General features: G+C 72.7%; 55 protein-coding genes and 1 tRNA gene (2 of these 56 only partly in view). 25 read left to right on the top strand and 31 right to left on the bottom strand.

Going from position 1 to position 56,120, the window contains the following annotated elements; all coding sequences use genetic code 11:
• On the top strand, positions 1 to 33 hold the final stretch of the coding sequence (greA, locus tag JOD49_RS16260) for a transcription elongation factor GreA (protein WP_205308093.1). 450 nt of this gene lie to the left of the window's left edge; the window shows 33 of its 483 coding nt (coding positions 451-483); its start codon lies beyond the left edge, outside the window; the stop codon is at positions 31 to 33.
• A gap of 434 nt (positions 34 to 467) precedes the next feature.
• Positions 468 to 1,451, top strand: a complete 984-nt coding sequence (locus JOD49_RS20840; protein ID WP_205308092.1) for a DUF559 domain-containing protein — start codon at positions 468 to 470, stop codon at positions 1,449 to 1,451.
• Between the two features lie 209 nt (positions 1,452 to 1,660).
• Here JOD49_RS20840 and ilvA read toward each other — a convergent pair whose 3' ends face one another.
• The 3 genes from ilvA to JOD49_RS16240 form a co-directional block, all read right to left on the bottom strand.
• Positions 1,661 to 2,827 (bottom strand): threonine ammonia-lyase, encoded by a 1,167-nt coding sequence (gene ilvA / locus JOD49_RS16250; protein ID WP_205309044.1) that lies wholly within the window; start codon positions 2,825 to 2,827, stop codon positions 1,661 to 1,663.
• Positions 2,828 to 2,877: 50 nt separating this feature from the next.
• A complete protein-coding gene (locus JOD49_RS16245) occupies positions 2,878 to 4,146 on the bottom strand; it encodes an AI-2E family transporter (protein ID WP_205309043.1) in 1,269 nt (422 codons plus the stop codon).
• Between the two features lie 119 nt (positions 4,147 to 4,265).
• Entirely contained in the window at positions 4,266 to 5,498 is a 1,233-nt protein-coding gene (locus JOD49_RS16240; protein WP_205308091.1) for a cystathionine gamma-synthase, read from the bottom strand.
• A gap of 220 nt (positions 5,499 to 5,718) precedes the next feature.
• On the opposite strand from JOD49_RS16240, the gene msrA reads away from it, so the two are divergent.
• The gene (gene msrA, locus JOD49_RS16235) at positions 5,719 to 6,381 is read left to right on the top strand and encodes a peptide-methionine (S)-S-oxide reductase MsrA (RefSeq protein WP_205308090.1); all 663 of its coding nucleotides are present in this window, start codon (positions 5,719 to 5,721) and stop codon (positions 6,379 to 6,381) included.
• Between the two features lie 109 nt (positions 6,382 to 6,490).
• On the opposite strand, the gene JOD49_RS16230 is transcribed toward msrA, so the two are convergent.
• Both JOD49_RS16230 and JOD49_RS16225 read right to left on the bottom strand, forming a co-directional pair.
• Positions 6,491 to 7,402, bottom strand: coding sequence for a glycoside hydrolase family 19 protein (locus JOD49_RS16230; RefSeq protein WP_239525239.1), 912 nt, complete (start codon positions 7,400 to 7,402; stop codon positions 6,491 to 6,493).
• Positions 7,403 to 7,646: 244 nt separating this feature from the next.
• Positions 7,647 to 8,420, bottom strand: coding sequence for a phosphatase PAP2 family protein (locus JOD49_RS16225; RefSeq protein ID WP_205308089.1), 774 nt, complete (start codon positions 8,418 to 8,420; stop codon positions 7,647 to 7,649).
• A 126-nt stretch (positions 8,421 to 8,546) separates the two neighbouring features.
• Between JOD49_RS16225 and JOD49_RS16220 the strand changes: the two genes are divergently transcribed.
• Positions 8,547 to 9,389 (top strand): CPBP family glutamic-type intramembrane protease, encoded by an 843-nt coding sequence (locus tag JOD49_RS16220; protein WP_307822587.1) that lies wholly within the window; start codon positions 8,547 to 8,549, stop codon positions 9,387 to 9,389.
• Between the two features lie 115 nt (positions 9,390 to 9,504).
• Here the strand turns inward: JOD49_RS16220 and JOD49_RS16215 are convergent, their stop codons facing one another.
• From JOD49_RS16215 to JOD49_RS16205, 3 genes are read right to left on the bottom strand one after another with little or no spacing between them, the layout of a single operon-like run.
• On the bottom strand, positions 9,505 to 10,146 hold the full coding sequence (locus tag JOD49_RS16215) for an SRPBCC family protein (RefSeq protein WP_205308087.1): 642 nt from the start codon (positions 10,144 to 10,146) through the stop codon (positions 9,505 to 9,507).
• On the bottom strand, positions 10,143 to 10,550 hold the full coding sequence (locus JOD49_RS16210; protein ID WP_205308086.1) for an ArsR/SmtB family transcription factor: 408 nt from the start codon (positions 10,548 to 10,550) through the stop codon (positions 10,143 to 10,145). Before JOD49_RS16210 ends, JOD49_RS16215 begins: the two co-directional genes overlap by 4 nt.
• Positions 10,551 to 10,595: 45 nt before the next feature.
• Positions 10,596 to 11,537: a LysR family substrate-binding domain-containing protein gene (locus tag JOD49_RS16205; RefSeq protein WP_205308085.1), complete on the bottom strand. Its 942-nt coding sequence runs from the start codon at positions 11,535 to 11,537 to the stop codon at positions 10,596 to 10,598.
• Positions 11,538 to 11,596: 59 nt separating this feature from the next.
• Between JOD49_RS16205 and JOD49_RS16200 the strand changes: the two genes are divergently transcribed.
• The gene (locus tag JOD49_RS16200; RefSeq protein ID WP_205308084.1) at positions 11,597 to 12,031 is read left to right on the top strand and encodes a DUF5997 family protein; all 435 of its coding nucleotides are present in this window, start codon (positions 11,597 to 11,599) and stop codon (positions 12,029 to 12,031) included.
• A gap of 130 nt (positions 12,032 to 12,161) precedes the next feature.
• On the opposite strand, the gene JOD49_RS16195 is transcribed toward JOD49_RS16200, so the two are convergent.
• Positions 12,162 to 12,470 carry an Rdx family protein gene (locus JOD49_RS16195; protein ID WP_307822586.1) on the bottom strand — a complete coding sequence of 103 codons (309 nt, stop codon included), beginning with the start codon at positions 12,468 to 12,470 and terminating at the stop codon, positions 12,162 to 12,164.
• A gap of 35 nt (positions 12,471 to 12,505) precedes the next feature.
• Positions 12,506 to 13,117 carry a LysE/ArgO family amino acid transporter gene (locus JOD49_RS16190; protein WP_205308083.1) on the bottom strand — a complete coding sequence of 204 codons (612 nt, stop codon included), beginning with the start codon at positions 13,115 to 13,117 and terminating at the stop codon, positions 12,506 to 12,508.
• A gap of 69 nt (positions 13,118 to 13,186) precedes the next feature.
• Here JOD49_RS16190 and JOD49_RS16185 point away from each other — a divergent pair, with 69 nt between their 5' ends.
• Positions 13,187 to 14,056 (top strand): LysR family transcriptional regulator ArgP, encoded by an 870-nt coding sequence (locus tag JOD49_RS16185; protein WP_205308082.1) that lies wholly within the window; start codon positions 13,187 to 13,189, stop codon positions 14,054 to 14,056.
• Between the two features lie 44 nt (positions 14,057 to 14,100).
• Positions 14,101 to 15,366, top strand: coding sequence for a class I SAM-dependent methyltransferase (locus JOD49_RS16180; RefSeq protein WP_372441328.1), 1,266 nt, complete (start codon positions 14,101 to 14,103; stop codon positions 15,364 to 15,366).
• Between the two features lie 40 nt (positions 15,367 to 15,406).
• Here the strand turns inward: JOD49_RS16180 and JOD49_RS16175 are convergent, their stop codons facing one another.
• Positions 15,407 to 15,811, bottom strand: a complete 405-nt coding sequence (locus JOD49_RS16175) for an FKBP-type peptidyl-prolyl cis-trans isomerase (RefSeq protein ID WP_191790950.1) — start codon at positions 15,809 to 15,811, stop codon at positions 15,407 to 15,409.
• 201 nt (positions 15,812 to 16,012) lie between these two features.
• Here JOD49_RS16175 and JOD49_RS16170 point away from each other — a divergent pair, with 201 nt between their 5' ends.
• The 4 genes from JOD49_RS16170 (at position 16,013) to JOD49_RS16155 (ending at position 20,303) form a co-directional block, all read left to right on the top strand.
• Entirely contained in the window at positions 16,013 to 17,998 is a 1,986-nt protein-coding gene (locus JOD49_RS16170; RefSeq protein ID WP_205308081.1) for a glycoside hydrolase family 15 protein, read from the top strand.
• A 101-nt stretch (positions 17,999 to 18,099) separates the two neighbouring features.
• Positions 18,100 to 18,954, top strand: coding sequence for an alpha/beta fold hydrolase (locus JOD49_RS16165; RefSeq protein ID WP_205308080.1), 855 nt, complete (start codon positions 18,100 to 18,102; stop codon positions 18,952 to 18,954).
• Positions 18,947 to 19,546, top strand: coding sequence for a TetR/AcrR family transcriptional regulator (locus JOD49_RS16160; RefSeq protein ID WP_205308079.1), 600 nt, complete (start codon positions 18,947 to 18,949; stop codon positions 19,544 to 19,546). Before JOD49_RS16165 ends, JOD49_RS16160 begins: the two co-directional genes overlap by 8 nt.
• A 58-nt stretch (positions 19,547 to 19,604) precedes the next feature.
• Positions 19,605 to 20,303 (top strand): hypothetical protein, encoded by a 699-nt coding sequence (locus JOD49_RS16155; protein ID WP_205308078.1) that lies wholly within the window; start codon positions 19,605 to 19,607, stop codon positions 20,301 to 20,303.
• 94 nt (positions 20,304 to 20,397) lie between these two features.
• Here the strand turns inward: JOD49_RS16155 and JOD49_RS16150 are convergent, their stop codons facing one another.
• From JOD49_RS16150 to JOD49_RS16140, 3 genes are read right to left on the bottom strand one after another with little or no spacing between them, the layout of a single operon-like run.
• A complete protein-coding gene (locus JOD49_RS16150; protein WP_205308077.1) occupies positions 20,398 to 21,804 on the bottom strand; it encodes a cystathionine beta-synthase in 1,407 nt (468 codons plus the stop codon).
• Between the two features lie 7 nt (positions 21,805 to 21,811).
• The gene (locus JOD49_RS16145) at positions 21,812 to 22,303 is read right to left on the bottom strand and encodes a hypothetical protein (protein WP_205308076.1); all 492 of its coding nucleotides are present in this window, start codon (positions 22,301 to 22,303) and stop codon (positions 21,812 to 21,814) included.
• Positions 22,304 to 22,362: 59 nt separating this feature from the next.
• Positions 22,363 to 23,232 carry a Bax inhibitor-1/YccA family protein gene (locus JOD49_RS16140; protein ID WP_205308075.1) on the bottom strand — a complete coding sequence of 290 codons (870 nt, stop codon included), beginning with the start codon at positions 23,230 to 23,232 and terminating at the stop codon, positions 22,363 to 22,365.
• 286 nt (positions 23,233 to 23,518) lie between these two features.
• Here JOD49_RS16140 and JOD49_RS16135 point away from each other — a divergent pair, with 286 nt between their 5' ends.
• The 5 genes from JOD49_RS16135 to JOD49_RS16115 all read left to right on the top strand — a co-directional run bounded on the left by JOD49_RS16135 (position 23,519) and on the right by JOD49_RS16115 (position 28,995).
• Entirely contained in the window at positions 23,519 to 24,493 is a 975-nt protein-coding gene (locus tag JOD49_RS16135) for an ABC transporter ATP-binding protein (RefSeq protein ID WP_205308074.1), read from the top strand.
• Positions 24,490 to 25,338: an ABC transporter permease gene (locus JOD49_RS16130; protein WP_205308073.1), complete on the top strand. Its 849-nt coding sequence runs from the start codon at positions 24,490 to 24,492 to the stop codon at positions 25,336 to 25,338. The genes JOD49_RS16135 and JOD49_RS16130 overlap by 4 nt, the downstream gene beginning before the upstream one ends.
• Positions 25,339 to 25,403: 65 nt before the next feature.
• Positions 25,404 to 26,855: a sensor histidine kinase gene (locus JOD49_RS20835; protein WP_205308072.1), complete on the top strand. Its 1,452-nt coding sequence runs from the start codon at positions 25,404 to 25,406 to the stop codon at positions 26,853 to 26,855.
• 77 nt (positions 26,856 to 26,932) lie between these two features.
• On the top strand, positions 26,933 to 27,616 hold the full coding sequence (locus JOD49_RS16120; RefSeq protein ID WP_307822695.1) for a response regulator: 684 nt from the start codon (positions 26,933 to 26,935) through the stop codon (positions 27,614 to 27,616).
• 101 nt (positions 27,617 to 27,717) lie between these two features.
• A complete protein-coding gene (locus tag JOD49_RS16115) occupies positions 27,718 to 28,995 on the top strand; it encodes an alpha/beta hydrolase family protein (RefSeq protein ID WP_205308071.1) in 1,278 nt (425 codons plus the stop codon).
• A gap of 125 nt (positions 28,996 to 29,120) precedes the next feature.
• Here JOD49_RS16115 and JOD49_RS16110 read toward each other — a convergent pair whose 3' ends face one another.
• Entirely contained in the window at positions 29,121 to 32,336 is a 3,216-nt protein-coding gene (locus tag JOD49_RS16110; protein WP_205308070.1) for an efflux RND transporter permease subunit, read from the bottom strand.
• A 346-nt stretch (positions 32,337 to 32,682) separates the two neighbouring features.
• On the opposite strand from JOD49_RS16110, the gene JOD49_RS16105 reads away from it, so the two are divergent.
• Complete coding sequence (locus JOD49_RS16105) at positions 32,683 to 33,180, top strand: MarR family winged helix-turn-helix transcriptional regulator (protein WP_205308069.1); 498 nt, start codon at positions 32,683 to 32,685, stop codon at positions 33,178 to 33,180.
• Positions 33,181 to 33,282: 102 nt separating this feature from the next.
• On the opposite strand, the gene JOD49_RS16100 is transcribed toward JOD49_RS16105, so the two are convergent.
• Positions 33,283 to 34,518, bottom strand: a complete 1,236-nt coding sequence (locus tag JOD49_RS16100; protein WP_307822585.1) for an MFS transporter — start codon at positions 34,516 to 34,518, stop codon at positions 33,283 to 33,285.
• Positions 34,519 to 34,645: 127 nt separating this feature from the next.
• Here JOD49_RS16100 and JOD49_RS16095 point away from each other — a divergent pair, with 127 nt between their 5' ends.
• The 5 genes from JOD49_RS16095 to JOD49_RS16075 all read left to right on the top strand — a co-directional run bounded on the left by JOD49_RS16095 (position 34,646) and on the right by JOD49_RS16075 (position 37,613).
• Positions 34,646 to 35,200 carry a MarR family winged helix-turn-helix transcriptional regulator gene (locus JOD49_RS16095; RefSeq protein ID WP_205308067.1) on the top strand — a complete coding sequence of 185 codons (555 nt, stop codon included), beginning with the start codon at positions 34,646 to 34,648 and terminating at the stop codon, positions 35,198 to 35,200.
• Between the two features lie 200 nt (positions 35,201 to 35,400).
• Positions 35,401 to 36,030 (top strand): ArsR/SmtB family transcription factor, encoded by a 630-nt coding sequence (locus tag JOD49_RS16090; RefSeq protein ID WP_205308066.1) that lies wholly within the window; start codon positions 35,401 to 35,403, stop codon positions 36,028 to 36,030.
• Positions 36,027 to 36,254, top strand: a complete 228-nt coding sequence (locus JOD49_RS16085) for a hypothetical protein (protein WP_205308065.1) — start codon at positions 36,027 to 36,029, stop codon at positions 36,252 to 36,254. The genes JOD49_RS16090 and JOD49_RS16085 overlap by 4 nt, the downstream gene beginning before the upstream one ends.
• Before the next feature lie 118 nt (positions 36,255 to 36,372).
• Positions 36,373 to 37,008, top strand: coding sequence for a ClpP family protease (locus JOD49_RS16080; protein WP_205308064.1), 636 nt, complete (start codon positions 36,373 to 36,375; stop codon positions 37,006 to 37,008).
• Entirely contained in the window at positions 37,008 to 37,613 is a 606-nt protein-coding gene (locus JOD49_RS16075; RefSeq protein WP_205308063.1) for an ATP-dependent Clp protease proteolytic subunit, read from the top strand. The genes JOD49_RS16080 and JOD49_RS16075 overlap by 1 nt, the downstream gene beginning before the upstream one ends.
• 105 nt (positions 37,614 to 37,718) lie before the next feature.
• Here JOD49_RS16075 and JOD49_RS16070 read toward each other — a convergent pair whose 3' ends face one another.
• Entirely contained in the window at positions 37,719 to 38,483 is a 765-nt protein-coding gene (locus JOD49_RS16070; RefSeq protein WP_205308062.1) for a DUF6882 domain-containing protein, read from the bottom strand.
• 206 nt (positions 38,484 to 38,689) lie between these two features.
• Positions 38,690 to 39,109: a helix-turn-helix domain-containing protein gene (locus JOD49_RS20590; protein ID WP_205308061.1), complete on the bottom strand. Its 420-nt coding sequence runs from the start codon at positions 39,107 to 39,109 to the stop codon at positions 38,690 to 38,692.
• A gap of 155 nt (positions 39,110 to 39,264) precedes the next feature.
• On the opposite strand from JOD49_RS20590, the gene JOD49_RS16060 reads away from it, so the two are divergent.
• Complete coding sequence (locus tag JOD49_RS16060; RefSeq protein WP_205308060.1) at positions 39,265 to 39,660, top strand: VOC family protein; 396 nt, start codon at positions 39,265 to 39,267, stop codon at positions 39,658 to 39,660.
• Between the two features lie 310 nt (positions 39,661 to 39,970).
• Positions 39,971 to 41,200 carry an NlpC/P60 family protein gene (locus JOD49_RS16055; protein WP_205308059.1) on the top strand — a complete coding sequence of 410 codons (1,230 nt, stop codon included), beginning with the start codon at positions 39,971 to 39,973 and terminating at the stop codon, positions 41,198 to 41,200.
• Between the two features lie 314 nt (positions 41,201 to 41,514).
• Here JOD49_RS16055 and JOD49_RS16050 read toward each other — a convergent pair.
• From JOD49_RS16050 to JOD49_RS16030, 5 genes are all read right to left on the bottom strand, one after another.
• Positions 41,515 to 41,588 (bottom strand) — tRNA-Leu (locus tag JOD49_RS16050).
• Between the two features lie 92 nt (positions 41,589 to 41,680).
• Positions 41,681 to 42,538, bottom strand: a complete 858-nt coding sequence (locus JOD49_RS16045) for an oxygenase MpaB family protein (protein ID WP_205308058.1) — start codon at positions 42,536 to 42,538, stop codon at positions 41,681 to 41,683.
• Positions 42,539 to 42,664: 126 nt separating this feature from the next.
• The gene (locus JOD49_RS16040) at positions 42,665 to 44,236 is read right to left on the bottom strand and encodes an NAD(P)/FAD-dependent oxidoreductase (RefSeq protein ID WP_205308057.1); all 1,572 of its coding nucleotides are present in this window, start codon (positions 44,234 to 44,236) and stop codon (positions 42,665 to 42,667) included.
• A 175-nt stretch (positions 44,237 to 44,411) separates the two neighbouring features.
• On the bottom strand, positions 44,412 to 45,809 hold the full coding sequence (locus tag JOD49_RS16035) for a hypothetical protein (protein WP_205308056.1): 1,398 nt from the start codon (positions 45,807 to 45,809) through the stop codon (positions 44,412 to 44,414).
• Complete coding sequence (locus tag JOD49_RS16030) at positions 45,806 to 46,138, bottom strand: PadR family transcriptional regulator (RefSeq protein WP_205308055.1); 333 nt, start codon at positions 46,136 to 46,138, stop codon at positions 45,806 to 45,808. Before JOD49_RS16030 ends, JOD49_RS16035 begins: the two co-directional genes overlap by 4 nt.
• Positions 46,139 to 46,416: 278 nt before the next feature.
• Here JOD49_RS16030 and JOD49_RS16025 point away from each other — a divergent pair, with 278 nt between their 5' ends.
• Positions 46,417 to 47,319 carry an endonuclease domain-containing protein gene (locus JOD49_RS16025; RefSeq protein ID WP_205308054.1) on the top strand — a complete coding sequence of 301 codons (903 nt, stop codon included), beginning with the start codon at positions 46,417 to 46,419 and terminating at the stop codon, positions 47,317 to 47,319.
• Between the two features lie 58 nt (positions 47,320 to 47,377).
• Here JOD49_RS16025 and JOD49_RS16020 read toward each other — a convergent pair whose 3' ends face one another.
• From JOD49_RS16020 to JOD49_RS15985, 8 genes are all read right to left on the bottom strand, one after another.
• On the bottom strand, positions 47,378 to 48,331 hold the full coding sequence (locus tag JOD49_RS16020) for a Ppx/GppA phosphatase family protein (RefSeq protein ID WP_205308053.1): 954 nt from the start codon (positions 48,329 to 48,331) through the stop codon (positions 47,378 to 47,380).
• Between the two features lie 113 nt (positions 48,332 to 48,444).
• Entirely contained in the window at positions 48,445 to 48,924 is a 480-nt protein-coding gene (locus tag JOD49_RS16015) for a DUF501 domain-containing protein (RefSeq protein WP_205309039.1), read from the bottom strand.
• Positions 48,925 to 49,238: 314 nt separating this feature from the next.
• Positions 49,239 to 50,159, bottom strand: coding sequence for an FtsB family cell division protein (locus JOD49_RS16010; RefSeq protein ID WP_205308052.1), 921 nt, complete (start codon positions 50,157 to 50,159; stop codon positions 49,239 to 49,241).
• Between the two features lie 221 nt (positions 50,160 to 50,380).
• A complete protein-coding gene (eno, locus tag JOD49_RS16005) occupies positions 50,381 to 51,661 on the bottom strand; it encodes a phosphopyruvate hydratase (RefSeq protein ID WP_205308051.1) in 1,281 nt (426 codons plus the stop codon).
• 203 nt (positions 51,662 to 51,864) lie between these two features.
• On the bottom strand, positions 51,865 to 52,656 hold the full coding sequence (locus JOD49_RS16000) for a nucleoside triphosphate pyrophosphohydrolase (RefSeq protein ID WP_205308050.1): 792 nt from the start codon (positions 52,654 to 52,656) through the stop codon (positions 51,865 to 51,867).
• 103 nt (positions 52,657 to 52,759) lie between these two features.
• A complete protein-coding gene (locus tag JOD49_RS15995) occupies positions 52,760 to 54,862 on the bottom strand; it encodes a carbohydrate-binding module family 20 domain-containing protein (RefSeq protein ID WP_239525238.1) in 2,103 nt (700 codons plus the stop codon).
• 374 nt (positions 54,863 to 55,236) lie between these two features.
• Positions 55,237 to 56,094: an ABC transporter ATP-binding protein gene (locus JOD49_RS15990; RefSeq protein ID WP_205308049.1), complete on the bottom strand. Its 858-nt coding sequence runs from the start codon at positions 56,092 to 56,094 to the stop codon at positions 55,237 to 55,239.
• Positions 56,091 to 56,120, bottom strand: partial view of an ATP-binding cassette domain-containing protein gene (locus JOD49_RS15985; RefSeq protein ID WP_205308048.1) — the 3' end only. It continues 849 nt past the right edge of the window; the window shows 30 of its 879 coding nt (coding positions 850-879); its start codon lies off the right edge, out of view; its stop codon occupies positions 56,091 to 56,093. The genes JOD49_RS15990 and JOD49_RS15985 overlap by 4 nt, the downstream gene beginning before the upstream one ends.

Here is a 56,120-nt window from a genome sequence, read left to right as displayed (position 1 = left end):
GAGATCCTGGCGGCCAAGCCGTTCCAGGCGTGACGCGCCCGCTGTCCCGACCCTGAGCACCAGGGGCCACCACCGACGGTGGCTCCCCACGGCGCAGGGACGCACGCAGGCCCGGGAACCTCAGGGTTCCCGGGCCTGCGTGCGTCCGGGGGTGCGCCTGCCGGGTCCGCCGGCCCGGGCTGCCTGGGCCGCCTGCCGGGTCCGCCGGCTGGCGGCGGCCGGGTCCGCCGGCTGGCAGCGGCCGGGTCCGCCGGCTGGCAGCGGCCGGGTCCGCCGGCTGGCAGCGGCCGGGTCCGCCGGCCCGACGTCGAGATGCGGCCAACTGGGGTCGAGACAGTGCCTGGACCCCAGTTGGCCGCATCTCGACGTCGCCACTCACCTCCATCCCCGGCAGCCCTGGTCGACCGGTTGTCCACAGACCGCGCCACTCGCCCCACAGCGCCGCCGGCATCTGCGAACCTCTCCGCGTGCCCAGCGCCCTCGTCCGGCTCCCGCCCACCCCGTTCCTCGTGGCCGACGCCCTAGCGGCAGGCTGCACGCCCGACCAGCTCCGCAACCCGGTGCTGCACACGCCCCTGCGCGGGGTCCGCATGGCGGCGGCCTCGGCGCACGACCTCGACGCGCTCTGCCGGGCGGTGGCCCTGACCTTCCGACCGGGGGACGCGTTCTCGCACGTGACGGCGGCCGCGCTCCTGGACCTTCCCCTGCCGAGCAACCATCGACCGGCCGCGAGGCTGCACGTCTCGAGCACCTCCAGGATGCGCCCGCGGGAGGCAGCGCTGCTCGTCGGGCACTCAGGACTACCCACGAAGCACACGTTCCTGCACCGCCGGCTCCCCGTCACGCTGCCTGCCAGGACCTGGCTCGATCTCGGCAGCCAGACCGGCTCCGGCGGCGGCGCGATCCTGACCGCCGACGACCTCGTGGTCCTGACCGACGCGGTCCTCGCCCTGCGTTCCCCGCCGACTCCTCGGAGCGAGCTCGAGCGCGCCGTGGACTGGTTCGTCGGTGGACGAGGGCGGCGGGTCCTGCAGGACGCGCTAGCCGCCGCCCGGACGTTCGTCGACTCGCCCATGGAGTCGCGGGTCAGACTCCTGCTGACCGCTTCGGGCTTCCCCTGTCCCGTGGTCGGGGCCGATCTCTTCGCCGAGGACCAGTGGGTCGCGCGACCGGACCTGTGCTGGCCCCAGGCTCGCATCGCGATCGAGTACGACGGCGCCCACCACTACGCGTCCCAGCATCAGATGCGCAGCGACGTCGCTCGGCGGGAGAACATGGAACGCCTGGGGTGGCGGGTGGTCGTCCTCTACTCCCAGGACGTCCTCACGGCGTGGGACGCGACCTGCGGTCGACTGCTCACCGCCTTCGGGGACCAGGGCGTGGACCCGCGCCGGCTCGCGGACGCTCCCGACGCCTCGGTACGCCCCCGCATCGTCGTGGCCCGGGGGTGATGCCCGACGGCGGTGCTCGCCTCGGGAGTGTGGGCGCCGGCGTGTCCTCGGGCACCGTGACCGCCGCGTGGTGCGGGTACCCCTGGTCCGGGGACACGCGCGCGACGTCGAGATGCGGCCACCTGGGTCGAGGCGGCACCCGGACCCCAGGTGGCCGCTTCTCGCCGTCGCCGCGCATCGCCCGCCGACTCCTGCGACGAGCAGTCTCCTCAGCCCGTCAGGACCCGGTACCCCGCGCCGCGGAGCTGCGCGACGAGCGCCTCGCAGTGCTCCTGCCCCTTGGTCTCGACCTGCATGCGTACCCACGCCTCACCGATCGCGAGGTGCACGTCGGTGCGGTCGTGGTCGATGTGCATGATCGAGCCGCCGACGCCCGCGATGACGTCGAGCATCTGTGCCAGAGCACCGGGCCGGTCGTCGAGCAGCACCTGCATCTGCATGTACCGGCCCGCGGCCGCGAGCCCGTGCCGCAGCACCCGCAGCAGCACCAGGGGGTCGATGTTGCCCCCGGACAGGATCACCACGACCGGGCCCTCCCACCCGGTCGGGTCGGCGAGCAGCGCCGCGACCCCCGCGGCCCCCGCCGGCTCGACGACGAGCTTGGCCCGCTCGGTGATCATCAGGAGCGCGCGTGAGAGCTCGTCCTCGGTCACGGTGCGGACCTCGGCACCGAGCGCGGACACGATCGAGAACGGCACCGGGCCCGGGGTGCCCACCGCGATGCCGTCGGCCATGGTCGAGCGGGCGAGCGACGTCGTCGGGACGCCTGCAGCGAGCGAGCCCGGGTAGGCCGCCGCGCGCGCGGCCTGGACCCCCACGACCTTGACGTGCGGCGCGACCTCGGCCATGGCCGCCGCGACCCCCGCGACCAGCCCACCGCCGCCGAGCGGCATGACGACCGTGCGGACGTCGGGCACCTGCTCGAGGATCTCGAGCGCGATCGTGCCCTGGCCCGCGACGACGTCGGGGTGGTCGAACGGGTGGATGAACACCGCGCCCGTGCGCTCGGCCTCGGCCTTGGCGGCCGCGAGCGTCTCGTCGACGTCGACGCCCACCAGGCGCACCTCGGCCCCGTACTCGCGGGTCGCGGCGACCTTGGGCAGCGCGGCGTCGACCGGCATGTAGACGACGGCCTGGATCCCGAGCAGGCCCGCCGCGAACGCGACCCCCTGGGCGTGGTTCCCGGCGCTGGCCGCGACGACGCCGCGCGCCTTCTCCTCGGCCGAGAGCCGCGCCATACGGATGTACGCTCCGCGGATCTTGAACGACCCGGCGCGCTGGAGGTTCTCGCACTTGAGCACCACGGGCACGCCCACGACCTGGCTGATCGCGCGGCTCGTCTGGACCGGGGTGCGGTAGGCGACGCCGTCGAGCATGCGGGCGGCGTCGCGGATGCTGTCGAGCGTCACGTCGGGTCGAGCGAGGCTCACGCGTCCCCGCCCGCGCTCGTCCCGCTGCCCGACGACGGCGCTCCCCCACGGCGCGTGGCCCTGCGCCCGGCGGGGCGCGCGGGCGCGGGCGCCTTCTCGTCGTCGGCGAGGTCCTCCTCGGCACGCCGGACCATGACCGGGAGCGCGGGCTTGCCGCGGATCACGAGGGTGTCGTCGGTGCCGAGGTCGGGGAACTTGTCGTGCCCGTTGAAGTACAGGACCACGGTGTTGATCAGGGCGGCGAGCGGCACCGCGAACAGCGCGCCGACGATGCCCGCCGCGAACCCGCCCGCCGCGACCACGAGCAGCACCGCGACCGGGTGCAGCGAGACCGCGTGGCCCATGAGGAACGGCTGGAGCGCGTGGCTCTCGATCTGCTGGACCGCGAGCACGATGCCCAGCATGATGAGCGCCGCGACCCACCCGTTCGCGACCAGGACCACGAGCACCGCGACGGCCCCCGTCACGACCGCACCCACGATCGGGATGAACGAACCGACGAACACCAGGATGCCGAGGGGCAGCGCGAGCGACGGCACGAAGAACGCCGCACCGACACCGATACCGACCGCGTCGACGAGCGCCACGAGGATCTGGGTCCGCGTGTAGGCGGACAGCGTGACGATGCCGCGACGCCCCGCCTGGTGGATCGTGTCGCGCGAGCGCGCCGGGAACAGGCCCACGCACCAGGACCAGATGGTCCGGCCGTCGAGCAGGAAGAAGAACGTGCAGAACAGCGCGATCACGGCGCCCGCGGCCACGTGGCCCACGGTCGTCGCCGCGCCCAGCGCGCCGGACACGATGCTGTCCTGGCTCGAGCTGATGAACTTCTCGAGCTCCTTGAGGTAGCCGTCGACCTGCTCGACACCGATCCCGAACGGCCCGGCCTGGAGCCAGTCCATGAACTCGTTGAAGCCGTCGATCGCCTTCTCCCGGAGCTCCGAGATCCCGCTGACGATCGTGCTGCCCGCGACCGTGATGAGACCGCCGACGACCAGCAGGAGCCCCAGCAGCGCCGAGATCGACGACAGCCCGCGCGAGAAGCGCAGCCGGCTCTCGAGGAACCGGCGCACTGGCGTCAGCAGGACCGTCAGGAGCAGCGCGATCGCGACCGGGACGACGATGACCTTGAAGAGCGCCGTGACGTACAGGCTCGCCGTGACGAGCGCCCCGATCAGGAGCAGACGCCACGACCAGGCCGCGGCGGTCTGGATCGAGGGCGGAACCGCGTCGGCACCGTGCGGCTTCCCTGCGCGTGCCGTCACGGCCGCCGCGCCCCTCCCGGCCACGGCCGTGGCGACCGCTCCCGCGGTGGCGCGCGACGTCGTCGGGCCCTGAGCGTCGACGGGCGCCTTGGCGGCGCGTCCCTTGCGCGCAGCCGTGCTCACGCGAGGGCCCGCGCGAGGTCCGCGATCAGGTCCGCCGCGTCCTCGATGCCGACCGACAGCCGCACCAGGTCGTCGGGGACCTCGAGCGCCGAGCCCGCGACCGACGCGTGCGTCATGCGCCCCGGGTGCTCGATCAACGACTCGACCCCGCCGAGGGACTCCGCGAGCGTGAACACCTGTGTGCCCGCGCAGACCGCGAGCGCCTTCTCCTCGCTCCCCACCCGGAACGACACCATGCCACCGAAGCCGCGCATCTGGCGCTTCGCGAGCTCGTGCCCGGCGTGCGACGCGAGGCCCGGGTAGACGACCTCGGTCACCGCGGGGTGCGACGCGAGGAACTCGGCGACCGCCGCGGCGTTGGCCGAGTGCCGGTCCATGCGCACCGCGAGCGTCTTGAGGCCACGCAGCGTGAGCCACGCGTCGAACGGCCCCGCGACCGCGCCGGACGAGTTCTGGTGGAAGCCGACCGCGTCGGCCAGGCCGCGCGTCCCCGCGGGCGAGACGAGGTCGCCCGGGAGCTCCGCGCCGTCGGCCACGACGAGTGCTCCCCCGACGACGTCGCTGTGCCCACCGATGTACTTGGTCGTCGAGTGCACCACGACGTCGGCGCCCAGGGCGATGGGCTGCTGCAGGTAGGGCGTCGCGAACGTGTTGTCGACCACGAGGGTCGCGCCGTGCTCGTGCGCGATCTCCGCGAGCGCGGCGATGTCGCTGATGCCGAGCAGCGGGTTGGTCGGGGTCTCGACCCACAGCACCCGGGTGCGGCCCGGCTGGACCGCGGCCCGCACCGCGTCGAGGTCCGTGAGGTCCACGGCCGTGTGCTCGATGCCCCACGGCCCGAACACCCGGGCGACGAGACGGTACGTGCCGCCGTACGCGTCGTCGGGCACCAGGACGTGGTCGCCCGGGCGCAGCGTCGCGCGCAGGAGCGTGTCCTCCGCGGCGAGGCCCGAGGAGAAGGCGAAGCCGCGCGCCTGCTCGGCTCCCGCAGGCGTCTCGACGGCGCCGAGCGCCTCCTCGAGCGCCGTGCGGGTCGGGTTCGCGGAGCGGGAGTACTCGTACCCCCCGCGCAGACCGCCGACGCCGTCCTGCTTGTAGGTGGAGACCTGGTAGATCGGGGGGACGACGGCGCCCGTCGTCTCGTCCGGGTCCTGTCCCGCGTGGATGGCGCGGGTCGCGAAGCCGGTGCTCGACCAGTCGGGGTGGGAGGGAGTGCTCGCGCTGCTCATCCTGTGAGCCTACGTGCCCGGGGGCCGCGCGTTCCTGCGGAACACGACGGTTCTCGCAGAGCGGATGTGGACGTTCTGCGCGGGACGGGAGGTTGAACGGCGCGCGGCGGGCTGCCGACGCGCTCGACGCTCCCTCCCCGCGGGACGGGTCGGTCCGTCCCGGGGAACACGGGACGAGGGCGAGGTGTTGCCCAGGTGTCGGCTACAGGTGGAGGTAAAGATGTTCGAGTCGTTGTTCGGGTCCTCGATGAAGACCCAGATGGTCGCGCCCGAGAAGGCGCTCGCCGGGCGGGACCAGCCCGTGCTCCCCGCCGCCCGCCCGCACACCGTGCTCGGGACGTCGATCACCGGCCCGTGGCCCGAGGGCACGCGCGTGCTGTACCTCGCGATGGGCTGCTTCTGGGGCGCCGAGGAGATCTTCTGGCAGGTGCCGGGAGTCGTCTCGACCGCCGTCGGCTACATGGGCGGCACCACGCCCAACCCCACGTACGAGGAGGTCTGCACCGCGCGCACGGGCCACACCGAGACCGCGCTCGTGGCCTACGACCCGTCGGTCGTGAGCGAGGAGGAGCTGCTCAAGATCTTCTGGGAGCGCCACGACCCCACGCAGGGCTACCGGCAGGGCAACGACGTCGGCACCCAGTACCGCTCGGCGGTCTACTGGACGACGCCCGAGCAGGAGGCCGCGGTCCGTGAGACCCAGCAGCGCTACCAGAAGGTGCTGACCGCGCGCGGGCTCGACCCGATCACCACCGAGGTCGCCCCGGCCGAGGGCCGCACGTTCTACTACGCCGAGGACTACCACCAGCAGTACCTCGACAAGAACCCCAACGGGTACCGCTGCCACGCGACGACGGGGATCCCGTTCCCCGACGCGGCGTGACGCAGCCCTGAGCCGCCCCGAGCGGCCTCCGTCGAGAAGTGAGCAGGTGCCCCTGATCCGGTCGGATCAGGGGCACCTGCTCACTTCTCGGCGAGGTGGACTCCGCAGCTCAGCAGATCAGGCCCGAGCCCGGCGCGACGCCCAGGATCGCCGTGATCTTCTGGTAGCGGTCGACCCGGCTCTGGACCGACGCCGGGTTGCCGCCGTTGCACTCGAGCGCCCCGTTGAGCGAGTTGATCGTCTGGCCGAACCCTGCGCCGCCGATCATCGCCTCGTGCGACGTCATGACGCCCGGACCGTTCTGCGTGTTCCAGTACCAGAGGGCCGTCTGCCAGGCGATCGACGGGTCCTGCTCGACGAGCCACGGGTTGTTGAGCAGGTCGATGCCGAGCGCGTCACCGGCCGCCTTGTAGTTGAAGTTCCAGCTGAACATGATCGGGCCGCGCCCGTAGTACGCCTTCTGGCCCGCGGGGCAGCCGAACGGCTGCGAGTAGTCGCACTTGATCCAGTAGTTCGCCTCGTTGATCTCCTTGACGTACCGCAGGCCCACCGACTCGAAGTCGGCATGGGTGAGGAACGCCGCCGCCTCCTGCGTACGGGTCGTCTCGGTCCCCGTGTTGGCGAACTTCGGGTACGCGGCCAGGGCGTCGACGAGGCCCTGGTAGGTGTAGAACGCGTTGCGCTTCGGGAAGATCGCGTCGAACTCGGCCTCGCTGATCACGAAGTCGGACGTTCCCCCCTGACAGGCCCCCTTGTCAGCCCAGACGGTCGTGGCACCGGGGTTCTCGCGCTGCGTCCACCACTTCGCCGTGAAGTTGCGGCCGTGGTGCGAGACCGTGGCCCCGCCCTGGTACGCGCTGGTCTCGCTCCACGTCGCGGCGCACGGGTTCGCGGGCGCCGCGGTGGCGACCGTGAGCGGTGCCGCAGCGGGCACCTCGACGGCGGTCGCCGGCACTGCGGCTGCGGTCGCGACGACCGCGCCCACGAGCCCGGCCGCGATCATCGCGGCTCCACGGCGCATGCCGGAGACAGTTCTCTTGCCAAACATGTGAGCCCCCATTTTGCTCATCGTTGAACAATCCTTGTGAACGGCTGGCGCCGCGGGTGACAAAGTAGCGATGCGCACAAATGTCAGCAACTCGAACAAACTGTCTGCTCGCGCAGCGCCTGGGCACGTCCGGGCGCTGCGCGGCGACGCACGTGCGCCGAGGGGTGACACCGTCGGCGGGCGCCTGGGTCACCTCCGGCGCCCAGGCGCGTCGCCCTCAGCGCCGGACCAGGGCCCGCTCCTCGCTCTCGGCCCGCACCTCCGGCGTGAGCAGCACCCTGCCCACGACCTCGTTGCGGCACAGCACCCCGAGCGCCGCAGCGGCCGGTGCGCGCAGCGCCAGGACGAGTGCGACCACGACGCACACACCGACCGTCGCTCCGGCGACGACGTCGTGCGGGAAGTGGACCCCCTGCACCAGACGCGCCGCCCCCGTGACGACCGCGAGGACCACGGGCGCGACGACCATGACCCGGTGCGGCGGGAGGCGACGGGCATGCGGGAACCGGAGCGCCGTCGTCGTGCCGAGCGAGACTCGCGGGCGACCCGTGGCGAGCGCCGTGAGCACCACCGACGTCGCGAGCGCGAACGCGATGGTCGTGTGGTTGCTCGGGAACGACCAGTCCCCCGCGGCGGGGCAGTGCGCGATCTCGATGAGGTCCCAGCACCCGCGGGGCTGCTGGACGATCGTCTTGGCGACCTCGGACGTCGCGTACGCGACCACGGCCCCGGCGCCTCCCACGACCGCTGTCGCGACGGCCACGAGCCCGGCGCCGCGCGCCTGCCACGCGGCGAGCAGCCACAGCAGGGCGAGCACGATCACACCGACCTCGGCGACCAGCTCGACCCCCGGCAGGTCGGCGGTCCTCGCCGTCACGGCGAGGTAGAGCTCGGTGCTGGGCCCGCGCAGGAGCAGCAGCGACGGCACGAGGACCGCGGCAGCGAGCAGCCAGAGCAGGGCCAGGAGCAGGGGGGATCTGGGGGACTTCACCCCGGAATGGTACGGAGGTGAACGGCCGATGAACATCAGACCGCGGTCGGACCCGGACACCTCCCGCCGTCCCCCTCCCGGCCCACACCCCGCCTTCACGTCCCTGCCCGTGGCATCGTGGGTCGTGTGACCGACGCCCGCACCGCCGCGACGCCCGACACCCTCCGAGCCACCGCCACCGCCGCCCGCCTCCTCGCCGCAGCACTCGTGTGCGGGTCGGCGGTCCTGCTGTTCGCGGTGCACGTCCGCCCGCTCGGGTACGTCCCGCTCGTCGCGGGCGTCCTGCTCGGCCTGCTCGTCGATCGTCTGCTCGGGCGCGACCTGCTGCTCATCGCGCTCGGCATGGGCATCATCAGCACGATCCCGCTCGCCGCGGACCTGAGCGACGCGGGGATCGCGCGCTTCGCCGTCGTGCTCTCGCTCGCGGTGCTGGTCCCGTGGGCCGTCTCGCGCTACGTGTACCGCGACGACGCGATCCGGTTCCCGGTCCGCACGGGCAGGCGCTGGAACCGCACCCAGATCGTGTACCTGCTGGTCGTGCTCGTCGCGGGCTACCTGATCCTGCCCGCGTACTTCATCGGGTCGGGCTCGTACCAGAACTGGCCGCCGATCGAGACGCCGCAGGAGATCGCGCGCCTCTTCGTGGGCGTCAACGCCGTGGGGATCTGGGACGAGCTGTTCTTCGTGTGCGTCGTGTTCGCGCTGTTACGCCGCCACTTCGCGCTGTGGCCCGCGAACGTCCTGCAGGCGGCGGTGTTCGTGTCGTTCCTGTGGGAGCTGGGCTACCGGAGCTGGGGGCCGCTCCTGACGATCCCGTTCGCTCTCGTGCAGGGCTGGATCTTCGCGCGCACCAAGTCGCTCACGTACGTGGTCTGCGTGCACCTGCTGTTCGACGCGATCGTGTTCGCGGTCCTGGTGCACGCGCACCACCCCGAGCTGTTCGACGTGTTCGTCACGGGCGGGCGCTGAGGCGCCCGCAGCGCGGGTCGCCCCCACGCCCGCCCGACGGACGGCACGGCCCGTCCCCACGCACGGCAGCGGCCCGGGTCGCCCCACGCCCGCTCGACGTCACACCGGCCCGACGTCACCCCGCCGGCGTCGCGTCCCCGTCGAGCGGCGGGACGTAGAACGCGGTGGTCGCGGCGGCTGCGGCCTCGGCCGCCGCGGGGTCTACGCCCGACGCCTCGTGCGCGCCGCGCCAGAGCTGGGCGCTCGCGGTCTGGAGCGCACGCATCTCGGGGCTCGTCTCGAGCGTGGCCGGGTCGCCCAGGTCGACGCCCGCGACGTGCGCGGCGAGCCCGACGAGCGCGAGGTCCCAGCCGACGCCGACGGCCCCGGGGCCGAACTGGTCCCAGAACTCGGGCGGCACGACCGCGACGTGCTCGAGCGTGAGCTCGGTGGCCCCGTCGTCGGCGGGCGCGAGGCGGAGCTCGACCGTGCTCCGGTCGTCCTCGCTCATGCCCCAGGTCACGAGGAACCGGTGCGGCGGTTCGCACTCGCGCACCTCGCCGCCCGCGTTGCCCTGGAGCTGGTAGCGCCCGCCCAGGCGCAGCTCGCCGGTCACGGGCAGGAACCACCGGGCGATGCGCTCGGCGTCGGTGCACGCCTCCCAGACGTCCTCGACCGGGGCGTCGTAGGTGCGGCTCAGCAGCACGACGCGGGCGTCGTCGCGCTCGCCGACGGTGCGGCGGGCCTTGTCGATCTCGGTGCTCAGGTCGAACGTCATCTCGTGGCCTCCTTCGCGGGGACCGGTCGCGGGTCCGCGGCCGGGGCGGTGCGGGAAGCGTCCGGGGACGCGACGGCCCGACGGCGGGCGCGGCGTCCGCGGGCGAGCTCGGTGCCGAGCGCGTCGAGGCGCTGGTCCCAGAGCTGTCGGAGGCCGTCGAGCCAGTCGTCGACCTCGTCGAGCGCGCCGGGGTCCAGGGCGTAGAGCCTGCGGGTGCCGGCCGCCTGGACGGTCGCGAACCCGTTCTCGCGCAGCACCCTGAGGTGCTGGGAGACCGCGGGCTGGCTGATCCCGAACTCGGCGCGGATCACGGCTGCGAGGTCTCCGGCGGACGTCTCGCCGCCGGACAGCAGCTCGAGGATCCGTCGCCGGACGGGGTCGCCGAGGACGTCGAACGCTTCCATCCGTCGATGATTCATCTGTGGCTTATATAAGTCAAGGATGAAGGATCAACGGCCCTTCTTGCGGCCCTTCATCGACTGCGACTTCCCGAGCCGCTTCGCGACCGACTTGCCCGACTTCTTGCCGGCCCGTGGCGCCTGCTTGGCGCCGCTGCGCGCCGCGCTCGCGGTCTTGGCGCCCTTCGAGCCCTTGGCGCCCGACGGCGAGCGCCCGTCCCCCTTCTTGCTCGCCTCGGGCGTGGGCGGGGTGGGGCCCGCGACGCCGCGCGAGCTGTTGGCCGTGCGGCCGCGCACGATCCCGATGAACTCCTCGACGAGGTCCGACTTCTCCTCGGTCACCCAGCCGAGCGCGACCGGCGCCTCGGGCCCCCCGTCGAGGGTCCGGTACGTCAGGTCCTTGCGGTGGTGCAGGCGTGCGAGGGACTGCGGCACGACGAGCAGCCCGATCCCCGCCGCGACGAGCTCGATCGCGTCGGCCGTCGTCGCGGGGCGCTCCAGGGCAGGCTTGCCGGGCAGGACGGGAGGTGTCGGGTCGCCGGACGCCTGGCTGCTCGACGAGCCGTCAGCGGCCGTGGCGCCCTCGGCCCAGCCCAGCACGTCGTCGAGCGGGTGCAGCACGACCTCGTCCGCGAGGTCCGCCACGGTGAGCGCTTCGTCACTCTCGAGAGCCGCGAACACGTGGTCGCGCGGGACCACGACGACCGGCACCTCGGTGTACATCGCGATGTGGCTCAGCCCCTCGCTGCGCACGGGGCGGCGCAGGATCGCGACGTCCGCCCCGCCGTCGTGCAGGAGTGCCTCGACCTGCGAAGCCGGGACGGCGAGCGCCTCCAGGCGCACGTCGGGTACCCGGTCGATCCACGTCCGCACCCACTTCGAGGGCGTCACGCCCGGGACGTACGCGAGGCGGAACCCGGGGGTCTGCGCGTCGGTGACGTCCTCGGCCGGCTGGTCGGCGTCGTGCTCAGCGCTGCGCGCAGTCTCTTCCACCCCACAACCCTAGCCGCCCCAGGACAAGGAAACGGGGCCGGGACCGATACCCTGGGACCATGAGCACCCCGCACTCCTCCCAGACCATGAAGCCCGCGACCGCGGCGAAGAAGCTCGGGGTGTACCTTCCCGCCACTCCCCCGGAGTTCCAGGAGGGGACCATCACGCGCGGTCGGCTCGAAGAGCTCGAGACCAACCCGCCCGAGTGGCTCGTCGACCTGCGACGCAACGGCCCTCACCCGCGACCCGTCGTCGCCGGTCGCCTGAACGTCTCGATCGCCGGCCTCGCGCGCGGTGGCGTCGAGGAAGCACTGACCACCGAGCAGATCAACGAGCTCCGCGAGGACCCGCCGACGTGGCTCGTGCGCGAGCGCGAGATCCAGGCCGAGGTCCGTGCCGAGGAGGAGCGGGTCAAGGCGCGCGACCTCAAGAAGGCCAAGAAGGTCGCCCGCGCCAACCGCGAGGCCGAGCAGAAGGCGCCGTCGGCCGAGTGAGGCCGCGTGGCGCCCGGTGGGGCGCCACGCAACCGCCGGGCCACCTGGCGTCCCGGCGCTCCCCCGGCGCACCGTGGCGCCCGGGCACCCCGCGAGAGCTCGTCCGACGAAGCCGCCCGCGCAGCCGATGCTAGGAGGCGCCGCCGACACGGTCGGTGTGGCCGAGCGAGAGGCCGGGGGCGACGCGGTCGCGCACGATCCGCTTGAGGACGGGGACCTCGGGGAAGCCCTTGCGCTCCTTGCGGTCCCACACGAGCTCGTCGCCCACGTGGACCTGGAAGATCCCGCCCGTGCCGGGCACCAGGGCGACCTCGGTGAGCCTCGTGCCGAAGGTCGTCAGGAGCTCCTGCGCGAGCCAGGCGGCGCGCAGCATCCAGTTGCACTGGGTGCAGTAGGTGACGGTCACGCGGGCCGGGGTCACGGCGGTCTGTTCGTCCACGGGCCCAGCGTGCCAGAGGCGGCGCGAAGCTCGCGTCACCTGACCACGAGCATCACCGCGAGCACCGCCATGACGAGCGCGATCACGCCGTCGAGCACGCGCCACGCGACCGGGCGCGCGAAGACCGGTGCGAGCACGCGTGCCCCGAAGCCGAGCGCCGTGAACCACACGATGCTCGCGATCCCCGCCCCGACGCCGAAGACCCAGCGCCCGTCGTGGCCGTACCCGGCCGCGACGGACCCGAGCAGCAGGACCGTGTCGAGGTAGACGTGCGGGTTGAGCCACGTCAGGGCCAGGGCCGTCCCGACGGCGGCGCCCACCGATGTCCGCAGGCCCCCCTCGGCTGCTTCGAGGGTCGCGGGGCGCAGCGCGCGCCGGGCCGCCTGCACGGCCAGGACCAGGAGGAATGCGGCGCCACCCCAGGTGACGACCGCGAGCAGCACGGGGGCGCGTGCGACCAGGACCCCCAGGCCCGCGACCCCGGCCGCGACGAGCACGAGGTCCGAGAGCGCGCACACCAGCACCACGGGCAGGACGTGCTCGCGGCGCAGGCCCTGGCGCAGCACGAACGCGTTCTGCGAGCCGATCGCGACGATGAGGGACAGTCCGGTGCCGAGGCCGGCGAGGAGAGGAGCGAGGGAGGTCACGCCCTCGACGGTAGGCACGAGAGATTCGACAGTCCAGCGACTGATTCTGTCGAACCATAAGATCTGCTCATGGTGGATCTTCAGCCCGACCAGCTCCGTGCGCTCGACGCGATCGCGACCACGGGCACGTTCGACGCGGCCGCCCAGCACCTCGGCGTGACCCCGTCGGCGGTCAGCCAGCGCATGCGCGCGCTCGAGACGGCCGTGGGCCAGGTCCTCGTGCGTCGGGGCCGGCCCGCGACACTGACCGGCCCGGGCGAGGTGCTCGTCCGGCACGCACGCCACCTGGCGCTCCAGCACGCGGAGGTCCTGGCCGAGCTCGACCTGACCTCGGGCAGCACCCCCGAGCTCACGCTCGTCATCACGGGCGACGCCCTGACCACGTGGGCGCTGCCCGTGCTCGCCGAGGCGTCCGCGTGGGCGCGCCTGGAGATCCTGCGCGAGGACCAGGACCACTCGATCGACCTGCTGCGCGACGGGACGGCCGTCGCGGCGATCACGTCGGTCTCGGTCGCCGTGCCGGGCTGCCGCTCGACCCCCCTCGGCCGCATGCGCTACCGCCCCCTGGCGAGCCCCGCGTTCGTCGAGCGGTGGTTCCCGGGCGGTCCCACGGCGGCGGCCCTCGCCGTCGCGCCCGTGCTCGTCTTCGACCGCAAGGACGACCTCCAGGACCGCTACCTCGGGCGCCGACCCGGTGGCCCTCGTCATCACGTCCCGGCCTCGCACGAGTTCCTGCGAGCGGTCGAGCTCGGCATGGGCTGGGGCATGCTCCCGGACCTCCAGAGCCACGACGCCGAGGCCGCCGGGCGGCTGGTCGGGTTCGACGACGCCGCGAGCCTGACCGTGCCGCAGTACTGGCAGCAGTGGCGCCTGCACTCCCCCACGCTCGACCGCGTGGCAGCGGCCGTGCGCGAGGCGGCTGCCACCCACCTGCGGTGACCGGGCGCCGCACCGGGAGCGCACGGGCAGGGCAGACTTGTCCCGTGCCCCCTTCTTCCAGCGACGTTCCCCTGCCCGACGACGCCGCCCACCCCCACGCATCGACCGACCCGTCGATCGCTGCCCGGGATCTCCTTCTCGCCGGGCTCGAGCGCTTCTCGCCCGACGCCCCCTCCGGCCCTGAGCACCGCACCGGCAGCGCCACGCGCGACGCCGACCCGACGCTCGTCGCGGTCGACGCGACCGACCGCCTGCTGCTCGACGAGGCCGCGAGCGCCCTCGCGAGCGCCGGGCCGGGCGAGGTCGTGGTGATCGACGACCGGTTCGGGGCGCTGACATTGGGCGCTGCTGTGGCGCACGGTCTGACGGGCGTGCGCGTGCACCAGGACGCGTTCACGGGCGAGGTCGCGCTCGACCGGAACGCACGGGAGGCCGCACGCCGTGCCTTCCAGGGGCTGGACGCCACGTTCACGCACCTGCCGCTGGGCGAGGACCTGCTGCGTGGCGCGCGCGTCGTGCTGCTCCAGCTCCCGCGCTCGCTCGCGGCTCTGCGCGACGTCGCGGAGCACGTCGCGCGTTTCGCGGCCCCCGACGTGGTCCTGCTCGCGGGAGGCCGGATCAAGCACATGACGACGGCCATGAACGACGTCCTGGCCGAGTCCTTCACGGATGTGCGGGCGAGCCTCGCCCGGCAGAAGTCGCGCGTGCTCGTGGCCCGGGGTCCCCGGCCCGGCACCGACCTCACCTACCCGGTCACGGAGCACCTGGCCGAGCTCGACCTCGACGTGGTCGCGTACGGCGCGGCGTTCGCGGGCGCGAGCCTCGACCTCGGGACGCGCTTCCTGCTGGGTTTCCTCGACCGGGTCTCACCGGGAGCGCGCGACGCCGTGGACCTGGGCTGCGGCACGGGCCTCCTCGCCGTGTCCTTCGCGCGCGCACGTCCGGACGCCGTGGTCGTCGCGACCGACCAGTCCGAGGCGGCCGTCCGCTCGGCCCGCGCCACCGCGGCCGCGGGCGGCGTGGGCGACCGGGTCCGGGTGGTGCGCGACGACGTCGGGTCCTCGCTCGCGGACCGCAGCGCCGACGTCGTGCTGTGCAACCCGCCCTTCCACCAGGGCGCCGCCCTGAGCACCGACGCGGCGCACCGCATGTTCGCGGCCGCGGGCCGCGTGCTGCGGCCCGGCGGCGAGCTGTGGACCGTGTACAACTCGCACCTGCGCTACCGGCCCGCGCTCGAGCGCGCGGTCGGACCCACGACGCAGGAGGGCCGGGACCCGAGGTTCACGGTGACGCGCAGCGTCGCCCGCTGAGACCCCGGGGCCCCGGCCCGTCAGGCGCGAGGGATCGAGGTCACTCGACCCCGACGACGTCCACCACGAAGACCAGCGTGTCCGTGCCGCCGATGCCCGCCTGCGGGACGCCGCGCATGCCGTAGCCGTGCTCCGGCGGGACCGAGAGCAGGATGCGCGAGCCGACGTTCTGGCCCACGAGACCCTTGTCCCAGCCGCCGATGACCGCACCGGTGCCGATGGGGAAGCTGATCGTCTCGCCGCGGTCGTACGACGTGTCGAAGATGCCGCCGTCCCAGACCTGGCCCAGGTAGTGCACGACGATCGTGCGACCGGCCATCACGACCGGGCCGCTGCCCTCCTCGAGGACCTGGACCTGGAGGCCGGCGGGAGCGCCGCCCTCGGGGAACGTCAGGACCGGCTTGTCGCCGAACGAGCCGGACGCGGTGGGGAGCTGCGTGCTCATGGTGCTACCTCTCGGTGGAGTGTCGGGGGTCGGGGACAAGCCTAAGCGCGCGGCGCGCGCACGCACCTGCCCCTGGTCCCCGCCCCGGCGCTGCCGCCCGCTCCCTGCCCGACGACGGAGCGCACCGCACCGCGCCGGGTGCGCTCCGCCGTCGGGCACCTCCCGCCTGACAACCGCCCCCCGCAGGCGCACGCTGGACGGATGGACTCCTTCGACGACGAGGCCGACACCGCCCGCCCCGTCGATACGACCGACCTCGACGCGCCCGTGACGCACGCGGGTGGTGCGCAGGTCCCCACGGGCAGGCGCTCGGCGTTCCCCGGGATCGCGGAGTACGCGTTCCTCTCGGACTGCGAGTGCAACGCGCTCGTCGCCCCGAGCGGTGCGATCGAATGGATGTGCGTCCCGCGGCCCGACTCTCCCAGCATCTTCGCGGCGGTCCTCGACCGGGGCGCGGGCTCGTTCCGCGTGGGGCCCTACGGCGCGCGAGTGCCCGTGGCGAGGCGCTACATCCCCGGGACGCTCGTGCTGGAGACCACGTGGCAGACCCCGACGGGCTGGCTCGTGGTGCGCGACGCGATGCTCATGGGGCCGTGGCACAACGTCGACGAGCGCTCGCAGACGCACCGCCGCACGCCCACCGACTTCGACGCCGAGCACATGCTGCTGCGCACGATCCTGTGCGTCAACGGGACGGTCGACGTCGAGGTCGTGTGCGAGCCGCTGCCCGACTACGGGCGCGAGGCCGCGCGGTGGGAGTACGACGGTCTGACGTACCAGAGCCTCGTGACGCGCGTCGCGCACGCCTCGACGCCCGACCTGCGCCTGAGCAGCAGCCTGCGCCTCGGCGTGGAGGACCGCCGCGCGCAGGGGCGCACGCGCATGGCCGCGGGCGACAAGGCGTACGTCGCGCTGTCGTGGTCGGACCGGCCTGCGCCCACCACGTGGCCCGACGCCGCCGACGCCATGGGACGCACCGAGCAGTACTGGCGCGACTGGATCACCCAGGGTGTCTTCCCCGACCACCCGTGGCGCTCGTACCTCCAGCGCAGCGCCCTCACGCTCAAGGGCCTGACCTACGCCCCCACGGGCGCGCTGCTCGCCGCCGCGACCACGTCGCTGCCCGAGACCCCGCACGGCGAGCGCAACTGGGACTACCGGTACGCGTGGGTGCGCGACTCGACGTTCGCCCTCTGGGGGCTCTACACCCTGGGCCTCGACCGCGAGGCGAACGACTTCTTCGCGTTCGTGCACGACGTGTGCCGCGACGACCGCGAGCTGCAGATCATGTACGGCGTCGGTGGCGAGGACCGGCTCGAGGAGAGCACGCTCGACCACCTCTCGGGCCACGAGGGCGCCCGGCCCGTGCGCATCGGCAACGCCGCGTACGACCAGAAGCAGCACGACATGTGGGGCGCCGTCCTCGACTCGGTGTACCTGCACGCCCGGTCCCGCGAGCAGCTCCCCGAGTCCCTGTGGCCCGTCCTCAAGGCGCAGGTCGAGGAGGCCGCACGCCACTGGCACGAGCCCGACCGCGGCCTGTGGGAGGTCCGCGGCGAGCCCCAGCACTTCACGTCGTCCAAGGTCATGTGCTGGGTCGCGCTCGACCGCGGCGCCCGCCTGGCCCGCATGTACGACGAGCAGGACTACGCCGAGCAGTGGCAGAAGATCGCCGACGAGATCCACGCCGACGTGCTGGAGCACGGCGTCGACTCGCGCGGCGTGTTCGTGCAGCGCTACGGCTCCGACGCGCTCGACGCCTCGCTCCTGCTCGTGCCGCTCCTGCGCTTCCTGCCCGCCGACGACCCGCGCGTCGTCGCGACGGTCGACGCGATCGCGCACGAGCTCACGGTCAACGGCCTCGTGCTGCGCTACCGGACCGACGAGACCGACGACGGGCTGCCCGGCGAGGAGGGGACGTTCACGATCTGCTCGTTCTGGCTCGTGTCGGCGCTGGTCGAGGTCGGGGAGCTCGACCGTGCGCGGGCGCTGTGCGAGCGCCTGCTGTCGTTCGCGAGCGAGCTCAACCTGTACGCCGAGGAGATCGACCCGCACTCGGGTCGGCACCTGGGGAACTTCCCGCAGGCGTTCACGCACCTGGCGCTCATCAACGCGGTGGTGCACGTGGTGCGGGCCGAGGAGCGACGGGACGGGACGGGCCACTTCGAGGCGGCCCACCAGGGATGAGGGCGCCCGCCCGAGGGTGAGGGGGTCGGCCTCTGGCGGTGACGAGATCTGGTGGTCCGGACCTCTTGCAACCCGTGGCTAATGGCATTAGCCTCAAGGCTATGAACACTCGCCAGACCGTGGAGCTCCTCCCCCGCCCCGAGGGCCGCGTCGCGTACACCGTGACCGGCACCGGCCCCCTCGTCGTCGCCGTCCCCGGCATGGGCGACCTGCGCTCGACCTACCGCGACCTCGTCCCCCCGCTCGTCGAAGCCGGCTACCGCGTGGCCGTCCTGGACCTGCGCGGGCACGGCGACAGCGACACGACCTTCCGCACCCACGGCGACGTCGCGACCGGCCAGGACCTCCTGGCCCTCGTGGAGCACCTGGGCGGTCCGGCCGTGCTGGTCGGGAACTCGATGGGGGCCGGCGCCGCTGCGTGGGCGGCCGCCGAGGCGCCCGCCGCCGTCGCGGGCCTCGTCCTCCTGGGCCCCTTCCTGCGCGACCCTGCGACGGGCGCCGCGAAGGCCGCAGCGAGCCGGTTGCTCTACCACGTCGCGCTCGCCCGCCCGTGGGGGGCGCCCGCGTGGGCCGGTTTCTACTCGACGCTGACCAGAGGCCGTAAGGCGCCCTGGCATGCCGAGCACGTCGCCGCGATCCGTTCCTCGATGCGCGAGCCGGGGCGGCTGCGGAGCTTCCGCGACCTGGCTCTGGCTCTGACGCACGCGCCCGTCGAGGCGCGCCTCCCCGAGGTCCACGCCCCGGCCGTCGCCTTCATGGGGTCGCTCGACCCCGACTTCACGGACCCGGGCGCCGAGCTCGCCTGGATCCAGGAGGCCGTCGGTGCCGAGGGCCACCTGGTCCCGGACGCCGGACACTACCCGCAGCACCAGGCGCCCGACGTCGTCGTGCCCGCGACCCTCGCGTTCCTCGCCGGCCTGCGCGCCGACGCCCAGGGCTGGAACGCCCGTGGCTAGGGCCGGGCTGAGCCGCGAGGGCGTCACGGCCCTCGCGCTGCGCGTGGTCGACGACGGCGGCGCGCAGGGTTTCGCCGACCTCACTCTCGCGAAGGTCGCGGCCGCGGCAGGGGTCGCGACCCCGAGCCTGTACAAGCACGTCGGCTCGCTCGCCGACCTGCGCCGGTCCGTCGCGCTCGTCGCGGTGAACGACCTGACGCGCGCGACCGCCGCCGCGACGATCGGCCGCTCGGGGCCCGACGCGCTGTCCGCGCTCGCGTGGGCCGTCCGCGACTTCGCGCGCGAGCACCCGGGCCGCTACGCCGCGATCCAGCTCTCGCCCGACCTCGGCGCCGCCGACGACGACCCGCTCTCGCTCGCGGGCGCCGAGACGATCGCCGTGATCGTCGCGGTGCTGCGCGGCTTCGACCTGCCGGAGGCCCGCACGATCGACGCGATCCGCGCCGTCCGCTCCGCGGTCCACGGGTTCGTCTCGCTCGAGCTCCTGGGCGGCTTCGGCCTGCCCGACGACGTCGACCACAGCTTCGAGGTCCTCGTCCGTCTGCTCGTGGCCGGGATCGAGGACCTCGCCGACCTGTCAGAACCAGCGTGACCCCCAGGCCTCGCTCGTTCTGACACGAGGACGCCGCACCCACCGAAGGAGAGCCGCCATGACCGCACCGTCGATCGACCGGACCCGTCCCGACCTGGGCCTCGTCCGTCCCCGCACCGGAGCCGTCCTGCTCGCGGTCGCGGGAGCCCTTTTCCTCGCGTTCCCGCTCCTGCGCCCGTGGGTCCCCGAGGACGTCGCCACCCCGGACCTCGCGGCCGCGTTCGCCTCGGGACGCTGGATCGCGGCGCACCTGTGCGGCGCGGCAGGGTTCCTGCTGCTCCCCGGCGCGTTCCTCGCGCTGCGCGAGCAGCTCGCCGGGACCCGGGGCCGGGCGCCGGCGTCGGGCGCGGTCGTCACGAGCTGGCTCGGCGCCGGGCTCGTCCTGCCCTACTTCGGTGCGGAGATCTTCGGTGTCCACGCGATCGCCCGCGACGCCCTCGCGACGGGCAGCCTCGACTTCCTGCCGACCATCGAGGCGATCCGGCTCCAACCCGTCGCCATGACGCTGTTCGGCCTGGGGCTGCTCGCCGTGGGCGCGAGCGGCGTGCTCGCCGCCGTGGCCGCAGGGCGTGGCGGGCTCGCGCCACGGTGGGTGGGGATCCCGCTCGCGGCGGGTCTCGCGCTGTACCTGCCGCAGTTCTTCACCCCGCCGGCGGGGCGGATCGCGCACGGCGTGCTCCTCGCGGTGGGCTGCTGGTTCCTGGCCTGGTCGATGCGCCGACCCGCCGAGGGCGACGCCATCGACGGTCGAGGGTAGACGCCACCGACCGAGGGTGACGGACCGTGGTGACACGGTCCGTCACCCTCGACGCACAGCACGTCCCCTCGGCGGGCACCGTGCCGACAGCGGGTCAGTGCGCCAGGAAGCCCAACAGGTCGTGGCGCGTGAGCACCCCGACCGGGTCGCCGTCGTCGATCACGAGCAGCGCGTCGGCGTCGTGCAGCGCCGCGCGGATGGCCGCGACGCCCTCGCCCGCCCCGATGAGCGGGAACCGCGGCTCCATGTGCTTGTCCACGCGGTCGGCGAGAGATGCCCGCCCGGAGAACACCGCGTCGAGCAGCGTCCGCTCGCTCACGGCCCCGGCGACCTCGCCGATCTTGACGGGCGGCTCGGCCCCGACGACGGGCATCTGCGAGACGCCGTACTCGCGCAGGATCTCGATCGCGTCGCGCACGGTCTCGCCCGGGTGGGTGTGGACGAGGCTGGGGAGCTGCCCGCTCTTGGAGCGCAGCATGTCGCCCGCGGTCACGCCCTCCTCGGCGTCGAGGAACCCGTAGGACCGCATCCAGGAGTCGTTGAAGATCTTGGACAGGTAGCCGCGACCGCCGTCGGGCAGGATCACGACGATCACGGCCTTCGCCGCGGCCTCGGGGTCCTCGTCCTGGAGGCGGCGGGCCAGTCGCAGCGCTGCGACGACCGCCATGCCGCACGAGCCGCCCACGAGCAGGCCCTCCTCGCGGGCGAGGCGCCGGGTCATCTCGAACGAGTCGGCGTCGCTCACGGCGATGATCTCGTCGGGCACGGTCGGGTCGTACGCGGCGGGCCAGAAGTCCTCGCCCACGCCCTCGACCAGGTAGGGGCGGCCGTCGCCACCCGAGTAGACGGACCCGGCGGGGTCGGCGCCCACGACGTGCACCCGCCCACCGGCCTCGGCCGCCCGTGAGGCCGACACGTCCTTGAGGTACCGGCCGGTCCCGGTGATGGTGCCGCCCGTGCCCACCCCGGCCACGAGGTGCGTGACGCGACCGTCGGTGTCGGCCCAGATCTCGGGGCCCGTGCTCTCGTAGTGCGACGCGGGGCCGTTCGCGTTGGCGTACTGGTTGGGCTTCCAGGCCCCGGGGATCTCGGCGACGAGGCGGTCCGAGACCGAGTAGTAGGAGTCGGGATGGTCGGGGGCCACGGCCGTGGGAGTCACGACGACGCGAGCCCCGTAGGCGGTCAGGACGTCTCGCTTGTCCTGGCTCACCTTGTCGGGGCAGACGAACACGCAGTCGTACCCCTTGCGCTGGGCCACGAGCGCGAGCCCGACCCCGGTGTTCCCCGAGGTGGGTTCGACGATCGTGCCGCCGGGCGCGAGCTCCCCGGAGGACTCGGCCTCCTCGATCATCTTGAGCGCGATGCGGTCCTTCACGGAGCCGCCGGGGTTGAGGTACTCGACCTTGGCGAGGATCGTCGCGGAGAGGCCGTCGGTCACCGATCCGAGCCGGACCAGGGGTGTCCCGCCGACGAGGTCAGAGATGTGGTGTGCGAATTTCATGCACCGATCATGCGCTGCCGAGGGCCATTCCGCCGAGCACGGCGCACAACGCGACGCTCACGCCGAGGATCACGACGAGCAACGGACGGTCCGCGGCGTCGCGTGCGAACCACCGCCCGACGGCGGCGCTCAGCCCGCCCGCGACGGCCAGGTAGAGCACCGACGCCAGGGCGATCCCGCTCGTCGCGGTGGTCGGGTCGCCGGTGGCCGCGCCGAGCAGCGAGCCCAGCACCATGAAGCTCCAGATCCCGACCCCCACGAACCCGAGGGCGAAGAAGAGCGTGGTCGCCTTGCGGTCGTCCCACTCACGCGAGATGCGGTGCCCGAGCCAGGCGAGCACCGCCCCGGCCGTGAGCGTCACGAGCAGGATGACGACCGCGGAGACCGTGACCCACGCGATCGCGTTGGGGACGCTGTGGCCCACGAGGAGCCCGTAGGGCACCTGGAGGACGAGCAGCGTGAAGGCCGCCAGCGCGAGGCCGGCGGCAAAGACCGGCACCCGCGTCGGAACGGGTTCCGAAGCGGGTGCCGGGGACTTCTTCCGGGCGTCGGCCAAGATCAGTCGCTGCTCTGCAGGATCGCGAACAGGCGCAGGAACTCGAGGTACAGCCAGATGAGCGTGACCATGAGTCCGAACGCGGCCGACCAGGCGAACTTGGCGGGCACGCCACCCTCGACGCCACGCTTGATCGAGTCGAAGTCGACGATGAGCGAAGCAGCCGCGAGGCCGACGGCGACGAGGCCGACGATGATGCCGATCGTGCCGCCGCGCGCGCCCCAGCCGTCGAGCACACCCGTCATGATGAGGACCATGTTGATGAGCGAGAAGGCCAGGTAGCCGACCATCGCGATGAGCAGCCAGCGCGTGAACTTGGGCGTGACGCGCACCTTGCCGGACTTGAAGAGGAACAGCGCCGCCGAGAAGGTCACGACGGTCGCGAGGACCGCCTGGAGGACCACGCCGTCGAACCGCGTGTTGTAGTACGCGCTGATCCCGCCCAGGAACGCGCCCTGCGCGATCGTGTACGCCACGATGAGCGCGGGGCTCGGGTTCCGCTTGAAGGCGTTGACCAGGCCCAGGACCAGGCCGACGATCGCGCCGCCGATCCACAGGAACGGCATGGTGTCGACGAGCTGCCAGCTGGCGGCTCCGACGACGACGAGCAGGGCGAGCAGTCCGCCGGTCTTGATGATGACGTCGTCGTACGTGAGGCGCTTGGTGTCCGCGGTCGTCGCGGTCGGCGCGTTGTACATGGCGTCGAGCGTCGAGGCGTCAGCGGTCTGCGCGCCGTAGCTGCCGTACTGGGCCGCCTGGGGCGGGGTGCCGTACGCCGGGTTCTGCTGGACGGTGCCCGCAGCCCCCTGGCCGGTGCGCGCTCGCTTCGGCTCGCCGAAGATGGCGCTGTTGTTGAAGACGGGGTTGCTCATGCTTCCTCCTGGTCGCGGCGTCCAGTGCCCTCTGGAGAGGCGGGTGTCGCTGGCCGTGATTCCATCCTATGCAACGAGCGAGTTCGCGCCGGTGTTCCCGGGGCATTCATCCGACTTTTCCCCCGCTCGCAGGCCAAGATCGCTCGACCGGCCGACGGGCGTCATCCTTGCGGCGTACGGGGCCGCCCCGCGAAGATCGACCGTGAGGGGGCATCGCGGGCAGGGCCGGACTCCCTAGGCTGGGGAGGTACCCAGCCACCACCCGCAACCCACCCGAGGGGCGAGCATGATCGAAGCACGAGGCCTGACCAAGCGGTACGGGCCCAAGACCGCTGTCGACGGGATCTCCTTCACCGTCCAGCCCGGCCAGGTGACGGGCTTCCTGGGCCCGAACGGCGCCGGCAAGTCGACCACGATGCGCATGATCATGGGGCTCGACCGGCCGACGGCCGGTTCCGTGACCGTCAACGGCAAGCCCTACGTCGCGCACCGTTCGCCCCTGACCGAGGTCGGGGCCCTGCTCGACGCGAAGGCCGTGCACACGGGCCGCAGCGCCTACAACCACCTCCTCGCGATGGCGGCCACGCACAACATCCCGAAGACCCGCGTGCAGGAGGTCATCGAGATGACCGGGCTGCAGTCGGTCGCGAAGAAGCGCGTCGGCGGCTTCTCGCTCGGCATGGGCCAGCGCCTGGGCATCGCGTCCGCGCTGCTGGGCGACCCCAAGACGCTCATCCTCGACGAGCCCGTCAACGGCCTGGACCCCGAGGGCGTCCTGTGGGTCCGCAACCTGGCCCGCTACCTCGCCTCCGAGGGCCGCACGGTCTTCCTGTCGAGCCACCTCATGAGCGAGGTCGCGCTGACCGCGGACCACATCATCGTGATCGGCAAGGGCCGCATCATCGCCGACGCCCCCGTCAAGGACATCGTCGACGGCGGCGCTCAGCACACGGTGCGCGTGCGCACCCCGCAGGCCACGCAGCTCGCCGAGCTGCTGACCCGCGACGGCGCGACCGTCACGTCCGACGAGCCGAGCCTGCTGCAGATCACGGGCGCCGAGGCTCCCGGGATCGGCGAGCTCGCCGCCGCTGCGGGCATCGTCCTGCACGAGCTGACGCCCGTCACCTCGACCCTGGAGGAGGCGTACATGCTCCTCACCGCCGACGCGGTCGAGTACCAGACCGAGTCCGCCGCCCAGCACATCGGCCACGGCGTGGACGCCCCGTCCGGCGCCTCGATCTCCGAAGGAGCCAAGCGATGACCGCCGCCACCGTCTCCGCCGCCCAGCCGACGGCGAAGCGCACCTCGTCCACCCGCCTCAGCGTGGGCGGTGTCCTGAAGTCCGAGTGGATCAAGTTCCGCTCGCTGCGCTCGACCTGGTGGACCGTCGGTTCGACGATCGCCGTCATGGTGCTCATCAACCTGGCGACGGCCGCGTCGCTCAACTTCGCCGCGAGCCAGCCGGGCATGGCCGAGCAGATCGGCAACATCTCGACCGTGCAGGCGCTCGTGTCGGGCTACGTGTTCGCCCAGCTCGCGGTCGCGGTCCTGGGAGCGCTCATCATCACGGGCGAGTACTCGACGGGCATGATCCGCTCGACCCTGAGCGCCATCCCGACGCGTCTGCCGGCGCTCTGGGCCAAGGCGGCGATCATCGCGGTCGTGACGTTCCTCGTCGCCGTGGTCGGGGTCGCGGTGTCGTACCTGGTGACCGCGCCCATGCTCTCGGGCAACGACCTGGTGCCGGACCTGGGTGACCCGATCGTGCAGCGCGTCGTCCTCGCGTGCGCCGGTTACCTGGCCCTCGTGGCGCTGCTCGCGGTCGGCGTCGGCACGATCATGCGGCACTCCGCGGGGAGCATCTTCACGCTCGTCGCGCTGCTCTTCGTGCTGCCGCTCGTCACGGCCTTCCTCTCGCAGGACTGGGTCCAGGACATCGCGAGGTTCCTGCCCATGAACCTCGGTACCGCCATGATGGCGATCACGGAGGCCGACGCCGGTGGCGTCGACGTCCTGACCCCGGGTGGGGCGACGATCGCGATGGCGGTCTGGGCCGCGGTGTCCCTCGCTGCGGCGGCCGTCGTCCTCAAGCGGCGGGACGCCTGACCATCCCTCGCACCGCGCACAGCCCGGCGCCGGACCACGAGACCCGTGGTCCGGCGTCGGGCGCTGTGCGTCCTGAGGGGAGCGACGCCCCGGGGGGCGCCGGCGGCACCACGGGGCCGACCCTGACGCCCCGGCTCCCCCTCAAGCCGCGGCCGGGCAGCGCCGCGGTCTTCACCGAGCTGGACGCCCGCAGGCTCGGGCCGATCCGCCGGTACTTCGTGCGGCACCCCGTCGTCATGGACTGGTTCGTCGCGGCCTGGTTCGCGGTCCCCGGGCTCCTGGTGGCGCTGCTGTACCCGGAGCCGCGCTACGGCGTCGCGGTCGCGACCCTCGCGGGCGGTGCGGCACTCCTGTGGCGGCGCCGCTACCCGCTGTGGACCGCCGCAGCCATCGGCGCCCTCGCCATCCTGACGCTCGCGCTGACGGGCGACTCCGCGGGCTTCGAGCTGGCCACCGCGTTCGCCGTCTACGCGGTCGCGACGACCTATCGTCCGGCCGTGGCGTGGAGCGTGCTGGGTGTCCTGATCCTGACGGTGTGCACCGCGGAGATGCTCTGGTACGACTTCACGGTGAGCGAGACGGGCGCGATGGTGCGTGCCGACGTCGGCAGCGGCGAGCTCACGGGGCAACGGATCGCGACGATCGCGTTCACGGTCACGTTCGCCCTGCTGGGCATAGCGATCGGGTCGAGCGTGCGCGGTCGACGCCTGCACGTCGCCGACCTCGTGGGCCGCGCCAACGCGATCGCACGCGACCGCGACCAGCAGGCACAGCTCGCGGCCGCGGCCGAGCGCGCACGGATCTCGCGCGAGATGCACGACGTCGTCGCGCACTCCCTGACCGTCATGGTCGCGCTCGCCGACGGCGCCAAGGCGCTGGGCGCGAAGGACCCCGTGCTCGCGGGGCAGGCCCTCGACGAGCTCACCGAGACCGGGCGCGCGGCCCTGGCCGACATGCGCCGCGTCCTGGGGGTCCTGCGGGACCCCGACGGCACGGTCGCCCCGCTGACCCCGACCGCGGACGTCCCGAGCATGGAGGACATCGCCGAGCGGTTCCGGCACGCGGGACTGCCGGTGCGCCTGGTGCGCGTGGGCGTCCAGCCGGACCCGGACCCGGGGTTGCGTCAGGCAGCGCACCGGATCGTGCAGGAGTCCTTGACCAACGTGCTGCGGTACGCGCCCTTGACCCCCGTGGTCGTGGTCGAGATCGCCCGGCGTGACGCGGGCACGCCCGACGGAGGAGACTGGCTCGAGATCACGGTCACGAACAAGGCCGGACGGGCACCGGGCGGCACGGCCCGCGACGGCGCGGACGTCCGGCCGCTGCCTCCGGGCATCACGGGTGACCAGCCCATCGGCACAGGAAGAGGGATCATCGGGATGCGCGAACGTGCAGCCGTCTACGGGGGCACGGTCACGGCCGGTCCGACGAGCTCGGGCTGGGAGGTCGTCGCGCGGCTGCGCCTCGACGGCGCCACGCAGCACCGGCCCGACGGCGGAGCGGGGGAAGCGCTGTGACCCTCCCGTTCTCCGACGGTCCCGCAGGCGGTGCGGCCGGTCCCGCCGAGGGCACGGTCCACGACGCGACCCGGCCGATCAGGGTCCTGCTCGTCGACGACCAGTCCCTGCTGCGCATGGGCTTCCGCATGATCCTGGCGGCCGAGGACGACATCGAGGTCGTGGGCGAGGCGAGCGACGGCGAGACCGCGTTCGCGCAGGCCACGGCCCTGCGCCCCGACGTGATCCTCATGGACGTGCGCATGCCGGGCGTGAACGGTATCGACGCGACCGAGCGGATCGTGTCCGCGCTGCCCGAGAGCCGGGTCGTGATCCTCACGACGTTCGACCTCGACGAGTACGCGTTCGCGGCGCTGCGAGTGGGCGCGAGCGGGTTCCTGCTCAAGGACGCGCGGCCGGCCGACCTCGTGGGCGCGATCCGCAACGTCGCGAGCGGGGACGCGGCCGTGTCCCCCCGGGTCACGCGAAGGATGCTCGAGATGTTCGCGGGCTACCTCCCGGAGAACGCCCAGGCGCAGGGCGCGGCAGCCCCGGGCCACGGGGTCGACGACCCGCGCCTGCGCGAGCTCACGGCCCGCGAGCTCGAGGTCTTCGCGGCGCTCGGCGAGGGGCTGTCCAACGCGGAGATCGCGGCACGGTTCGTGGTCTCCGAGGCCACGGTCAAGACCCACGTCGGTCGGGTGCTCGGCAAGCTCGGTCTCCGTGACCGGGTCCAGGCCGTCGTGCTGGCCTACGAGACGGGCGTGGCGCGCCCGAGCTGAGCCGCGCCGTCGGACCTCGACTGGTGGGTACCGCCGAGGGCGGGCATGGTCGTGGAGGGGAGCGTTCGGCTCCGTCGTCCACGACGCGGGAGGCAGCCACCATGCCCGACCACCACGACCCGTTCTCCGCCGGCTTCTCCGGCGACCACGGGCGAGACTTCGAGATCCGCAGCGTCCTGGGGGGCGCGTACAGCGGCACGGCGGACGTGGGCGAGGTCCTCGCGGCCGTCGCGCACGTGCGCGACAAGGACCACCAGGGCTGGTTCGACGCGTGGCACGCACTCGGCGACCGCGTCGCGCAGGCCGCCGCCGACGCCCTGGCCGCCGGGCACGAGACCAGTGCCGCCGCAGCCTGGCTGCGGGCCTCCTCGTACTACGCGGCCGCCGTCAACGCGGTCGGCGCGCTCGAGGACGAGAGCCTGCTCCTGCCCACGTTCCGCACGCACCGCGACGCGTGGGACCGGTGGGTCGACGCGAGCGGGCTCGTCGTCGAGCGTCTCGCGGTCCCCTACGAGGGGACGACCCTGCCGGGGTACTTCTTCAGCGCGTCCGACGCCGCGTCGACCGCGGCGATCGCGGCGGACCCGGGACAGGTCCGTGCGCGGTCGACTGTCGTCGCCGTCAACGGGTCGGACGGCTCGCTGACGTCGATGTGGACCGCGTGCGTCGCGGGCGCCCTGCGGCGGGGCTATCACGCGTTCGTGTTCGACGGCCCCGGGCAGCAGTCGATGCTCTTCGAGCACGGCATGCCCTTCCGGTACGACTTCGAGGCGGTCCTGACCCCGGTGCTCGACGCCCTCGTGGACCGTCCCGACGTGGACGCGGAACGGTTCGTGGTCCACGGCACGAGCCAGGCCGGGTACTGGGTGCCCCGTGCGCTCGCGTTCGAGCACCGGCCGGCTGCTGCCGTCGTGGACCCTGGCGTGGTCGACGTCTCGGCCTCCTGGACGGGCTCGATGCCCAAGAGCCTGCTCAAGCTGCTCGACGAGGGCAAGGACCACGCGTTCGACCGCGACATGGACCTGGGCCTGCGCCTGTCGAGGTCGACCGCGGCGACATGGCGCTTCCGCGCCCGCCCGTACGGCGTGGGGGGCTACGCCGCGACGCTCCGCGAGGTCCAGAAGTACGACGTGCGAGACCTCGTCTCGCGCATCACCACTCCCCTGCTCGTCACGTCGCCCGAGGGCGAGCAGTTCTGGCCCGGCCAGTCCGAGGAGCTCGTCCGGCTGGCCCCCGACGTGTCGACCCTCGTCCGCTTCACCGCCGCGGAGGGCGCGAACCTGCACTGCCAGCCCCTCGGGCGCGCCCTGACCGAGCAGCGCGTGTTCGACTGGATCGACGAGACGCTCGCGCCCCGGCTCGTCGGAGAGGACGACTGAGGTGCGGCCGCCCCGACGCGGGTGAGCGACGTCGTCGGGCGCCGCGCCCCAGATCCCGGGACGAGAGAGGGGCCCGCCCGTTCGTCGAACGGGCGGGCCCCTCTCTCGTCCCGGAGCGGGTCCGGTCAGCCGCGCGCGGCAGGCTCCGCCGGCTCCTCCGCAGCGTGTCGGCCCACGAGCTCGGCCGCCTTCGCCTCGTGCTTCGCCTCGCGCCGGGCCGCCCGCTTCTCCCCCGCACGCTCGGCGAGCGTGTAGAGCACGGGCACCACGACGAGCGTGAGCAGCGTCGAGGACAGGAGGCCGCCGATCACGACGAGCGCGAGCGGCTGCGAGATGAACGAGCCGCCGCCCGTGATCCCGATCGCCATGGGCGTGAGCGCGAAGATCGTCGCCGCGGCCGTCATGACGATGGGCCGCAGACGCTTGCGCGAGCCCTCCATCACGGCCTCGTCCAGCCCGCGGCCCTGCGCGCGGTACTGGTTGATGAGGTCGATCAGGACGATCGCGTTCGAGACCACGATCCCGACGAGCATGAGCATGCCGATCAGGGCGGGGACCCCGAGCGGCGTGCCGGTCGCGAGCAGCAGGAGCAGCGCGCCCGTCGCGGCGAACGGGATCGACACGAGCAGGATGAACGGCTGCAGCAGGCTGCGGAACGTCGCGACCATGACGAGGTAGACGATCGCGATCGCGACCAGGAGCGCGAGCCCCAGGTCGGCGAACGCGTCGGCCTGCTGGGTCGCGACGCCGCCGAGCTCGACGGTCGCGCCGCCCGGCAGCTCGAGGTCGTCGATCGCCGCCGTGAGAGCCGTGGTGAGCGTGCCGAGGTCCTGGCCCGCGGGCGTGACGGCGATGGTCGCGCTGCGCTCGCCGTTGACCCGCGAGATCGAGGTGGGCACGTCGACCTCGTCGATGCTCGCGATCTGCGTGAGCGGGACGACGCCCGCGGCCGTGGGCACGACGAGCGCCTGGAGCTCGTCGACCGTGGCAGGAGCCTGCCCGACGGCGACGCGCACCTGCACGGGCCCGTCACCGAGGTTCACGGTGCCCACGGGCGAGGGCGACATGAGGCTCGCGACGGTGCCCGCGACCTGGGTCTCGGTCAGCCCGACGGCGGCTGCCGCGTCCCGGTCGACCGTCACCTGGATCGTGGACTGGGCGCTCGCGAGGTTGTTCGTGACCTCGGACGCCCCCTCGGTGTCCTCGGCGAGCTGCTGGACCTGGTCCGCCGCGGCGGCGAGCGTCTCGGTGTCGGGCGCGCGGACGACGAGGTCGACCGTCGAGCTGCCGAACGCCGCGTCGGCGCCGGCGACCGTGATCCCCTCGGAGTCGTCGCCGCCGAGGTCCGCGACCGCGTCCCGGACCTCCTGCTGCGCCGCCACGCCGTCGGCCTCCGCGTCGAGCGTGAGCGAGAACGTGGCCTGCGGCGAGCCGCCGCCGCCGAAGAACGCGGCCTCGGGGCCGCCCGCCGAGCCCACGGTCGTCTGGACCGTGTCGACCACGTCGAGCCCGAGGAGCGCGTCCTCGACCTCGCGCGCCGCGGCGTCCTGCGTCGCGAGCGAGGTACCCGGGGCGAAGGTCTCGGTGACCGTCAGGGTGTCCTGGCCCGAGTCGCCGAGGAAGTTGGTCTCGAGGCGCGGCACGAGCGCGACCGTGCCCGCGAGCACCGCGACCGCGATGGTCAGGGTGATCGCGGGGTGGCGCAGCGCGGCGCGCAGCGTGGGCAGGTAGCCCCGCTGCCACAGCCCGCGACGCTCCTTGGCCTCGGCGACCTCGCGTGCCTGGTCCGCGAGGACCTTGGCCTGCTCGGGGTCGGCCGGGACGACAGGAGCCTTGATGAACCAGTAGGCCAGCACGGGCACGATCGTCAGGGCGACGAACAGCGACGCGGCCATGGCGATCGCGACGGTCATGGCGAACGGGCGGAACAGCTCGCCGACCATGCCGCCGACCAGCGCGATGGGCAGGAAGACCGCGACGGTGCAGACGGTCGAGGCCGTGATCGCGCCGCCGACCTCCTTGACCGCGGTGAGGATCGCGGCGGTCTTCTGCTCGCCGTAGGACAGGTGCCGCTTGATGTTCTCGATGACGACGATCGAGTCGTCGACCACGCGCCCGATCGCGACCGTCATGGCACCGAGCGTGAGGATGTTCAGGGTATAGCCGGTCGCGTTCATGACGATGAACGTCACGAACAGCGAGAGCGGGATCGAGACGGCCGAGACGAGGGTCGAGCGCAGCGACGTGAGGAACAGCAGGATCACGACGACCGCGAAGACCAGGCCGAGCAGGCCCTCGGTCGCGAGGCCCTCGATGGACTCCTCGATGAACGGCGCCTGGTCGAACACGACCTCGACGCGCACGTCCTTGGCCTCGAGAGCGCCGTCCATGTCCTCGATCGCGCTCTGGACCGCGTGCGAGACCTCGACCGTGTTGCCCGCCGGCGTCTTGGTGATCGCCACGGCGAGCGCAGGCTCGCCGTCGAGGCGCGAGTAGGAGGTCGCGGGCTGCGGCGCCACGGTGACCGTGGCGACGTCCCCGAGGGTCACGGGAGCGCTCGGGGCGGCGTCTGCCGCGCCGGGGGTGGACGCCGCCGACGGCGCGGCGACGAGCGGGAGGTTGATCAGGTCGTCCGTGCTGGTCACGGCCGAGCCGACCTGGACGGACAGCGTGCGGTCGCCCGCGGCGACGGTGCCCGCGGGGATCACGACACCGTTGTCCTGGAGGATCGTGGTGACCTGGGCGGGGCTGAGCCCGGCCGCGGCGAGGGCCGCGACGTCGAGGTCGATCGTGACCTGCTGGTCGGCGATGCCGCTGACCGCGACGCTGCGTACGTCCGTGACCTCTTCGAGGGCGGGCACGACGACGCTGTTGACGGTGTCCGCCAGCGTGGTCTCGTCGGCGCCGCCCGAGACCGCGAGCTGGACGACGGGGAGGTCGTCGACCGAACCGGTCACGACGGTCGGGTCGACGTCGGCGGGGAGCTGGCTGCTCACGCGCGTGACCGCGGTCTGGAGCTGCTGCGCGGCGAGGTCCATGTCGGTGCCGTAGGTGAACTGCACGGTCGTCACCGACATGCCGGTCGACGAGCTCGACGTGACGTCCTCGACGCCGTCGACCCCGCGCGCGGCGGTCTCGAGCGGTGCGGTGACCTGCTGCTCGACGATCGCGGGGGCGGATCCGGGGTACACGGCGACGACGGCGGCGGTGGGGATCTGCAGGCTCGGGATGAGCTCCTGCTTGAGCGATCCCATGCTGACGACGCCGAACACGGCTATCGCGATCGTGGCGAGCGCGACGACGGCGCGGTTCGCCAACGACGTTCGGGCGAGACGGAACACGGGGCCTCCAGGGCGCGGTGGATGGTCACGACGTCGTCGTCGCAGGGTCGTTAGCCTAACGCTAAGCAAAACCCGAGAGTTCCCGCGTCTCGCGGACCGAGCGGGGCGACGCCCGCCCGTCGGCTCGGCGGCCCCGCGGGCCTGCGGCTAGGCGGCCCCGCGGCTCGGCGGCCCCGCGGGCATGCGGCTCGGCGGCCCTGCGGTCCGGCGGCCCCGCGGTCCTGCGGCTAGGCGGCCCTGCGGCTCGGCGGTCCCTCGGCTCGGCGGCCCCGCGGCTCGGCGGCCCCGCGGCTCGGCGGTCCCGCGGGCCGGCGGCCGCCCGGAGCGCCTCCGATAGAGTCTCGCCGTGACCTCGGACCCCCCTGGCGATCGCGCCCGGCTCCAGCGCGAGCTGATCGACGCACAGCGCACCCTGCAGGAGCTCGTGCTCGCACGACGCCTCGAACCGCTCATGCGCACGCGCCTGACCGCGCAGCAGATGCGCGCCCTGGGGATCCTGCTCATCGACGGCGAGCGCAGCACGGCCCACCTGGGCGAGATCCTGGGCGTCAGCCCCGCCACGATCTCCGGGATCGTCGACCGCCTCGAGGCCGCCGGCATGGCCTCCCGACGCCCCGACCCCGAGGACGGCCGGGTCCGGCTCGTGGCCGCGACCGAGCGCGGCGCCGAGGCCGTGCGCAGCATCGTCGCGAGCGACGGACCCGCCGGACCCGAGACGCTCGAACGCCTGACTCTCGACGAGCTCGAAGGGCTCCGGCTGGGCCTCGCGGGGCTGCTGCGCGTCGTGCGCGAGGGCGGCCCCGAGTCGCCCGCCCTGGGCGAACCCGACCAGGGCGAGGCGTAGAGCCGGGGCGAGCGGCGCCGTCGGGCGCACGGCAGGCCCGTCGCCCCGGGCACGCGGGGCGCACCCCGCGAAGGGTGCCCGACGGCGCCGCGCGCCTCCCGCTCAGATCTCGCCCAGCGCCTCCTCGGGCGTCCCCTCGACCGCCCGGGCCCGCCGGTTCCAGCGCGACCACAGGACCGACTCCCCCAGCTCGCCCGCCATCCGGTGCGCGGTCGCGAGGAACGCGACGACCCCGACGAGCAGCACCCCAGCGCCGACCCAGTACGGGACCGTGAGGCCGACCGGGTGGAGCAGGCCCGCGATCACGGGGGCCGGGGCCGCGAAGCCCCACCGGACCAGGTTGAAGGCGCCCGTGGTCACGCGACGGTCCGGGCTGCCGAGCGCGAGCGAGAGGTCCGTGAGGTTCGCGTTCGCGATGCCCATGAACACGCCCGCGACGACCAGGACGACGACCGAGCCGGCCGTGCCGAGGTCGAGCGCGAGCGCGACCGTGGCCAGGAGCACCCCGACGACCGCGATCCCCATGGTCTGCACCGCGCCGACCGTGTGCGCGAGCCTGTGCCCCACGACGAGGATGCCGAACGCGAGACCGATGCCCCACGCCGTGAAGACGAGTCCGAGCGGGATGACGTCGAGCCCCAGGAACACCGGGGTGTAGCCCAGGATGATGAAGAAGACGAAGTTGTAGGCCGCGGTCACGATGCACAGCGCCCGGAAACCCGGCTTGCGGAAGAGCGCGAAGACCTGGCCCACGTGGAGCGGCACGGGCTTCTCCGCAGGGTCCTTGAGGCGCGTGATCGACAGCGCGAGCGCCACGATCATGAACAGGCCGCACGCGAGGAACGGGATGCGCCACGAGAACTGGCCCAGCAGGCCACCGATGAGCGGACCGACCGCGAAGCCGAGGCCCACGCACGTCTCGAACAGCCCCACGACCCACTCGCGGTCGTTCGCGAGCGAGACGAGCAGGACCATCGCGGTCGCGAAGAACATCGCGTTGCCCAGCCCCCACAGGCCGCGCAGCGCGGCGAGCTGCCCGATGTTCTGCGAGAGCGCCGCGAGGATCGCCGCGACGGCGACCAGGCTCACGCCCGCGCCGAGGACCTTCTTGTAGCCGAACCTGCCCGTCGCCAGGACGGCCGGGATCATGCCGATCGCCATGACCGCGATGTAGGCCGTGAAGAGCAGCTCGATCTGCCACGTGCTCGCGCCGATCTCCTGGCCGATGATCGGCAGGATCGGGTCGACCACCGCGATGCCCGCGATGGCGAAGAAGGCGGTGAGGGCGGTCGCGTAGATCGCGGTCTTGTTGGGCTCGTTCCTGGTGGTTCTGGACACACGTCCCCCGAGGGCCTGGTGGGTGCTTGATGGGTGCCGTCGGCACGGGCACGGGCCATGCGGGCCCGCGGCGACGCCGATCGGCATTTATCTGCATCATGCAGGTAACTGTCTGTAGAATACACCTATGACAGTTGCTCGGGGTAACAGTTCTGGGGATCGGTCGCCCGACGAGGGCGAGAACGAGCAGGACCTGGCCTCTCGAGAGGTGCTGTCGACCATCGAGCTCGAGCTCGCCCAGCTCCTGCGCCGGGCCGAGCGCACCACGGCCGCAGGCCGGTCCCGGACCGCACGCACGGACGGACCACGCAGCGGCACCCTCGACCGCTCGGCCTACCTCCTGCTCCACGACCTGCTCGTCGACGGGGCCCAGAACGTCAACACCCTCGCCGACCACCTGGGCCTCGACGCCTCGACCGTGACCCGGCAGGTCGTCGCGATGGAGAAGGCCGGCCTCGCGCGCCGCACGCGCGACCCCGCCGACGGGCGCGCCGTCCTGGTGGAAGCCACACCGCAGGGCATCGACGAGCTGTCCCGTCACCGCGGGCTGCGCGCCGAGCTCTACGCCGAGGTCCTGGCGGACTGGTCCCGGCTCGACCGAGCCCTGCTGGGCGAGCTGCTCGAACGGCTCAACGACGACCTGGACGCGTACAAGCGCGGCGGGCGCACCGCGGGGGCCTGAGGGCACAGCAGACCGAGGGTCGGGTCGATCCCACACGAGACGGGTGGTTCTGCGCGAGACGGGTGTCCCGACCGGCCACCGAGAGACCCGTCTCGTGCGCAAGCACCCGTCTCACCGGGGCCGCGACCAGCCGACAGGTCCAAAGAAGTCGTTGCAAAGAAACTCTTGCAAAGAGATCTTTGCATCGCTACGGTGGTGCCATGCCCACGAACCACGACCCCGAGCAGGCAGCCGAGCACCCCGCGCAGCGGGCCGTCGGCCCCGACGCGCTCAAGGCGCTGTCGCACCCGCTCCGGATCCAGATCCTCGACCTCCTGGGCCACCACAGCGCCCTGACCGCGAGCGGTCTCGCCGTGCTGCTCGCCGAGACGAGCGGAGCCACGAGCTACCACCTGCGCCAGCTCGAGCGCCACGGTTTCGTCCAGGAGGTCCCGGGTCGCGGCACCGCGCGCGAGCGCTGGTGGGAACGGACCCCCGGCGGGTTCACGATCGAGCTGCCCGACGACGAGGCCGGGGCCGGGGACGGGACCCTCACCGCGACCAGCACCGTCAACCGCGAGTTCGAGGCCATGCGCCAGCGCAAGATCATGGACTTCCTCGACAACGCCCGCACCCTCGACCGCGCCTGGCTCGACGCCGGCGCGACGCTCGCCACGATCAACATGTGGCTCACCAAGGAACAGCTCGCGGAGGTCCAGGCCGAGTGGCAGCGCTTCAGCGAGACCGTCCTCGACCGGTTCGCCGGTCAGCAGGACACCCCCGGGGCCCGCCCCGTCCAGGTCCACTTCAACGCGTTCCCCCTGATCAACGGCAAGGAGAACCCCTCATGAGCACCTACGCCCCGACCCGTTCGGACCTTCGTTCGCCGTCGCTGCGCGCCCTGCGCCCGAGCGACCGGTTCCTCGTCGCCGCCGGCGCCCGGCTCACGACGTGGGGTGAGCACCGCGCCGCCTCGCACGCGCTGCGGACCGCCCGTCACGCCGGGCTCGACGCCGCCGCCGAGGACCGCGCCCGCCTCGCCGCCCGCCTGCACTCGGGCCGCCCGATCGCCTGACCGGCTGCCGCGGTCCGTCGCCGCACCCGAGCACGGCGGAGCAGCCGTCTGCCGTCGGCAGATCCGCCCCGGGCAGATCTCCGTGCCCCGACCACCTCGGCGGAGGCAGGGTCGAGGCATGACGAACCAGCCACCGCTCCTGCGGTCCGAGGCGGCCCCGCCGCCCACCTCCCCGTTCGACGACCAGCTCGCCTCGCGCCTGCTGCACCAGCGCATCGTCGTCCTCGGCACCGCCGTCGACGACGCCGTCGCGAACCGCGTGTGCGCCCAGCTCCTCCTGCTCTCGGCCGAGGACCCCCGCGCCGACATCGCCCTCTACATCAACTCGCCCGGCGGCTCGGTGAGCGCGGGCCTCGCGATCTACGACACCATCCAGCTCGTGCCCAACGACGTCAGCACGCTCGCGATGGGCTTCGCCGCGAGCATGGGTCAGTTCCTGCTGTGCACGGGCACCGCGGGCAAGCGCTACGCGCTCCCCCACGCGCGCATCATGATGCACCAGCCGTCCGCCGGGATCGGGGGGACGGCCGTGGACATCGCGATCCAGGCCGAGAACCTCGAGTACACCAAGGGACTCATGCACCGGCTCACGGCCGAGCACACGGGCCAGACCACCGAGACCGTGACCGCGGACAGCGACCGCGACCGCTGGTTCACGGCCTCCCAGGCCCTCGCCTACGGCATGGTCGACCACGTCGTCACGTCGGTCGACGACGTCCGCCCCACCGCCGGTTCTCGGAAGGTCGGCCTCTGATGTCCAGCTACACGATCCCCACGGTCGTCGAGCGCACCCCGCTCGGCGAGCGCGCGTTCGACGTCTTCAGCCGCCTCCTCTCGGAGCGCATCGTCTTCCTCGGCACCGAGATCGACGACGGCGTCGCCAACGTCGTCATGGCCCAGCTCCTGCACCTCGAGTCGGATGCCCCCGACCAGGAGATCGGCCTCTACATCAACTCCCCCGGCGGGTCGATCACCGCCCTCATGGCCATCTACGACACGCTCCAGTTCATCCGCTGCGACGTCTCGACGATCTGCATGGGGCAGGCCGCGTCGGCCGCCGCGGTGCTGCTCGCCGCGGGCACGCCCGGCAAGCGGTTCGTGCTCGAGCACTCGCGCGTCCTGCTGCACCAGCCGTCGGGCGGCGCCGAGGGCACCATCTCCGACCTGACGCTCCAGGCCCAGGAGATCCTGCGCCTGCGCGAGGAGACCGAGCTCGTCCTGGCCCGGCACACGGGTCAGTCCGTCGAGCGGCTGCGTGCCGACACCGACCGCGACCGCATCTTCACCGCGCCCCAGGCCGTGGAGTACGGGCTCGCCGACGCGGTCGTGACCTCGCGCAAGCTGGCCGTGGCCGCGTAGGTGAGCGCCGCCGTCGGGCCTTCTCCTGCCCGACGGCGGCGCTCACCTCCCGCGCCCGGGTGCGGCCGGGTGCGGGCCGCGAAGGCCGGGCACCCAGGGGGTGAGCTACTTCTTGCGACCGAACCAGCCGCGGCGCTCCGGGACCTCGGGGGCCGCGAGCGGTGCGGGCGCAGGCTCAGGGACCGACGTGAGCGTCGTCGACAGGTCGCTCAGGCGGCCCCGCTCGTCGAACGACACCGTCACCTCACCGTCCCCCGCACCCACGACCGCGGTCTGCTCGTCCGCCCAACGGATGTCGAGCCCGCGCAGGACCGCGTAGGCGCGCACGGCCCGACGGTGATCCGCGACCGCCGTACTGCCCAACCCCTCCGAGATCACCCGCGCGACCCGCGCGACCGTGGCCGGCGGCAGGTCGAACCGTGGGTGCGTCAGCAGGAACCAGGCACACGTGCCGCCGCCCGTCGGGCCGGCGAAGTGCGTGAAGTGCCCCGTCACAGCCTTGGCGGCGAGCGCGAGCCGGTACGGGACCGCGTCCGTCAGCAGGATCTCCGGCGAGCTGAGCTCGAAGATCCCGCCCGTCATGCCACGCTGACGCACGTGCTCAGCGGCCGCCACGACCCCCTCTGGGAAATGGTTGACGTTGTGCCACCCCCACAGCCAGCTCTGCGTCGCGGGCGCCGCCGTGCCCAGGAAGTGCGCCCCGCACACGAGGGGGATCTCGCTGTGGAACGTGAGCGTGCCCGCCTCCAGGTCCGCGTCCCACGCCGACTCACCACCCAGGTCGGCGAAGTGCGCCTGGTGCTCGGCCGACAGGATCACGGCGCGGTCGACGAGGTCCTGGAGGGTGGGCGCCGGGTTCGTCTGCGACATCCAGACAGCACACCACCGACGGGCGCACGGCGCGCGGCGAAACGGACAGATCGCCGTCTCTCGGGGCGGGATTCACCCTAGGCGGAACCCGGGGGCGCGCGGGTCTGTCGGGGCGCGCGGTCCGGGCCGGTGTGTCGGGGCGCGCGGTCCGGGCAGGGTAGGTGGGCCGGGCCGGGTAGGCGGGCCGGGCCGGGTAGGCGGGCCGGTCAGGCTGCCAGCGTCAGGACGGTCGTCGACGGCGCGCCCTGGCGCGAGGCCGGGCGAGGCGCCGCGACGAGCGCGTGGAGCTCGCGCGCGGCGCGCGGCTGCGACGAGAGGCTGCGGCGCTCGGCACCGACCCGGCGTGCCGCCTCGGCGTCGAACTCGTCCTGGCTGCGCGCCAGCAGGTCGACCACACGCAGGCCGAGAGCACGGCAGATCGCGGCCAGGACCTCGGACGACGCCTCCTTGCGGCCGCGCTCGACCTCCGAGAGGTACGCCGTCGAGACCTGCGCCGCGAGCGCGACGTCGAGCAGCGTGCGCGCCTGCTCGGTGCGCTCGGCGCGCAGGATGCCACCCACGACGTGCCGCAGCAACGGCTCGGACGTCCGGCGCTCGAAGAGCACCACCTGGCCTGCGGCTGCCATCGCGTGCTCCTTCGTCGCGGTCGTGCGGCGCGGCTGCGCTCGTGCCCTCAACCTAGCGCCGTCCCAGGCAGCCGACGCCCGCAGAAGTGGCCCGTCTGCTGCTGGCGTAACGTGGGAACGACTCCGAGGAGACCTTCGCGAGAGGCGGCCCACCGATGTTCCGCACGCTCTTCCCCATCCTCGTCACCCCAGACCTCGACCGGTCGCTCGTCTTCTACCGCGACCTGCTTCGCGGAACGGTCACCTACCAGTTCCCCGACGACGGCCCACCCGTGTACGTCTCGGTCACCGTGGGCGACGCCTCGCTGGGGATCGGGGTCGACCGTGAGAGCGCCGACGTGGGGCGCGCGCACCTGTGGGTCACGGTCGACGACTGCGACCAGGCCGTCTCCCACCTGTCGGCGGCCGGGGTCGTCGTGGTCTCGCCGCCCGAGGACCAGCCGTGGGGCGAACGCGTCGCGCGCGTGCTCGACCCCGACGGGAACCAGGTCTCGCTCGGGCAGGAGGCCGCCGAGGACCCGGAGCCGGACGGGCCGACGGGGTTGTCGTAGCGGCGGCCGTGGACGTCCCGAACGCTCCCGCTCGCTAGCCGCCCGTCACGACCTCGCCCTCGCCCTCGCCCTCGCCCTCGCCCTCGCGGGAGTGAACGCGTCACGCCCCCGGCGAACCACGTGTTGCTGGAAGGGTGAAAAACCTCCTGAGCTTCAAGGCGGCGAGCGACGCTATTCGTTGAAACTTGGCCCCAACTCGCAAAGTAGTTGAAAAGGTACGCATCCACTCCCTTGCGTGACGATGGGTTTTGCGCCAAACTGCCGCACAATCTGACCGTTCGGTCAGGCAACCATGTGTGGGGGAGGCAGCATGAAAGACGAACACTCCGAATCTCCATCGCGGCCACGTGCGCTATTGGTGCGCGCGATCACCGCGGCCCTTCTTTCTCTTGTCCTGGCGATAGGCGGGGCGTTCCTGGCGAGTCCCGCGCAGGCCACCCCGGAAACCCCGCAGCTCGCGGGGGGCGAGGAATTGCACGGCGGAGAACGCCTCGTCTCGCCGAGCGGGAACCTCGTCCTCGCGATGCAGACCGACGGCAACCTTGTCCTCTACGCCCCCGGCGGTCACGTCCGTTGGCAGTCGGACACCGACGGGAACCCAGGAGCGTTCGCACGCTTCCAGACCGATGGGAACCTTGTCGTCTACAACGCGTCGAGCCAGCCTCTGTGGCACGCCGACGTCGATGGACAGGGTGCAACCTTCGCGCAGCTCCAGGACGACGGGAACTTCGTCCTGTATCGCAGTGACGCCACACCGGTGTGGAACACAGGCACGAAGTACTACCCTGCACGCCTGGCCGCGCACGGCGTCATGCGCCCAGGCGACCACCTCATGTCGCCGAATGGCGCCTATGACCTCGTCCTGCAGACCGACGGAAACCTCGTCCTCTACGGGCCGGCCGGTTGGACCTGGCAGTCCGGCACCCGCGGCTCGACACCTGACCGCCTTCAGATCCAGACCGACGGAAACCTCGTTCTCTACGGCCCGAACGACTCGGTGATCTGGCAGACCTACACCTCCGGACGAGGCGCCGGCTTCATGCAGGTTCAGGACGACGGCAACTTCGTTCTGTACACCAACGCCGCCGTGCCGACCTGGCAGACCTACACATACCCCGGCTACCAGCCGCCTGCCACGCCGACGCCGCCAGGTCCGTCGCTCCCATCGAAGGTCCAGACCGCGATCAACTACGCAACCGCCCAGCTCGGAAAGCCCTACCAGCTCGGCGGAACGGGGCCGACCTACTTCGACTGCTCAGGCCTGACGATGAAGGCCTGGCAAGCAGCCGGGATATCAATCGCCCGCAAATCGGAGAACCAGTACATCACTCTCCCGAAGGTGCCTTACGGCCAGAAGCAACCAGGAGACCTTTTGTTTCTTGCCACCAACACCAACGACCCCACCACCATTCACCATGTCATGATGTACATCGGCAACGGAAAGGTCATCGAGGCCCCCCAGCCCGGCAAGACCGTTCGCATCATCAACATCTACGGCGGAAGCAAGCTGATGCCCTACGTCGCACGCCCGACCGGCTGAACCGCACCCGGGAACGCCCCCCCTGGACGGCGGGGCGTTCCCGCGTTCACGCCCTAGGCACCCACCTACGACGACGCCTGGGCTCAGCTCCACGCCGAGCTACCCGAGGGCCAGCGAGTCCTGTGGCTCCGAAGTGCGTAGGCAGTGCACCCTCCGGGCCCCAATCGGGCTACTCCCAGACGACCGAATCGCAGTCGCGCTAGTCGAGGCGGCCCGTCTGGTAGACGTCTCCCCTCCACGATCGAGCGACCAATCCGCACGACGACACGCGACTCCTACCCGCCACTGTCAAGGGTGACCTGCACTGACGCCGGTGCCCCCACTGGGACTCGAACCCAGACTGCGCCGATTTTAAGTCGGATGCCTCTGCCGATTGGGCTATGGGGGCCGGGGGTGAGGATATCCCGGCGACGGTCGGGCGGACAGGCGGGACCAGGAAGCCGGTCCCCGCCTTCGACGCTCGGGACAGCCACCGGGCCACTACCGCGAGCCCGCCAGCGCCCAGCGGATCGCCTTCGTGACCGTCCGACCGCCGGCCCGCACGAGCACCGACTCGCCCCGCATCGGCCACCGCACCGGGAACATGCGCCGCGACCACGGCGGCAGCGACGCGACCGAGGCCGCCCCCAACGCCGCGTAGGGCCCCCGAGCGAGGAACGGGAGAGGCGGCTCGGACAGCAGGAAGCGAGCGACGTCGTCGGACTCGGTGGTCCTCGCGAGCTGCGGGCGGAACTCCTCGAAGGCCCTCGCCAGCTCAGCGCGCGAGCGAGGCGGGTCCACGGCCCCGAGCCGGTCGGCGATCGTCGCGGCCTGGGCCAGGTACTCGTCGCAGCCCGCGGCGTCGAGCGGGCGTTCGCCGTAGCGCTGGTGCGCGGCGAGGAAGCTGTCGGCCTCGGCGACGTGGACCCAGCGCAGCAGCCAGGGGTCGTCGGCCGCGTACGGGCGCCCGTCGGGAGCCGTGCCGCGCACGCGGACGTGCACCGAGCGGACGACGTCGATCGCCTGCTGCGCGTGCTCGACCGTCCCGAACGTCGTGACCGCGAGGAACGTGCTCGTGCGGGCCAGGCGCCCCCACGGGTCGCCCCGGTACCCGGAGTGCGCCGCGACCGCGGCCATCGCGAGCGGGTGCAGCGACTGGAGCAGCAGCGCGCGCAGGCCGCCCACGAACATCGACGCGTCGCCGTGCACGCGCGCGATCGCCGAGTCGGGCGGGAACCAGCGTGGGCCCGGGGTGTCGTGGATGCGCGACCGCTCTGCGGGACCGTCCGGGCCCGCGACGCGCTCGAACAGGGCTCGGCCCGCCCGGGACCGCAGGTCGTCGACCACGCGAGTGCTCACCCGTCCATTGTGCGCCGCGATGGATTCACGTGAAACGGGTGGCCGTCCCCGGCCACGCAGCAGAACGCCGGGAGGGCGGTCCCACCCGGGACCGCCCTCACGGCGCGTGCAGAGCTGCGAGCAGGCTCAGGCCTTGGTCGCGGCCTTCTTGGTCGCCTTCTTCGCGGGACCGTGGCCCTCGCCGGCAGCGGCGGCCTCGACCGGGGCTGCGGCCGCCGCAGGGGCGGTCTTGGCGGAACCGGCGCCACCGTTCTCGGCCTCGGAGGCTGACGACACGGCCTCCTGCTTGATGGGCTCGCCCGCGGCCTTGGGCGGCACGGACGCCTGGCGGAACTCCGCACGCGGGTCGTGCAGCGAACCGAGCGAGACGAGCTCGCGGCCCATGAGGAACTGGCCCATCCAGCCGATCGCGATGCGGATCTTGCGGTTGCCCGTGGGCATCGCCATCACGTGGTAGCTGCGGTGCATGGCCCAGGCGAGGAAGCCCTTGAGCTTGAAGATGCCGAACAGCTCCGCGACGCCCTTGTACAACCCGAGCGAGGCGACCGTACCGACGCTCTTGTGCTTGTACTCGACGGGCTCGTCGCTGTGCAGGATCGCGACCAGGTTGTCCGCGAGGCGCGTGGCCTCGCGGATCGCGTGCTGCGCGTTCGGCGGGCAGAACTTGCCGGGGTTCAGCAGGTCCGGGACGGCGGCGCAGTCGCCTGCGGCCCACGCGTCGGGGATGACGTTGCCGTCCTCGTCCGCGACCTGGAGCGTCGGCAGCACGATCACGCGGCCGAGCTTGTCGACGGGCAGGTCCGAGCTCTCCTTGAGGACCGGGTTCGCCTTGACGCCCGCGGTCCACACGATGGTGTCGGTGTCGAACTCGACGCCCGTCGAGGTCACGACGTGGCCGTCGACGCACGACGACAGGAACGTGTTCAGGTGGAACTCGATGCCGCGCTTCTTGAGCTCCTCGAGCGCGTACAGCCCCATGGGCTCGGAGACCTCGGGCAGGATGCGACCCGAGCCCTCGATCATCACGAAGCGCAGGTCCTCGGGCTCGATCGTGGGGTAGTTGCGGGTCGCGTAGCGCGCCATGTCCTCGATCTCGGCGATCGCCTCCATGCCCGCGAAGCCACCACCGATGAACGCGAACGTGAGCATGCGCTTGCGCAGCTCCTGGTCCCAGGTGGACGACGCGACGTCCATCCGGTTGATGACGTGGTTGCGGACCGCGATGGCCTCTTCGACGTTCTTGAAGCCGATCGCGTTCTCCGCGAGGCCCGGGATGGGCAGCGTGCGCGAGACGGAGCCGAGGCCGACGATCAGGTGGTCGTAGGAGACCGAGTAGTCGTCGCCCTCCTCCGGGTGGATCGTGATGCTGCGGCCGGCGTGGTTGATCTCCACGACCTTGCCCTGCAGCACGTCGACGCCCTTGAGGGCGCGGCGGTGAGGGGCGACGACGTCGCGCGCGTCGATCGAGCCCGCGGCGGCTTCCGGCAGGAAGGGCGCGTACGTCATGTATGGGCGCGGGTCGACGACGACGATGGCCGCCTCGCGCTTGCCGAGCTTCTTGCGGAGACGGCGCGCCGAGTACAGACCGACAGAGCCGCCACCCAGGACGATGATGCGAGGGACCTTGCGGGGACGCGGCGAGGCAGCGACGTCCGCGTTCTGGGCAGGGGTGACCGAGGTCAGGTCATTCTGAGGCATGAAACCAGAGTATTACTGTCTTCAACTTCTTGGTGAACTTCTGTCCGATTGGTGAGCGTGACAACCTTCACAAGCGCTCCGCGGGTCGCCTTTTTGGGGCGTTCCTGCGGTTTCGGAGGGGCCGACACCGAGGGCGGCCAGGCCGGCTGGCCGCCCTCGGGTCGGCGAGAAACGGTCAGCCGCCCGACGGCGCAGCCCCCGTCGAGGCTTCCAGCACCGGGGTCGCGGTGGCCGGGGAGGGCGCAGCCGGTGTCCTTGCCGAGGGCGCCGTGGTGCCCTCGGCCGGCTGGTCCCCGGGCGCCTCGCCGCCGGTCGGAGCCTGCGGGGTGGCCGACGCCCCGGGGTCGGCCGGGGCCGTGCCGGTATCCGGCGCGGGGGCCTGCGTCCCACCACCCGTCGAGGGCACCAGGAGAGGCTGCGCCTGGAGGAACGGTGACGGCATGGACCGGGGCTGCTCACCCTCGAGCGGGACCGGACGCTCGGAGCCGTCCCACTCGACCGCGCCCTCGGGCAGACCGCGCAACGGGTAGACGTTCCAGCGCTCGCGCCCGTCGGTCGAGAACGAGGGCTGGAAGTACCACCCCTGCTCGAAGTCCGGCAGCACCCAGGGCTGCGTGGCGCCCTCGGCCGTGATCGTCCGGACGGGACGGCCCTGGTCGTCGAAGATCTGGACGTCCTGCAGGGCTCGGCCGCTCGCGTCGTACACGAACAGGTTGCTCACGGGCGAGCCGTCGACGAAGACCCCGCTGCCGGCCCCGCCCGTGCTCACACCGCTCGCTCCGTAACTGTTCGAGGCATCGCTGACGCCCTGCTGATACCCCTGGTCGTACGAGCCAGAGGAGCCCGTCGGCAGCCCGTTCAGCTCACCGCTCGCGCCGAACATTGCCTGGACCGCGACCGGCACGGCCACGAGGACCGCGAGGACGTTGACGACCTTGCGCAAGACCTGCGCGGCTCGCCAGCGCAACCACCGGCCTCGGCCCCACTGCACGCTCACGACGATCCCGAGCAGCAGGATCAGTCGCCAGACCGCCACCTGGGGCACGAACTCGAAGCCGTGGTTGCTGGTGAGCCACCGGTAGAGCACGAGCACCACGACCCACGCCCGCAGCACCCACCACACGGGCCGCAGCACCGCGGCGAACTCGAGGAACGCAGACCACTGCGCGGAGGACGTCACGGGGGCCCACAGGGACCTCCACTCCGACACGAACCGCTTGCCGTCCGCGGCCAGCCGGTCCCCCAGGCTGCGCCGCGGGCGCGGCCCCGGGGCGGCCGGGTCCAGGCCAGCGGCAGACCGGAGCTCGGCCGCGTACCCGGCGGCCGGGCCGAAGCGCGCGGCGACGTCGAGGAGGGTGGTCGCTCCGCCGTCGGGCACCTCGCCTCCCTCCGGGAGCGGACGCAGCGCGCCCGGCATGTCGGCGAGCGCCTCCGCGAGGTCCGCCTCGAGACCGTCGGTGAGGTCGTCGACCTGCTCGGGCGAGAGGTCGGCGAGGTGCGCGCGGACGTCCGCGGCGTAGCGGCGGACCTGGTCGAGGATCACGGCCTCGGGGCTCAGGGTCGTGGACATCATGCGGCTCCTTCCGAGGTCATGAGGAGGCCGGTCAGCGTGCCGGAGAACTCCTGCCACTCCTTGCGCTGGGTGTCGAGCATGGCCCGGCCCTGCGCGTTGATGCCGTAGTACTTGCGGTGCGGGCCCTCGTCCGAGGGGACGACGTAGCTCGTGAGCATGCCGCCGGTGTACAGGCGGCGCAGCGTGCCGTAGACCGACGCGTCGCCCACCTCCTGGAGGCCGGCGGCCCGCAGGCGGCGCACGACGTCGTACCCGTACCCGTCCTCGTCCGCGACGACGGCGAGGACCGCCGCGTCGAGGACGCCCTTCAACAGCTGTGTGGTGTCCACCCTGACTCCCTGCTCGCCCGACTCCTGTGCGGCAGACACTACTACGCAACCCGCACTACCGGCCAGAGTGAACTACCGCGTGTCGCGAGCGGCCCCGGAACCCAGCGGCCGCTGCCGCCGAGAAGTGAGTTGACGCCCCTTATTCGTGCGATCCAGGGGCGCCAACTCACTTCTCGGCGGGGCAAGGTGCGCGTCCACAGAGTGCGCTCCCGACACCCGTGTCCACAGGTCGCCCGCTGCGGCCCCCGCCCCCACCCGCCTCGCGGCACAGTGCCCGCATGCGGACCGACGAACCGTTCACCCTGGCCGAGGGCCGAGCCTCCGGGCTCTCCTCGAAAGCGCTGCGCCACCCACGCCTCGCGATCCCCACCCGTGGCCTGCGCGTCGCGGCAGAGCAGGCCGACGCTCTCCCCGTCCGGGCCGCCGCCATGATGCGATGCGCGCCCGCGGGCTCGGCGATCAGTCACGGCAGCGCGCTCAGTCTCCACGGCATCGACCTCCCCCGGCAGGTCGCGCGCGACGCCCGCGTGCACCTGAGCGTCCCCAGCAGCGCCGTCGTCCCCCGTCGCACCGGGTGCGTGACCCACACGCACGACGCCGACCTGCTGCCGGTGCAGCACCTGGACGGGCAGCTGGTCGTCACCCCTGAGCACGCGTGGCGACAGCTCGCCGGAACCCTGCCGCTCGACGAGCTCATCGTGCTCGGGGACTCGCTCCTGCGCCGCAAGGCCCCGGCGTCGACGCTCGGGCACCTGCGGGAGACGGTGCACGGCACACCGGCAGGTGCGCGCGGCGTCGCACGGATGCGGGCCGCCCTCGACGATCTCCGCACCGGGACCGACTCGCCCATGGAGACCCGAACCCGGCTCGTGCTCGTCCGCTCGGGCCTACCGTGCCCGCAGGTCAACGTCCCGGTCCTCGCCGGGAACGGCTGCTTCGTCGCCCTCCCGGACATGGTCTACGTCGCCGAGAGGGTCGCGATCGAGTACGACGGCGACGTGCACCGCACCGACGCCCGGACCTGGCGCCGGGACGTCGCGAAGAGGCAGTGGCTCGAGGACCTCGGGTGGCGGACCGTGGTCGTCACGGCCGACGACGTCTACCGCCACCCGGCGCGACTCGTGGCGCGCGTTGCCACGCTGCTCCGGTCTCGCGCGGTCCCGGGCCTCACCGAGAAGTGAGTTGACGCCCCTGATTCGTGCGATCCAGGGGCGCCAACTCACTTCTCGGCGGAGGAGGTCACGCGATCGACAGCGCGATCCCGTCCAGGATGTCGTGCTCGCTCGTCACGACCGACGTGAGCTCGCCGCCCGCGGCCGCGACGTCGTCGCGCACCCGGCGCACGACCTCGGCCCACACGAGCGCGCCCGCACCGATCACGTCGATGCGGCCCGGGTGCATGAAGCCCAGGGCTTCGCGCTCGGCGCGCGTGCGGCCCAGCAGGTCCTCGCACGCGGCCAGCGTCTGGTCGACCGACAGCACCGCGCCGTCGATCCGGTCGCGGTCGTACCGCTCGAGGCCCAGCGCGTGCGCCGTCACGGTCGTCACCGAACCCGCGAGCCCCACGAGCGTCGCGGCCTTGCCCAGCGGGACCGTGAGCGAGGCCGTGTCGAGCGCTGCCCGCACGTCGGCCCGCGCCGCCGAGATCTCCTCGGCCGTCGGCGGGTCCGAGCGCAGGTGGCGCTCGGTCATGCGCACGCAGCCCACGTCCATGGACCACGCGGCCTCCGGGGCGTCGGTGCCCAGCACGAGCTCGGTCGACCCGCCCCCGAGGTCCACGACCACGAACGGACCGGGGTGGTTCGCCGCGACCACGCCCGTCGCGCCGCGGAACGACAGCTCGGCCTCCTCCGTCCCGGACACGACCTCGGGCTCGACGCCCAGGCGGGCCAGGACGCCCTCGACGAACTCGCCGCGGTTCTCCGCGTCCCGCGTGGCCGACGTCGCCACGAACCGCGTGCGCGTCGCCCCGAGCTCCTCGATCACCCGGGCATACTCGGCCGCCTGGTCGAGCGTGCGCGCGAGCGCCTCCGGGGCCAGTCGGCCCGTCCGGTCGACGCCCTGGCCGAGACGTACGACCTCCATGCGGCGGTCGAGCTCGGTGAGCACGCCCGTCTCGGGGTCGACGTCGGCGACGAGGAGGCGGATCGAGTTGGTGCCGCAGTCGATCGCGGCGACGCGAGAAGAAGTCATGACATCAAGGGTGCCACCCGTCGCCGCCGCTGCGGGCGCGGACGCCGCCCGTGGACGGTCGGCGTCACGAGCATCACAGCCGACGGCGGCGCGCAGGTCCGCGGGTCGACCGCTCAGCAGGTGCAGCGGTCCGCGCGCCAGGTGCCCGAGATCATGACGAGCGCCTCGTCACCCAGCGGGTTCACGCCAGGACCGGCCGCGAGCGCGTGGCCCACGAGCACGTGCAGACACTTGACCCGCACGGGCATGCCGCCCGCCGAGATGCCCGCGATCTCCTCGACGTGCCCGAGCGACTCGCGCGCCGCGAGGTAGTGCTCGTGCGCCCGGGTGTAGGCGGCCGCGAGAGCCTCGTCCTGGGTCAGCCGCTCGGACATCTCCTTCATGACGCTGTTCGCCTCGAGCGTCGAGGCCCCTGCGACCGCGCCGGGGCTGGTCAGGTAGTAGGTCGTGGGGAACGGGGTGCCGTCGGGCAGGCGCGGTGCGGTGTGCACGACGAGCGGGCGGCCGCACACGCAGCGCGCGGCGATGCCCACGACGCCCCGTGCCGGGCGACCGAGCTGCTCCTGCAGGACCTCGAGGTCCTCGGCAGTCACCTCGGGTCGAGAACGGTCCGCCTCGGGAACGGCTGAGACGGCCGGTGCGGCCGGGGGCTGCGCGGAACCGTCCGCAGCCACTGGGGCCGTCGCCGTCGGGTCGGTCGACCTGGCAGGGGCGGACGACGCGTCGGCTGCGCCACCGAGGTCCGCGTCGTGCGGGGCGGAGGGGGTCGAGTCGTTCACGAGGGTCTTCCGTTCTGCGGCGTGCGGTGCTGGTCGACGCCGAGATCCGGCGCCACCCCATTCTCCCCGGTCGAGCGGCCGGAACGAGAATCGACGTCGCCGCGGACGGACCGGTGGTCCGTCGTGGCCTAGGGCGTGGGGGTGGGCGGGTCGGTCTCGGCGGGTACGTCGGCGCCGTCCTCGGGCGGTGTCTCCCCCGGTGCCGGCTGCTCCCCCGCGAGCTGTACAGACCGCCACAGCGAGGTGTACCAGGGTGCACCGTCGTTGCCCTCGACGCCGACAGGGCCGTCCGTGACCTTGCGTCCCGTCTCCGGGTCGAGGTCGTCGACGACCGACTCCGGGTCGATGACCCGCCAGGCGCGTTCACCCGGCATGACGTAGCTCAGCCGGTCGCGCGCCTGGGCGATCACGTACGCCTCGTCGTCCCATCGACCGAGCTGGACCTGGAGGTCGTCCCGCTCGGCCTCGGCCGCGGCGACCTCGGCGCGCAGCGCACGCAGCTCGCCGGTCTGGTTCACGTAGGCGCGCAGGGTGGGCAGGAGCAGGACGACCGCAAGGAGCACGACGACGGCGATCACGAGCGACCGGACGGTCACCACCTCGGGCAGCAGGAGGCCGTTGCGGCTGCGGCGACGGTCCGCGAGCGCAGGAGCCCGCGTCGAGGTGGTCGTCCGCGGGGTCCGCGGGGTGCGCGCCGACGAGGAGGTCGGGGACTTCGCGGCGCCGGCGGGTCGGTTCCCCGTGCCCGTGCCTGCCGCCGACGTGGTCGACGGCTTCCGCGGCGCCGCCGGCTTGCGCCCCGCTCCCGTCGTGGGGCTCGATCCCTTGGCTGCGCCCGCACCCTTGGTCGCGCCCGTCACCGGTCGGGCCTTCGGGGCACCCGTGCCGGCCCCGCCGGACGTGCCCGCGTCGGAGCGTGACGTCGTCGGGCCGGAGGCGCCCCGCGCGCGGCCGGTCGACGACCGACCGTCGCCCCGCGCACCTCCGCTGCGACCGCCACCCGGGCGCGGCGAGGCGCCGGGCGTGGACGGGCGACGGTTCGTGGGCATGGAGCCGATTGTGCCGCGCCGCGCGGCCCCCGCGGTGCAGGGAGCACGGCGTGCCGGGGCAACGTGGCCGGATCCACACCAAGCGTTCACAACCCGGCGCGTGTCGGGGTGCCTGCGGCGCAAGCACGGACGCCCGGTGGTTCCGAGGAACCACCGGGCGTCCGGGTACCGGCAGCGGTCGGACCCGAGGGTCAGGCCGTGCTCAGCGGGGATGCGTCAGCTCATGCCTTCCAGCGCGGGAACGCCGAGGCGCCGGCGTAGCGGCCCGCGTCGTCCAGGGCCTCTTCGATGCGCAGGAGCTGGTTGTACTTGTTGATGCGCTCGCCACGGGCGGGGGCACCGGTCTTGATCTGGCCGGCGTTGACGGCGACGGACAGGTCCGCGATCGTCGTGTCCTCGGTCTCGCCCGAACGGTGCGAGACCATCGCGGTGAAGCCGTTGCGCTGCGCGAGCTCGACGGCGTCGAGCGTCTCCGTGAGCGTGCCGATCTGGTTGAGCTTCACGAGCAGCGAGTTCGCCGACTTGAGCTCGATGCCCTTGGCGAGACGCTCCGGGTTGGTGACGAAGAGGTCGTCACCGACGATCTGCACCTTGTCGCCGACCTCGGCCACGAGCTGCGACCAGGCGCTCCACTCGTCCTCGGACAGCGGGTCCTCGATCGAGACCAGCGGGTAGTCCGCCACGAGCTGCTTGTAGTAGGCGATGATGTCGTCCGAGCTCGTCGCCTTGCCCTCGAACTGGTACGCGCCGTCCTTGAAGAACTCGGTCGCGGCGACGTCGAGCGCGAGGCCCACGTCCTTGCCCGGCGTGAAGCCGGCCTGCTCGATCGCGACGAGGATCAGGTCGAGCGCGTCGCGGTTGCTCGGCAGGTTGGGGGCGAAGCCACCCTCGTCGCCGAGGCCCGTCGCGAGGCCCTTGCTCTTGAGCACGGACTTCAGGGAGTGGTAGACCTCTGCGCCGGTGCGCAGCGCCTCACGGAAGGACGTGGCGCCGATCGGGGCGACCATGAACTCCTGGATGTCGACGTTGGAGTCGGCGTGCGACCCACCGTTGAGGATGTTCATCATGGGGACGGGCAGGACGTGCGCGTTCGGGCCACCGACGTAGCGGTACAGGTCCAGACCCGAGCTCTTCGCGGCGGCCTTCGCGACCGCGAGCGAGACGCCGAGGATGGCGTTCGCGCCGAGCTTGCCCTTGTTCGGCGTGCCGTCGAGCTCGATCAGCGCCTGGTCGATGAGGCGCTGGTCCTCGGCCTCGAAGCCGAGGAGCTCGGGGGCGATCTCGTCGATGACGGCGTTGACCGCACCCTCGACACCCTTGCCCAGGTAGCGGGACTTGTCGCCGTCACGACGCTCGACGGCCTCGAAAGCGCCGGTCGAGGCGCCCGAGGGGACGCCGGCGCGGGCAAAGGTACCGTCGTCGAGCACGACCTCGACCTCGACGGTGGGGTTTCCGCGCGAGTCGAGAATCTCGCGTGCTCCAACGGCTTCGATGCTTGCCACGGTTGCTCCTTCAGCTGCTTCCAGGTCCGGAGCGCAGGGCAGGCGACGATGGCGGTCGGGCGCGTCCGGGGTTGTCGCAACCCAGCCTAGTGGTCGGGAACACATAGTGCTTCGGGCGTCGCCTCGTGGACACGATCGCCCGCATGTCGGCCGCCGGCCCTCGCCGGGTGCGACGCGTGGGAGCACCGGGGGTGACGCTCGGGTCACCCCCGGCGGGCGTGCCCGTCACCCTCGGCGGAGACGATCGCCCGCTCGACCTCGCGCAGCGCGACCCGCAACGCGGTCTCGGCGTCCACCCCGTCGGCCTGGGCTCGGCGGACGACGTCGAGCAGCTCACGCCCGTACGCGACCTCCACTTCCACGTCGCCCGGCGCGTCCACGGCGACCGGCGTGCCCGACGACGCCGCTCCCCTGCCGTCCCCCGCCTCGCCCGGGGCGACAGGAGGGACCGACGCGACGACCGCCGTCGGGCCGGGAGCCGCGACGACTCCCCCCATCCCCGCACGCTGCGCGCGGGACAGGACCTTCTGCGCGCGGGCGAGCGCGCCCTGCGCGAGCGGGATGCCCTCGAGCACCGACTCGCGCTGCTTCTCCTGCTGCTTGATCTCGTCCCACTGCGCGTACAGGGCCGCGTGGCCGTCACCCGTGGTGACCGCGGTGTCGGCGAACACGTGCGGGTGACGCCTGACGAGCTTGGCGACGAGGTCGGCCGCGACGTCGTCGACCGTGAACGGGTCGACCGGGTCCTCGCTCGCGATGCGCGCGTGGAACAGCACCTGGAGCAGCAGGTCGCCCAGCTCCTCACGAATGCCCGCCCGGTCGCCCGTCTCGATGGCCTCGGCGAGCTCGTGCGCCTCCTCGAGCAGGTAGCGGACCAGGGTCGCGTGCGTCTGCTCGCGGTCCCACGGGCACCCGCCGGGCGAGTAGAGCCGGTCCATGACGGCGACGGACTCGCGCAGGGGGTCGGCGGGACGGTTCTGCTCGCTCGTGGTCATGCGCCCATCGTAGGGAGCGCGGACCGGAGGACCCCTGGGCGGGAGCCCCGCTACCTGTCGCCCGCTGCCCGGGACTGCGGGGGGCAGCGGTGCCGGGAGCCGGCTACCTCCAGGTGTCTGTCAGCGTCACGGCCCCGTTCGCCCCGACCGTCGCGGTGCGGTTGGCACCGCTCTCCCAGACCACGGTGCCCGCGCCGTCCTTCTTCACGTACTTGTACTCGAAGGTCGTCCCGGCGGGCAGGTCGAGCACGACCTTCCACACGGGGTACGTCGCGGAGGACAGGGGCTTGGCCGCGGCGGGCGCCCACGAGCCGAGGGCGGGGATGCTGCCCACGACGTAGACGTTCTGCCCCAGGACCGTGGTGGCGTTCACGGAGAAGCTCGCGTCGCCCTCGGTCTCACCGGGACCGCCACCGGTCCCCGCGCACGGGTTGCCCACGGTCACGACGCCACCGGAGACCTGGACGTGCTGCCCGGTCAGGGCGTAGTCCTTGCCGCCGTTGTTGTCCCAGGTGCCCGAGCCGTTGGTGAACGCGGCGGTGATCGTCGCCCCGTTCGCGGGGATCTCGCGCGAGACCCAGCCCGTGCAGGCTGCGGACATGTCGACCCCGGGGGCCGTGGTCCAGGCACCCGCACCGACCTTGTAGTGGACCTTGTACGCGTTCCATCCCGTCGAGGTCGAGTAGTAGACCGTGGTGGCGGAGGTGGTCGGGCAGTCGACCGTGCACGGCGTGCCACCGGTCTTGCCGACGTGCAGCGCGAGCGCGCCGTACGCGGGGACCGTCGCGGTGAACGTGCCCGACGCGCTCACGGTCCGCGTCACCGAGCAGTCCTTCGTGGCCACGACGTCGCAGTAGGTGCCCGCGGGCAGCGACGTCTGGTAGGTGCGCGTGACGGCGGAGGCGGTGTTGTTGATCGCCATGTAGCCCTTGGCCCCCCGGCCGTAGGCGATGTTGTTGTTGCCGTCGTCCCACCAGTTCGTCACGGACGTGCCCTCGACCGTGTTGTGGAAGCCGACCATGCCGGCGATCTCCGTCCAGCGCTGGGTGCAGGTCCAGGAGCTGCTGGAGCAGCTCGCGTCGGGGACCGAGGCGTTGGTGGCGCCGGGCGCCCCTGCGTCCTTGTCGGTCCACGTGTAGCCGGTGTAGACCGCGGGCGAGCCGTAGGGCCACGACAGCATGAACGCGTTGGCGAGCGTGTACTTGGCGCCCCACTTGTAGTTCATGGTCTCGCCGTTGCGCTCGGTGTCGTGGTTGTCGACGAAGACCCCGGCGCGGTCGGACGTGAGCAGCCCGTTGCCGATCTCGTCGAGGCTCGCGATGCTGCCGTCGAAGCGGCTCTTGAGCGTGCGCGCGTAGTTGAACTCGTGCGAGTCCCCGCTGCCCAGGTACTCGGAGGGCTGGACGGGTTCTCCCCCGGCCCCGATGACCTCGTGGACCCAGTAGACGTTCGGGTTGGTCAGCTTGGCCTTGATGGCCTCGAGGTCGGCGGCCGGGATGTGCTTGGCCGCGTCGATGCGGAAGCCTGCGACGCCCAGGCCGAGCAGGTCGTTCATGTATCCCGCGATCTTGCCGCGCACGTAGTCGGAGCTCGTGCGCAGGTCCTGGAGCGAGACGAGGCGGCAGTTCTGGACGTTGTACCGGTCGCCGTAGTTGGTGATGTTGGCGCGGCAGTCGTTGAAGTCGTTCGCGCCGTACGGGACACCCGGGAAGCTGTCGACCGAGTAGCTGGTCCCGCCGGTGCCTGTGCCGGACCCGGTGTCGGCGCCTGCCGTGTGGTTGACGACCGCGTCGACCACGATGCCCACGCCCGCCGCCTTGCACGTGTTCACCATGTTCTGGAACTCGGCGCGGTTGCCGAGCTTGGACTCGATCTTGTAGCTCACGGGCTGGTACGAGGTCCACCACGCGGTGCCCTGGATGTGCTCCTGGGGTGGGGAGACCTGGACGTAGCCGAACCCGGCGGGCCCGATCGTGCTGGTGCACTCGGCGGCGACGGCGTCCCACGTCCACTGGAACATGTTGAGGACGACGTTCCCCCGGCCGTTCTCGGACGCGACCACGGGTGAGGGCGTCGGTGCCTTGGCCGCGGCGGGCACGGCCCCGGCGACGAGGCCCGACGTGACCACGGCGAGCGCCGTGAGCCCGGCGAGAAGTCTGCGCCGCGGCTTCGTGCGGACAGGTCTGGTTGTTCGGCTGAGCATCATTGCTGCGTTCTCCGTTTCGGTGCTGCGCACAGCCCCGCATCGGCGCGTGGCTGCCCGTCCTCGCCCCGGCGTCGGCGCCGGCACGTCTACCGCTTCCCCTGCCATTGCTCCGGTCCGATCGACCGGCCGAGCCCGCACCCTGCCACCTTGCAGAATGTTGCGGATTCTTGCTGAAAGATTACACAGACGGATGGGACGTGTCAGCCCTTTCGGACACGCAAGAAGATTGCGGGTTCTCGGGCTGGGCAGCGCGGGCACCACGAGATAGAGGGTTCTCGTCGAGACCGAGGTCCGCAGGCCTCTGTCTCGACAAGAACCCTCTACGTCGACGGGATCCCGCTGTGTCGCCGTCCTGTCCGACGGCGGCACGCACCTCAGGGCAGCGTCGGCACCGCCGCGAGCAGCTCGCGCGTGTACGCGGCCGCGGGCCGGGTCAGCACCTCGCGCGTGGGGCCGGACTCGACGACCTCTCCCCCGCGCAGCACGACGGTCTCCTCGCAGAGCTGCCCGACGATCGCCATGTCGTGGCTGACCAGGACGAGCGTGAGCCCCAGCTCGCTCTGGAGCCCGCGCAGCAGGTCCATGACCTGCTCACGCACCGACACGTCGAGCGCACTCACGGGCTCGTCGCCCACCAGGACCGACGGCGAGGGCGCGAGGGCCCGCGCGATCGCGATGCGCTGACGCTGGCCACCGGAGAACTGGGCCGGGTACTTCGTCCGGGCGTCGGGGTCGAGGCCGACCCATCCCAGCACCTCGTCGACGCGCGCCGACACGTCGCCGCCGATCTTGAGCGAGCGCAGCGGCTCGGCGACGATCCGCGCGACGGTCATGCGCGGGTCGAGCGACGTGCGCGGGTCCTGGAGGACGACCTGCACCTCGCGGCGATACCGCCGCATGAGCGCGCGGTCCCGGCGGTCCAGGGGAGCGCCGCGGTAGGAGACCGTGCCGCGCGTCGGGCTGTCGAGCCCAAGCAGGAGGCGCAGGAGCGTCGACTTCCCCGCGCCCGACTCCCCCACGATCCCCACGCTGCGGCCCGCACGGACCGCGAGGTCGACGCCCGCGAGCGCCGCCGTCGGGGGCGTGCGGCGCGATCCGCCGAACTCGCGCCACACCCCGTCGAGCGCGACGAACGGTGAGGCGTCACCCTCGGCAGGGTGCCGGTCGCCCTCGGCAGGGTGCCGGTCACTCCCGGCAAGCAGGGCGTCACCCTCGGCGGGCTGGTCGCTCATCGGTCCTCCTGGGTGGTCGGGTGCAG

This window comes from Oerskovia jenensis (assembly GCF_016907235.1).
GTDB classification, from domain to species: domain Bacteria; phylum Actinomycetota; class Actinomycetes; order Actinomycetales; family Cellulomonadaceae; genus Oerskovia; species Oerskovia jenensis.
The sequence above is the reverse complement of the archived record's forward strand: the minus strand, read 5'-3'. Positions and strand labels throughout refer to the sequence as shown.

Bases quoted from the DNA above. Each gene is read 5' to 3' on its own strand.
- ilvA (WP_205309044.1), bottom strand. From the start codon at position 2,827: ATGCTCGACGGCGTCGCCTACCGCACCCCGGTCCAGACGAGCCGCGCG.
- JOD49_RS16035 (WP_205308056.1), bottom strand. From the start codon at position 45,809: ATGATGTCCACGACCCTGAGCCCCGAGGCCGTGATCCTCGACCAGGTC.
- JOD49_RS16115 (WP_205308071.1), top strand. From the start codon at position 27,718: ATGCCCGACCACCACGACCCGTTCTCCGCCGGCTTCTCCGGCGACCAC.
- JOD49_RS16240 (WP_205308091.1), bottom strand. From the start codon at position 5,498: ATGAGCAGCGCGAGCACTCCCTCCCACCCCGACTGGTCGAGCACCGGC.
- JOD49_RS16090 (WP_205308066.1), top strand. From the start codon at position 35,401: ATGCCCACGAACCACGACCCCGAGCAGGCAGCCGAGCACCCCGCGCAG.
- JOD49_RS16230 (WP_239525239.1), bottom strand. From the start codon at position 7,402: ATGCGCCGTGGAGCCGCGATGATCGCGGCCGGGCTCGTGGGCGCGGTC.
- JOD49_RS16130 (WP_205308073.1), top strand. From the start codon at position 24,490: ATGACCGCCGCCACCGTCTCCGCCGCCCAGCCGACGGCGAAGCGCACC.
- JOD49_RS16155 (WP_205308078.1), top strand. From the start codon at position 19,605: ATGACCGCACCGTCGATCGACCGGACCCGTCCCGACCTGGGCCTCGTC.
- JOD49_RS16075 (WP_205308063.1), top strand. From the start codon at position 37,008: ATGTCCAGCTACACGATCCCCACGGTCGTCGAGCGCACCCCGCTCGGC.
- JOD49_RS16025 (WP_205308054.1), top strand. From the start codon at position 46,417: ATGCGGACCGACGAACCGTTCACCCTGGCCGAGGGCCGAGCCTCCGGG.
- JOD49_RS16150 (WP_205308077.1), bottom strand. From the start codon at position 21,804: ATGAAATTCGCACACCACATCTCTGACCTCGTCGGCGGGACACCCCTG.
- JOD49_RS16170 (WP_205308081.1), top strand. From the start codon at position 16,013: ATGGACTCCTTCGACGACGAGGCCGACACCGCCCGCCCCGTCGATACG.
- JOD49_RS16095 (WP_205308067.1), top strand. From the start codon at position 34,646: ATGACAGTTGCTCGGGGTAACAGTTCTGGGGATCGGTCGCCCGACGAG.
- JOD49_RS16080 (WP_205308064.1), top strand. From the start codon at position 36,373: ATGACGAACCAGCCACCGCTCCTGCGGTCCGAGGCGGCCCCGCCGCCC.
- msrA (WP_205308090.1), top strand. From the start codon at position 5,719: ATGTTCGAGTCGTTGTTCGGGTCCTCGATGAAGACCCAGATGGTCGCG.
- JOD49_RS16085 (WP_205308065.1), top strand. From the start codon at position 36,027: ATGAGCACCTACGCCCCGACCCGTTCGGACCTTCGTTCGCCGTCGCTG.
- JOD49_RS16165 (WP_205308080.1), top strand. From the start codon at position 18,100: ATGAACACTCGCCAGACCGTGGAGCTCCTCCCCCGCCCCGAGGGCCGC.
- JOD49_RS16060 (WP_205308060.1), top strand. From the start codon at position 39,265: ATGTTCCGCACGCTCTTCCCCATCCTCGTCACCCCAGACCTCGACCGG.
- JOD49_RS16020 (WP_205308053.1), bottom strand. From the start codon at position 48,331: ATGACTTCTTCTCGCGTCGCCGCGATCGACTGCGGCACCAACTCGATC.
- JOD49_RS16215 (WP_205308087.1), bottom strand. From the start codon at position 10,146: ATGACGTTCGACCTGAGCACCGAGATCGACAAGGCCCGCCGCACCGTC.
- JOD49_RS16010 (WP_205308052.1), bottom strand. From the start codon at position 50,159: ATGCCCACGAACCGTCGCCCGTCCACGCCCGGCGCCTCGCCGCGCCCG.
- JOD49_RS16000 (WP_205308050.1), bottom strand. From the start codon at position 52,656: ATGACCACGAGCGAGCAGAACCGTCCCGCCGACCCCCTGCGCGAGTCC.
- JOD49_RS16040 (WP_205308057.1), bottom strand. From the start codon at position 44,236: ATGCCTCAGAATGACCTGACCTCGGTCACCCCTGCCCAGAACGCGGAC.
- JOD49_RS16140 (WP_205308075.1), bottom strand. From the start codon at position 23,232: ATGAGCAACCCCGTCTTCAACAACAGCGCCATCTTCGGCGAGCCGAAG.
- JOD49_RS16210 (WP_205308086.1), bottom strand. From the start codon at position 10,550: ATGGAAGCGTTCGACGTCCTCGGCGACCCCGTCCGGCGACGGATCCTC.
- JOD49_RS16185 (WP_205308082.1), top strand. From the start codon at position 13,187: ATGGTGGATCTTCAGCCCGACCAGCTCCGTGCGCTCGACGCGATCGCG.
- JOD49_RS16070 (WP_205308062.1), bottom strand. From the start codon at position 38,483: ATGTCGCAGACGAACCCGGCGCCCACCCTCCAGGACCTCGTCGACCGC.
- JOD49_RS16175 (WP_191790950.1), bottom strand. From the start codon at position 15,811: ATGAGCACGCAGCTCCCCACCGCGTCCGGCTCGTTCGGCGACAAGCCG.
- JOD49_RS15995 (WP_239525238.1), bottom strand. From the start codon at position 54,862: ATGATGCTCAGCCGAACAACCAGACCTGTCCGCACGAAGCCGCGGCGC.
- JOD49_RS16135 (WP_205308074.1), top strand. From the start codon at position 23,519: ATGATCGAAGCACGAGGCCTGACCAAGCGGTACGGGCCCAAGACCGCT.
- JOD49_RS20590 (WP_205308061.1), bottom strand. From the start codon at position 39,109: ATGGCAGCCGCAGGCCAGGTGGTGCTCTTCGAGCGCCGGACGTCCGAG.
- JOD49_RS15990 (WP_205308049.1), bottom strand. From the start codon at position 56,094: ATGAGCGACCAGCCCGCCGAGGGTGACGCCCTGCTTGCCGGGAGTGAC.
- JOD49_RS16200 (WP_205308084.1), top strand. From the start codon at position 11,597: ATGAGCACCCCGCACTCCTCCCAGACCATGAAGCCCGCGACCGCGGCG.
- JOD49_RS16055 (WP_205308059.1), top strand. From the start codon at position 39,971: ATGAAAGACGAACACTCCGAATCTCCATCGCGGCCACGTGCGCTATTG.